Genomic DNA, 57671 nt, shown 5'->3' on the forward strand with positions numbered 1-57671 from the left:
AACGACCAGAGATAGCCAATAATCGAGGCGGAATAGCCCGAATCCTGCCAATAAATGACGCTGAAACCATAGTAAGCCGCGTGTGCCCCTTGCAGCAGCGACACGCAAAGCAGAAAACGCCATACCGCGGGTTCGGTCAGCAACGTTTTCCACGGTGTGACGTTGACCGATTGGGCTGTCGACGCTGCCGCTTGCGGCATCACGCTGGGACGAAGCAGCATGCCTAATAGCATCACAACCAGCCCCGCGCTGAGGATTGCCAAAATCGCCGGATGTCCCCAGATAGCGACCAGTTCACCCGTTGCAGCAGAAGCGATAACAAACGCTATCGAGCCCCAGACGCGCACCTTGCCATAATCCATCACGACCTGCCGCTGCCAGGTCGCGGCTAATGCATCGGTCAGCGGCACCAGCGGTGCGAAAAACAGGTTAAACCCGATCATCACTATCATCAGCCACAGCCAGGCATTCCCCAGCCAGAAACCGACGGCCAGCGCCAGTGACAGCAACGCCAGCCCACGTAATACCGTAATCAATTTGGACGGATCTTTCACGCTGGGCGTGATGACCAGACTGCCGACGAAGCGCGCCACTAGCCCCGCCCCCAGCAGCATGCCGATGGACTCAGCGGACAGCCCTTCGCCTTTCAGCCATCCGCCCCAAAACGGCAGGAAAACACCATAGCAAAAAAAATAGGTGAAATAGCTCAGCGCCAACCAGCGCGTCGATTGCAAAACCATGATTCCTCCCTTTCGGTGACGAACTCCCCTAGCTTCGGCACTTTTTTGCCGGTTACTGTGTCAGAGTGCACACGGCGGCGCAACGCGTTATTCGTCATTAAACGCGAACGGAGATACCAGCCCGATCGACAGGCATAAAAAATTTCCGGGAGAAATTTTTAACGTTGCGTCAGCAACGGCCCGCAGGGATAGCCGCCATAAAAAACGCCAGCACTCAGGCTGGCGTTTGGGAAGTGTTCCGACAGTGATGTCAGAGAAAATGCCGAATTATGCGTAAACTGGGAAGCGGGCGCAGATATCCAGAACTTTCTGTTTCACGCGTTCAATGGTCGCTTCGTCGTTGATGTTGTCTAACACATCACAGATCCAGCCAGCCAGTTCACGCACTTCCGCTTCTTTAAAGCCGCGACGAGTTGCCGCTGGCGTACCGATACGGATACCGGAAGTCACAAACGGGCTCTTCGGATCGTTAGGCACGCTGTTTTTGTTCACGGTGATGTTCGCACGGCCCAGCGCAGCATCAGCTTCTTTACCGGTCAGGTTTTTGCTCACCAGATCCAGCAGGAACAGATGGTTGCTGGTTGCACCAGAAACGACATTAAAACCACGTGACAGGAAAACTTCAACCATTGCTTTGGCGTTTTTCGCGACCTGCTGCTGATAAACCTTGAATTCAGGCTCCATCGCTTCTTTCAGCGCAACCGCTTTACCCGCGATAACGTGCATCAACGGGCCGCCCTGACCGCCTGGGAAAACAGCTGAGTTCAGTTTTTTGTACAGCTCTTCGTCGCCGCCTTTCGCCAGAATCAGGCCACCGCGTGGACCAGCCAGCGTTTTGTGCGTGGTGGTGGTCACAATGTGAGCATGAGGAACCGGGTTAGGGTAAACATCTGCGGCAATCAGACCGGCAACGTGTGCCATATCAACAAACAGGTAAGCACCGATGCTGTCAGCGATTTCACGCATCTTCGCCCAGTCAACCACGCCAGAGTAAGCAGAGAAACCGCCAACGATCATTTTTGGCTTATGCGTACGCGCCAGTTCAGCCATTTCGTCGTAGTCGATCTTGCCGCTTTCGTCGATACCATAAGGAATGACGTTATACAGTTTACCCGACAGGTTAACCGGAGAACCGTGCGTCAGGTGGCCACCGTGCGCCAGGTTCATCCCCAGAATGGTGTCGCCCGGTTGCAGCAGCGCAGTGTAAACGGCAAAGTTCGCCTGAGAGCCGGAGTGCGGCTGCACGTTGGCATAATCGGCACCGAACAGCGCTTTCGCACGGTCGATCGCCAGTTGCTCAACGATATCAACATACTCACAGCCGCCGTAGTAACGTTTGCCCGGATAACCTTCAGCATACTTGTTCGTCAGCTGAGACCCTTGAGCCTGCATAACGCGTGGGCTGGTGTAGTTTTCTGACGCAATCAGTTCAATGTGCTCTTCCTGACGCACCACTTCTTGCTCCATTGCTTGCCACAGGTCGGCATCATAATCGGCAATGTTCATTTCACGCTTTAACATCCGGATCTCCTGACTCAGCTAACATAAATATACTGGGAATTAATGGCCCATTAGGGAATTGGGCTACCCTTTTGGGGAATGGCGTATAGTGTAAACCGTTTTTCCCTAATGAAGATAGGTCTTGACAGAGGTTTTTACGCAAACGATTAGCTACAGGCAGCACAAGGCTTCAGCAAACATCTACTGCGCGGTGGCAAACGGATTTTTCTTCATTCTCAATCTGCTATTTCTTCATGTTATTCCCTTTGACTCTCCCTAAAAGCCCCTACCACCAAAAAGGTAATTTACAGCGGCGGACAAACCCAATAAGATGCATGTAAAATACAACTTATAAGTCATACCAATAAGGAGTCACCATGCTGGATAACCACACTATCGCCATCGTTAAATCGACTATTCCTCTGCTGGCGGAAACAGGCCCGAAACTGACCGCACATTTTTACGATCGCATGTTTACGCACAACCCTGAGCTCAAAGATATTTTTAACATGAGCAACCAGCGCAATGGCGATCAGCGTGAAGCGCTGTTTAATGCCATTTGTGCTTATGCGACGAATATTGAAAACCTGGCCGCACTGCTGCCTGCGGTTGAGCGCATCGCCCAGAAGCATGCCAGCTTTAACATTCAGGCCGATCAGTATCAGATCGTGGGTAATCACTTATTGGCCACGCTGGATGAACTGTTTAGCCCAGGACAAGACGTGCTGGATGCCTGGGGTAAAGCCTATGGTGTGTTAGCCAATGTCTTCATCCAGCGCGAAGGCGATATCTACCGCAGCACCGAAGCGAAAAACGGCGGCTGGAGCGGTGTCCGGCCTTTCCGTATTGTGAACAAGCAGCCGCAAAGTTCGGTGATCACCAGCTTTACACTGGAGCCCACCGACGGCCAGCCTATTGCTGATTTTCAGCCAGGCCAATATCTGGCGGTTTACATCAAGCATGACAGTTTTGCCAATCAGGAAATTCGCCAATATTCTCTAACCCATGCACCGAATGGTAAGTCCTACCGAATCGCAGTTAAACGTGAAGCACAAGGCACCGTTTCTGGCTATCTGCATGATACCGCTCGCGAAGGCGATATCATTCATCTGGCGGCTCCGCACGGCGATTTCTTCCTTGATATCCCAACCGACACACCCGTTGCCCTGATTTCCGGTGGCGTGGGGCAAACCCCGATGCTGGGCATGCTACATACGCTAAAACAACAGGATCATCAGGCGAAGGTGCTATGGCTGCACGCGGCAGAAAACGGCACAGCGCATGCGTTTGCTGATGAAATCGAACAAACGGGTCATTCGCTACCACAGTTCCAGCATCATATTTGGTATCGCGAACCGCAGCAGGCCGATCGTCCAGGTGAAGATTACCATCACAGCGGACTGATGCAGTTGGCCTCATTACACGATGAATTAACCACGCCTAATATGCATTATTACCTGTGCGGCCCTGTGGTTTTCATGCAGTTTGTCGCACAACAACTGCTGGCTATGGGCATCCCCATGGAGCAACTGCATTACGAATGTTTTGGTCCGCATAAAGTTGTCTAACCCTCATTGATAACGGATCAAACCCAAAGGTCGCTTTTGCGGCCTTTTTTCATCTTTCAGAAAACCACCAGAACATACCCTAAATAATTCAAGTTGCGTGAAGGCGGCAACTGCGCGAGTCCCCAGGAGCTTACACAGATAAGTGACTGGGGTGAGTAAGGGCGGCCAACGCGCAAGCAGCTTGAAGTATGACGGGTATAAAACACCTTATTGATCACAAATCTCTATGCCAGTACGGCAGTGCTCCGCTAAAAAAGAGGTGGGTCACAAAAAACAAGACATTATTAAAATAACATTTCACTTTTAATGAATAGTTATTTCATCAAAGAGGCCTCGTTTAGGCATCGGCTTGGGTGCACAATAAAAGTCCGACGTTCTCGCTAAAAGCCGTGACAAGAACGATAAAAAACAGCGACCTTTCTTTGATAATGCTTGGATTCATTAACCGTTTTCGATTAACCAACAAGGGATATGTCTGACCATGGCAAAACGTTTTTCAGAAAGTGTAGCTTTAGCTCTGATACTTTCCGCCCCTTTCACACTGGTACACGCTAAAACGCCCGCCGCGGCACACCAGACCGCCGCGCCGGACAACGTCAACTTACTGTCGGGTTCAACGCTGGGTGAAAAAACCGGCTTATCCGGTAATGTTACCGTACGGGATATTCACCTGCCCGCCACCATCATCATTAGAGACCAACAAGGCCAGAAGCGGCAGACACAGACTGATGAGCAGGGAAAATATCACCTTGATATCTCTGGCCTTACGCCACCTTTACGTCTGTTAGCCATTGAATCTGGCGGCAATAACTGCCTGCTGAATAATATTTCTCGTGCAATCTGCCTGTCCGCTGTCGCCCCTTCATTGCAGGACGGCAAAGAAAATATCGCCAATATCAATCCGCTGACTGACCGCATTACCTCGGATATCGCGGTAGCAGCAGGCTACATTGGTCCACAACAGCTAACGGACGATACGGCATCACCAAAACTGGACGCCGCAGCATGGAAAAAAGCCTATGCTGATTTTCATGCTGGCTTTAATGACGCACTAAAACAGGTCGGCGTCAGTGCGCCCAAGAGTTTCGATCCTCTGACTTACCCCACGACTCAGCAGGATGCCGTCACCAAAATCGTCAGTGTCATTAACCATAACCGCAACTATCACAACAATACGGGCTATTCCGGCCACACCGTGCTAACTGACAGTGCGTTCCACCCGATTGTCGGCCTGAACGATAAAGGCGACTATGAACCGCTGGATTATCGCTCTGCCCGCAAGAATCTGGACGCGATCCAAAAAGCGCAAACCCGCATTTTCATCGTTGGCGACTCGACAGCAGCCACCTATGAAAAGGGGCGTTTCCCACGCATGGGATGGGGACAGGTTTTTGAACAACAGTTCAGTAAAAATAGCGGTGTAAAAGTCGTCAATGGCGCGCGTTCAGGCCGTAGCTCACGCGACTACTTTTACGAAGGCTGGTTCCGCCAGATGCAGCCGCTGATGAAAGAAGGTGATTTCCTGTTTATCCAAATGGGACACAACGATCAAAACTGTAACGGGGCGAAAGCGGTGCGTGGTCCAGCCGATGTCGCTAACCTCTGTACTTACCCGAACGATGCAGCAGGAAAAAAACAGGCTCCGCAGGGGAAAGCCGATATGTCATTCCAGACATCGCTGGAGCGCTACATCACTTTTGCCCGCCAGCACAAACTCACACCGGTTCTGCTTACCCCGACCACCCGAGTGAAAACCGCTGAAGGCAAAGAGGGTACTCCTGCCGTACACAGCCACTTCACCAAGCAAAATTCAGAAAATGGTTACGCCTTCATCGGCGATTACAGCCAGACCATTAAGAATACAGCAGCCGATAATAAGGTGATTTTACTGGACGTTGAGCCAGCCACTATCGCGCTGGCGAATCAGGGTAACAGCGACCACTGGAAACAATACTGGCTGGTGATCGATCCGAAGAAATATCCTTTTTATCGCGATCAGGCGGGTAGCCTGAGCAAACCGGATACCACCCATTTTCAGAAAAAAGGCGCTATCGCCGTGGCAGGGATTGTTGCTGATGCTGTTCGGCAGGATCCCGCTTTAGCATCGCTGGCGGAAAAAACAATCAGTAAACACAAGTAGTCATTAGTCAGGCAAAACGATAAGACAGAATCGCGCGCGGCAGGCTTCACCGCCGCGCGTTATGTACCCTTCCCTATACCAACTAAAGGACTATGGACATGATAGACACCTCACACCTCTGCAAGACGCTGACCCTAGCTATGTTAATTTCCGCGCCTCTGTCGTTAGCACAGGCTGCTGACTACAATGCGCTCGTTTCCGCCAGCGCAGGGGATGCCAAAGCCTACAAAACCATTACTGAAGCCATTGCCAGCGCACCAGCAGACAGCTCGCCATTTGTTATCTATGTGAAAAATGGCGTCTACCATGAGCGCCTGACAATTACGCGCCCCAACATTCATTTAAAGGGCGAAAGCCGTAACGGCACCGTGATCACCGCGACCACCGCAGCCGGAATGCTCAAACCCGATGGTAGCAAGTGGGGGACTTACGGCAGCAACACGGTGAAAGTCGATGCGCCTGACTTCAGTGCCCGTTCGCTGACCATCCGCAATGATTTTGATTACCCCGCCAATCAGGCTAAAGCCAGTGACGATCCGACTAAACTAAAAGACTCACAGGCCGTTGCTCTGCTGGTTGCCGAAAATAGCGATCGTGCATGGTTCCATGATGTCAGTTTGGTCGGCTACCAAGACACATTGTATGTGAAGGGCGGACGTAGCTTCTTCTCACAATGTCGGATCAGCGGTACCGTTGATTTCATCTTTGGCAACGGCACTGCGCTGTTTGACGACTGTGACATCGTCGCGCGTAACCGCACCGATGTGAAAGATCAGCCGCTTGGCTATCTCACCGCCCCAAGCACCGACATTAAGCAAAAATATGGATTGGTCATTACCAATAGTCGGGTGACCAAAGAGAAAGACGTTCCGGCGAAAAGCTATGGTCTGGGCCGCCCGTGGCACCCAACGACGACCTTTGAAGATGGCCGCTATGCCGATCCTAACGCGATCGGGCAAACGGTGTTCCTGAACACCAGCATGGATGATCACATCTATGGCTGGGACAAAATGTCAGGCAAAGATAAACAAGGCGAGAAAATCTGGTTCTATCCGCAGGATTCGCGCTTTTTTGAGTATAAATCCAAAGGCGCAGGTGCCGAGAAAAACGATCAGCGCCGTCAATTAAGCGACGCGGAAGCAGCAGAATACACCGCAGACAAGGTGTTGGCAGGCTGGGTTCCTACCGCGCCGAAAGGGAAGTAGGAATAAATGTGACGAAGCCAGCCCTCATCAGGCTGGCCTCTAAAGCGGTATTGACGGGTGAGACGAAACGATTAAATCGCTTCTTCGTCCTCTTCACCGGTACGGATACGGACAACGCGTGCCACGTCAAAGACAAAGATTTTACCATCGCCGATTTTACCCGTTTGCGCAGTTTGCGTGATGGTTTCCACACAGGTATCGACGATATCATCCGCTACGACAATTTCGATTTTTACTTTTGGCAGAAAATCGACCATGTATTCTGCGCCACGATACAGCTCGGTGTGGCCTTTCTGACGACCAAAGCCTTTAACTTCCGTTACCGTCATCCCTGTGATGCCCACTTCAGCTAACGCTTCACGCACATCGTCCAGTTTGAACGGCTTAATAATCGCATCAATTTTCTTCATGGAGGAACCTTTGTGTTATCTATGTTGCGGCCAAAGCCGGGCATCAGCAAGTGAACAGCATGTCAGAACTCAGGCGGACAATCCATCCATATCCACCCGGCATCACGCTGTAGACGTGCGACCCGCTCTCTCAGCACTAGTCTTTAAAATCGTTGGCATCCAGCTCGTGACGACCCAACAGTTTATAAAATTCCGTTCGGTTACGCCCGGCCATTCGCGCGGCCTGCGTCACGTTACCCTTTGCGATCTGTAATAGTTTTCGCAGGTAGTTAAGTTCAAACTGATGACGTGCTTCAACAAACGTTGGCAGCGCGGTGTTTTCACCTTCCAGCGCTTGTTCAACCAACGCATCGCTAATCACTGGTGCGCTGGTCAATGCCACACACTGTTCGATGACATTCACCAGTTGACGCACGTTACCCGGCCAGCTTGCCGTCATCAAGCGCTTCATCGCATCGGTTGAAAAGGTGCGCACAAAAGGCTTGTGGCGATTAGCGGATTCACGCAGCAGATGATTTGCCAGCATCGGGATATCTTCAGCACGTTCATGCAGCGCTGGCAGCTTCATGTTCACCACATTGAGCCGATAATAGAGATCTTCACGAAATTCGTTCTTCTCCATCGCCTTCGGCAAATCACGGTGCGTGGCGGAAATAATCCGCACATCAATGTCCAAATCACGGTTGCTACCCAGCGGGCGGACTTTTCGCTCCTGTAAAACACGTAGCAGCTTAACTTGTAAAGACAGCGGCATATCGCCAATTTCATCTAAAAACAGCGTACCGCCTTCCGCCGCCTGAAAAAGCCCTTCACGGCTACTGACCGCACCGGTAAAAGCCCCTTTCGCATGGCCAAACAGCTCCGATTCCAGCAATGGCTCCGGCAGCGCGCCACAGTTAATCGCAATAAAGGCTTTCTTCGCTCGCGGGCTCGCCGCATGAATGGCCTGAGCCAGCACCTCTTTCCCGGTTCCGCTTTGACCATTAATTAGCACGCTGACGTCCGACTGCGCGACCATTCTGGCCTGTTCCAGCAGACGCAGCATAATGGGGCTACGCGTCACGATGGTTTCACGCCAGCTTTCATCGCCCGCCGGAGCGGACAATGCCAGCGCTTCGTCTATCGCTTTGTAAAGCGCATCACGGTCGACAGGCTTCGTCAGAAAGCTAAATACGCCCTGCTGCGTAGCCGCAACCGCATCGGGAATGGAACCGTGAGCGGTTAAAATGATCACCGGCATTCCCGGCTGATAGCGCTGAATTTCAGAAAACAGCGCCATGCCATCCATTTCGTCCATACGGAGATCGCTGATCACCAAATCGAACGTCTCGCGCGTTAACAGCCGCAGCGCCTCCTGGCCGCTCTCCGCCGTCATCACGCTAAATCCTTCGCTAGTCAGGCGCATGCCCAACAGTTTCAGCAGGCTAGGGTCATCATCCACGAGCAACAAACTCGCCGTTTTTCGGGCTGTCATTGTCTTGTTGACTCCTTCTTCGTCGTCGGTTTGTCCGTATGTGATTCCATCGGCGGCGTATAGGTATCATCCGCATCAACTGGCTCATTTCTGGATTTCGTTGCCGAATTGCGCGAACCGTCTTTATTCCCACTCCCGCTATTCGCACCGGAACTCCCGCGACGATCGCCGTCGTTATCTGGCATTTCCCCCGACAGTTGCTTACGAGACGACAGTTGGCGCTCAATATCCGTCAAATTTTCCAGTTTCTGCGTGGTCGTTTCTAACTGATATTGCAGGTGACTTTGCTGCACACGCAGGGCATCTAGCTGTTTGTCGCTGGATTCCTGCAAGCGCTTATAACGCAGGCGCTCATCCGATAGCGCCAAAAACAGCGTTTGTCTGTCACGCCAGGTTTGCATTAGCGGGCGCAGCGCCGCAGGGAAAGCCAGACGGTATAAATTGATCTGTTCCAGCACCTGACGGCGTTCAGCCTGAGTGATACCAGCATTATCTAGCAGGATGCCCTGTTTAAACACGCTGTCCCAGCTATCTCCCGCAACCAGCTCGGCTTCCTCACGAGCCTGGAGTTGAGTCAAACGCCCGGCACAGTCCATCGCCCGTAACCAGTAAAGCGCGTTATTCATGGATTCACGATCGTCTATCTGCCACAGATGCTCACATTGCGCGATACGGAAATCGGCAACCTGCTCTTTCGGCGGTGTTGCCTCTGTTTCCAGCAACGCCGTGCCGCTGCTCACATGGCTATTACACGCAGCCAAAACGAGCGGCGATGACACAATCGCCGCCGTCAAAAGACGGGAAAATACGCTGCTCGCAAGCCATCCCTTCATAAACCCTACATTCATTATTTATTCATTCTCGGACTATTGGTTATCGGACAATAAGGGCAGCTCGATGCGAAAACACACATCAGCATAGTCCACGGTGATTAGGCTAAGCTCACCACGCATACGACGAATGCAATCACGCGCGATGCTCAGTCCCAATCCGCTTCCCTTGACTGCACCACGGCGCTGATGGCTTCCCTGATAAAAGGGCTCAAAAATCATGCTCCGCTCTGCATCGGGAATGGGCGTACCATTGTTGGCGACATCAATCTGAACGCGATTGCCAATCTGACGGCTATAAATCCAAATGTTACCGGATTCCTTACCGTAGTGCACCGCATTGGAATAGAGATTATCAATCACTCGCATCAACAGCGTCGTCTCTGCCCAACAGTGCTCAACGGCCAGCGTCACATCGGTATGAATCATTTTGGCGCGGGCTGGTAAGCTATGGGACGACACGACAATATCGACGATCTCTTCGATTTCAACCCGCTCCAGCTCGGTCGGCGTATCCGCCAACTTGCGATTATAGTCCAACAGTTGATCGATCAGCTGTAGCAGATGGCGGCTGCTGCTATCAAGAATAGCGACCACCTCTTTCTGATCGGCAGTCAGCGGACCGACCACCTCATCAGCCAGCAATTCGGTGCCTTCACGCAGACTCGCCAGCGGCGTTTTCAGCTCATGGGAAATATGGCGTAAAAACTCATGTCGCTGCGACTCCAGCCAGGACAAACGCTCGCTCAGCCAGATAATGCGCTGCGCCAGTGTTCGAATCTCACGCGGCCCCTTGAAAGTGCTGGTGTTGCCCAGCGAGCGACCTTCGCCAAGGCGGTTGATCATCCGCTCCACGCCATTAACCGGCCCAATGATCATCCGCGTAAAGAGGACGACCAACAGCACGCTGACCAGAAACAAGAGCAGCGCCTGCCAGCCAAAGAACTGGCCGCGTTCGGAAATAGCCTGCTGGAGCTGTTGCCCGCGGGAGAAAACAACGTCACGCGTTACCTGCACCATTTGTCCATTGGCGCGAGAGAACCCTTCCAGCAGGCTGGACGCCGTTTGCTCTGGGCCACTGTTATGGCAGCGTATTTCGCCAAGCTGAGTCAGGAACTGACGTAACGTCTGGTAATAGCGGGGATCGGGCAGTACCTGCGCGTGAGAATCCAGCATTTGCAAATACTGTTTACGTTGGTTCTGATAGAGCGTCGCCAACGTCTGATCGTCCAATACGCAGTATTGCCGATAGCTACGTTCCATCGCCAGCGCGACGCTGGTCATCGCTTCACTGCGGCGGGCATCCGTCAGCGTTGTCCGGTTAATATCCGCAGCCTGTTCGCTCAGCATGTTCAGGCTTTGATAAGCCTGATAGGCCAGTACCAACAGCGGCAGCAAAACCAGCAAGAACGCCATAATTACTAATTGCCGCAGAGAACGCGGGAATAAACGCCATCGTTTCAAAGAAATCATCTCGTTACCTATCGAATCCGCTCTGATGCTAACTGAGTCTTATAAAAGTTCAACGTTTTCCCTTACGACATGCGCAATGCTTCGCAATACGGCATGAATCCCCATGTAACGACGTAAAAAGTAACGCCGTAAAAGCGATCGAGGGGGATTCTCTGGGGGATGTGGCGGATATGAAACGTGGCGCGGCCAGAAGAATCGCTCCCTCTGGCCGCGTAACTGAATAGGCGGTGCCTCACTCAACGTGTCGCCCGATGCTTGATAACGTTCGTTTTCACGTACGGTTATCGGTCTGGTGGACGATAGGCACCCTTTCTTTTGGCATCATTCCAGATGTTATGAGCGAAAATATTTGCCAGTCAGCAACGCAATCATAACCAGTTGAATGAGCAACTCTCATTAAAATGCACTTCGCATGCCAACTTTGAAAAAAAACAACACAACACACTGATTATTAATACATTTTAATTTAAACATCACTAGTAAATACATAGTTAAGAATGCGAATAACGGAAATACACGCTAAAGAGACGATTTATGTCGCTAAAAACAGACAGCTTTATGACGCGGCAACATCACTCATATAAATCAAAAAGTTAAATGTCACCAATTAGAGACATCAAAAAATCAGTCCGTCGCAAAAAAACGACAAACAGAGAAAACAGACGTAAAAAAGGAGCCGAAGCTCCTTTCTTTTACTGACTTTAACTTAGCCCAGCTGTCTGCGCGCGTTGCGGAACATACGCATCCACGGACCATCCTCGCCCCACTCTTCTGGGTGCCAAGAGTTACTGACGGTACGGAACACACGCTCAGGGTGCGGCATCATGACGGTTGCCCGACCGCTGGTGCTGGTCACTGCCGTAATACCGTTTGGCGAGCCATTCGGGTTAGCCGGATAGTTCTCGGCTACCTGACCGTAGTGGTTGATATAACGCAGCGCCACCAGACCGTATTCTTCAATCGCCGCCAAATGCGCATCGTCGCGGACTTCAACCTGCCCTTCGCCGTGTGAAACGGCAATCGGCATGCGCGATCCTGCCATGTCATTCATGAACAGAGACGGGCTTTTCTCCACTTCGACCAGACTGAAGCGCGCTTCAAAGCGATCGGATTTATTGCGGACAAAACGCGGCCAGAGATCGGCACCAGGAATCAGTTCACGTAGGTTCGACATCATCTGACAGCCGTTACACACGCCCAGCGCCAGCGTCTGTGGACGCAAGAAGAATTCCGCGAATTCATCACGCACGCGAGAGTTGAACAGAATGGATTTAGCCCAGCCTTCACCCGCACCCAGCACATCACCATAAGAGAAACCGCCACACGCCACCAGCGCCTGGAAATCCTGCAAGTTACGGCGATTTGCTAGCAGGTCACTCATATGGATGTCGATGGCATCAAAGCCCGCACGGTGGAACGCCGCTGCCATTTCTACATGAGAGTTCACACCCTGCTCACGCAGGACCGCCACTTTAGGGCGGACATTTTTAGCAATATAAGGCGCGGCGATATCTTCCTGCGGATCGAAGGTCAGCGACACGTTCAGGCCAGGGTCGTTATCATCCTGTCTGGCGATATGTTCCTGATCGGCACACTGCGGGTTATCACGCAGGCGCTGCATCTGCCAGCTGGTTTCAGCCCACCAGCGACGCAGCGTTGAACGGCTTTCCTGATAGATCGCTTCTGCACCCTGATTGATGGTGAAACGCGTTCCTTCTTCAGCATGACCGAGGTAGTGCACGCAGTCTGCCAAACCATGCATCGCCAGAACCGCTTCCACTTCCGCACGACGGGCAGCAGGAATCTGAATGACTGCGCCAAGTTCTTCGTTAAACAGCGTCGCCAGCGTATCCTCACCCTGAGACGCGATATCAACTGTCACGCCACAGTGTCCGGCAAACGCCATCTCAGCCAGCGTAACCAACAGACCACCGTCTGAACGGTCGTGGTAGGCCAGAAGCGCTTTGTCCGCGACCAGCTGTTGCATGGCATTAAAGAAGCCTGCCAGTTGCTCTGGACTATGAACATCTGCCGTCTTACGACCCAACTGGCGGTAAACCTGCGCCAGCGCCGTCGCGCCCAGTGCTTTATTGCCTGCACCCAGATCGATCAGCAACAGTGCATTATCCTGTCCGGTACGCAGCTGTGGCGTTACCGTGTTACGCACGTCTTCCACGCGAGCAAACGCAGAGATCACCAGCGACATCGGCGAGGTTACCGCGCGATCTTCGCCCTCTTCCTGCCAGCGGGTTTTCATCGACATGGAGTCTTTACCCACTGGGATCGTCAGACCCAGCGCCGGGCATAGTTCCTCACCCACGGCTTTCACCGCATCGTACAGTCCGGCGTCTTCGCCCGGGTGGCCTGCTGCCGCCATCCAGTTAGCAGACAGCTTCACGCGAGTCAGCGGGCCAATATGCGTGGCCGCAATGTTCGTCAGCGCCTCACCCACGGCCAAACGTGCGGAGGCCGCAAAGTTACGCAGCGCAACGGGCGCACGTTCACCGATAGACATCGCCTCGCCGTAATAGCTATCAAGGCTGGCGGTGGTCACCGCACAGTCAGCCACCGGCACCTGCCACGGGCCGACCATCTGATCGCGTGCCACCATACCGGTAACAGAGCGGTCACCAATGGTGATCAGGAAGGTTTTTTCAGCGACAACAGGCAAATGCAGCACGCGCTCAACCGCTTCAGCCAGGTAGATTTCATCACGCTGTAGCGGCGTGCCTTCTACCTGCTTGCGCTCAACGTCACGCAGCATCTTCGGCGTTTTGCCCAGCAGCACATCCAGCGGTAAGTCGATAGGCTGGTTGTTGAAGTGACGATCGTTCATCGTCAGATGCAGTTCTTCCGTCGCTTCACCAATCACCGCATAAGGGGCTCGTTCGCGGCGGCAAATTTCATCAAACTGTGCCAGCTGTTCTGGCGCAACAGCCAGAACGTAGCGCTCCTGCGATTCGTTACACCAGACTTCCAACGGGCTCATGCCCGGCTCATCGTTCAGAATATCGCGCAGTTCAAAGCGACCACCACGACCACCGTCGCTCACCAGCTCTGGCATTGCGTTGGACAGACCACCTGCACCAACATCATGGATAAATAAGATCGGGTTGGCTTCACCCAATTGCCAGCAGCGGTCGATCACTTCCTGACAGCGACGTTCCATTTCCGGGTTATCACGCTGTACAGAAGCAAAATCCAGATCCGCATCGGACTGACCCGATGCCATAGAAGAGGCTGCCCCGCCGCCCAGACCAATATTCATCGACGGCCCGCCCAGTACAATCAGTTTGGCCCCGACGCTAATTTCGCCTTTTTTGACGTGATCGGCGCGAATGTTACCAATGCCGCCCGCCAGCATGATCGGTTTATGGTAGCCGCGCACCTCTGTGCCGTTGTGGCTATCGATACGCTCTTCATAAGTACGGAAATAGCCCGTCAGTGCAGGACGGCCGAATTCGTTGTTGAATGCCGCGCCGCCCAGTGGGCCTTCGGTCATGATATCCAACGCGCTGACAATACGCTCTGGCTTGCCGAACTCTTCTTCTTCCCACGGCTGAATAAAGCCTGGAATGCGCAGGTTCGATACGGAGAAGCCGACCAGACCCGCTTTCGGTTTGGAGCCACGACCTGTCGCGCCTTCGTCACGGATTTCACCGCCGGATCCTGTTGCTGCGCCCGGCCACGGTGAAATGGCGGTTGGGTGGTTATGCGTTTCAACCTTCATCAGGATATGGGCATCTTCCTGATGGTAATCATATTGTCCGTTGGTATCGGTGTAAAAACGGCCGACGGCGGAGCCTTCCATGACGGCGGCATTATCTTTATAGGCGGAGAGAACGTGATCGGGCGTGTGTTCAAAGGTGTTCTTGATCATTTTGAACAGTGACTTCGGCTGAGTGACGCCGTCAATCACCCAATCCGCGTTGAAAATCTTGTGCCGACAGTGCTCAGAGTTCGCCTGTGCGAACATATACAGTTCAATATCGGTTGGGTTACGACCCAGTTTGGTGAAGGCTTCCAGCAGATAATCAATTTCATCGTCTGCCAATGCCAGCCCCAGACGGACGTTCGCCTCTTCCAGCGCCTGACGCCCTTGCAACAGAATTTCGATGCGCTTGAAAGGTGCAGGTTGATGATGAGAGAACAGCGCTTCGGCCTGTTTCAGGTCGCTAAATACGCTTTCCATCATCCGGTCATGCAGCAGTGCCCCCAGTTGCTGCCACTGTTCATCGCTCAGCGTAGGCGCATGAATATAGAAAGCCAGACCGCGTTCCAGACGCAGCACTTTGCTTAACCCACAGTTATGGGCGATATCCGTTGCTTTGGAAGACCACGGTGAAATCGTGCCGGGACGCGGCGTGACCAGTAACAGATGGCCTTGCGGCTCGTGCTCCGCGAGAGAAGGACCATACTTCAGCAAACGTGTCAGTTTGGCCTGTTCATCGTTGTTCAGCGGGGCGCTGACATCGGCGAAATGTACGTATTCAGCATAGATATCGCTGACCGGCAAAACGTGCTCTTTGCAGCGGACCAGCAATTTATTAATACGAAAAGCCGATAAAGCAGGTGAACCACGCAGTATTTCCATAATCTAAAGTTCTCTCGTCTTCGATGCACTGGCTGCGATACAGCCATTGGGCACAACAGGGGGGAAACGCGCATATTATAGAGAATCCTTCCCTCGGACGAAACCGTTTGCGTGGCGATAATTTCACTTCGCGTCCGACGAATGATTAATCGGTGACCAAATCAATAAAAGTTGCACACTGGCGGTTTGTTAAGCAAAATGCCCCCACTCTGGGAAATGACGTATAAAAAAACTGCCGTTACAGACAGCCTGGCCACACGGCCACCGAGAGATAACTATTTGAAGCCTTTAAAATTAAATTATTTTTTCATCGGGATTATCACGTTACTGCTGGCGTTAGCGCTATGGCCTAGTATTCCCTGGCGCAGTAGCCAGGATGTACAGCTCAGGCAGATCCTCTCACGCGGTGAGTTGCGTATCAGCACGGTCAACTCACCGCTGACTTATGCAATGAGCAACGGATCCCCAACAGGTCTGGACTATGAACTGGCAAAACGGTTCGCCGATTACCTCGGCGTAAAGCTGGTGGTTTCGTCACGCAAAAATCTTGACGAGCTGTTCGACGATCTGGACAGTGATGATGCAGACCTGCTGGCTGCCGGACTGATCTACAACCGCGAGCGTCTGGAACGTTTCCGCGCCGGCCCAACCTACTATTCCATTTCACAGCAGATAGTGTACCGCCTTGGTTCACCTCGCCCAAAAACGCTGGATAAGCTGCAAGGCCGCCTCGTCGTAACGTCGGGTTCTGCCCACGCCGCTACCTTGCGCGATCTAAAAGCAGAAAAATATCCGCAGCTAAACTGGGAGTCGGCTTCCGATCAGAGCACGCAGGACTTACTGAAGCAGGTTGCCGACGGCAAACTGGACTATACGCTGGGTGATTCGGTCACCATTGGCTTAATGCAGCGAATTCATCCGCAGCTCGCCGTCGCCTTCGATCTCAGCGATGAAGAACCTGTTACCTGGTATATGCGACGTTCACACGATGATAGCCTGTCCGCCGCGCTGCTGGATTTCTTCAGCCAGATTGTCGAAGACGGTACGCTCGCACGTCTGGAGGAGAAGTATCTCGGCCATGTTGGCGAATTTGACTATGTCGATACCACCACGTTCCTGAGCGCGATTGATGAAACACTGCCGGACCTGCGCCCGCTGTTTGAAAAATATGCCACCGATATCGACTGGAAGCTGCTGGCCGCTATCTCCTATCAGGAATCACACTGGAACCCGCTGGCGACCTCCCCTACCGGCGTGCGCGGGCTGATGATGCTCACGCGTAACACGGCAGAAAGCCTGAACGTCACCGATCGGGTCGACCCGGAGCAAAGCATTCGCGGCGGCGCGCAATATATGTCGCATATGATGCAGAAAATGCCGGACACTATCCCAGAAGATGAAAAAATCTGGTTTGCGCTGGCGTCCTACAACATGGGGTACGCCCATCTGCTTGATGCGCGTAAATTGACAGAAAAACAGAAGGGAAACCCCGACAGTTGGGTTGATGTGAAAATGCGCCTGCCGATGCTGAGCCAGAAACGCTATTACACGCAAACCACCTACGGCTACGCGCGCGGACATGAAGCCTATAACTACGTGGAAAACATTCGGCGTTATATGGTGAGTCTGGAAGGTTACCTGATAGAAAAAGAAGCCAAAGCGCAGCAGCAAACCCAGATCGCACAAGGCTATCCGGCGGTTCCGTTCAGCAAAGTACCGGAATAAACCTGCATAAAACGCCGCTACTCCTGCGCGGCGTTTTTTTCATTTTTTTCTGCCGCCCGACGGGCTTTATGCTGCTCACGTCGCAGCCGAAAGAATGCGCTGAGCGTTGCGGAGCATTCATCCGCCAGAATGCCGGATTCAATCATGATCTGATGATTCATGCCGGGGTGTCGCAGAATGTCCACCAGCGACCCCGCCGCCCCCGTTTTCTCATCTGACGCACCGTAAACCAAACGGCCAATACGGCTGTGTATCATCGCGCCCGCACACATGATGCATGGCTCCAGCGTGACATACAGCGTTGTCTCCAGTAGACGGTAGTTCTGCAACACCAGCCCTCCCTGCCGTAACGCCATAATCTCAGCGTGCGCGGTAGGATCGTGATGCCCAATCGGCCGGTTCCACCCTTCGCCGATCGCCTCGTTATCCAGCACCAGCACCGCGCCAACTGGCACCTCACCTTCATCTTGAGCACGCTGAGCCAGCGTCAATGCATGGCGCATCCAGTATTCATCATTACGCGGGCTACTCACGTTTCCTCACTTAGAACCTATCTCATTAAGGCTATTTTACTTGCCATTTTGGCGGCGCATTATACCTATATGGATGGCGTATTGAAGGCGTTACTCCAACTGTTGCAGGCTGCCTTCGGGCGTCACGCGCCAGCGATGCTCACAGAAATAGAGCAGCGGATTGTCTTGCTTACTGTCGCTATAGCCGCTGTAGAGTTTGAGCGGCGCGCCCAAACGCTGCTCCATCTGCGTCACTTTTTCATGTCCCAGACAGCGCAGCGTTAATACCCAGCCGCCATAGCGGCGTGTAATCTGGCTTCCCATCAGGCGCACGCCGGGCAGAAAAGGCGAATCATGATAGACCTGTTCCACCAGCCGCTGCGGCGACCCAGTCACCAGCCAGACCTGTGCCTCGCTGTCTTCAAGATAGGTTTTCAGCCGCTGCTGAACCTGCGGAAACGGAATGACATCATGACGAAACTCGCCGACAAACTGCTTTTCCAGTTGAACCAGCTCATCTTCATCACGCCCAAACGTAATCGCCCATAGCAGCCAGCTCATCGGCCATCGAGCCGCGCGACCACGAATCAATAACCCCAGCCCGATAATCGGTAATAGCGGGATAACCAGAACAAGATTTAACGGCAACCGACGAAGTAAAAAACGCAAAAAGCTGCCAAACATGTCCTGCTGATGCAACGTGCCATCCAGATCAAAAAAAACAATGCGTTGCTCTCGCTTATCACTCAAAACGTTTCTCCCGACTTACACCAAGATAATCTTATCCGCCAATTAGCGCCTCACGCAGATAACCGTTGTGTTGTTTCAGACGCTCACGCGCCGCTCCCACGTCAATATTAGCCAGAAGCATCAAAATTGCAGGCTTAACCTCATTATCCGCCTGTACCAGCGCCTGCTGCGCTTGCTCCCGATCAGCCCCCGTTGCTTCAACGACGATGCGGCAAGCCCGGTCCAACAGCTTCACGTTGGTTGCCTTCACATCAACCATCAAATTCTGGTACACCTTCCCCAGCTTAACCATTGCGCCGGTAGAAATCATATTTAGGACCAATTTTTGCGCCGTTCCTGACTTCAACCGCGTCGAGCCAGTTAACGCTTCCGGGCCAACCACGGGAGAAATCGCCACCTGTGCTTCTTGTGCAATGGGCGAATGCGGATTGCAGGAGATCGCCGCCGTCCGGCAGCCAACGTTGTGCGCATAGCGTAAAGCGCCAATCACATACGGCGTTCGGCCTGATGCCGCAAGGCCGACAACCATATCCACAGCGGTTAAATTCAGCGCTTTTAGGTCCGCCTCACCGAGTGCGGGATCGTCTTCCGCCCCTTCAACCGCCTTCAGCAGTGCGCCCGGCCCACCAGCAATCAGGCCGATAACCAGCCCGTGCGGTACGCCAAACGTCGGCGGGCACTCTGAGGCATCCAGCACCCCCAAACGGCCGCTGGTTCCCGCCCCCAGATAGATCAGCCGTCCGCCTTCCTGCAACGACGCCGCAGCCAGATCGACAGCCTCGACAATCGCGGGTAAAACCAGCGCAATGGCTTCAGGCACTTTCCGATCTTCCTGATTAAACGCATGCATCATTTCCAGCGTAGAGAGCTGATCCAGCGCCATCGTGGCCGGATTCCGAGTTTCGGAAACCAGCGTCCCTAAATTAAGGTTCTTTCCATCCATCACATCTGAACGCATTCAGCTACCTCATGCTTTATATCAGCGCGCTATACGCTTATGACAAACAATCATTTTCACCACTATACTGCTTTTGAGACCTAGGAAAGTACGCTATTCTGCATCGAATTCACGCTCCACATTCATCTCGCAAGGTAAACAGAGAAACCTCAGTGCTGCTCCCCGGGTTCAGACTCTCCAGTTACAGGCTTTTCTTTATTAGCTGTCTGCTGTTTCTGCTGGCGGGTTCCCTACGTGCGGACTGGGATTTTATTACCATTAATCAGCGGACCGAGCAGCTTTATGGCCCGGCAACGCCCGATGCCCGCCGCCGAATAGATGAATGGCAGACGCTGTTAGTCAATTCCCGTAATAAAGAAGAAAAGGCTCTGCTGAGCAGCGTGAATCAATTTTTCAATGACCGTATGCTGTTTCGCGATGATATTGTTGTCTGGAATCAGGAAGATTACTGGGCTACACCGATTGAAGCACTGCGTAAAGGTGCCGGGGACTGCGAGGATTATGCGCTCGCCAAGTATTTTACGCTGCGCCATTTAGGCGTTTCGGCGGATAAATTACGTATTACTTATGTTAAAGCCCTACGTCTGAATAAAGCACATATGGTGCTAACCTATTATCCCACGCCGACCTCGATTCCACTGGTGCTGGATAATCTGACCGACAAGATCCAACCTGCGACAGAGCGCAATGATTTAGTGCCGGTGTATGCCTTTAATGGCGGTGGCCTCTGGTTGCCGGGCGCGAGCGGCAGCAACAAACGTGTCGGTGACAGTAAGCGACTTTCACGCTGGCAGGATGTCTTAACCAAAATGCGTGCCGAAGGGTTTTCAATTGAGGAGTAAGGGTAGGCTATGTCTCTATACAAACAATTACTGATAGCCATCTGCCTGTTTGTGCTAATTATTTTCAGCGGGAGTTTCTTCGTCAGCCTGGAAAATTCGCGTGAACAGTACAATAACCAGCTTCACTCTCACGCGCAGGATGCCGCGACCGCATTGGGGCTTTCCCTGACGCCGAACATCGATGACCCGGCGATGGTAGAGCTGATGGTCAGCTCAATTTTCGACAGCGGCTATTTTTCCAGTATTCGCGTGCGGGATTTAAAAACCGGCAACGTCACGTTGGAACGCACCGCATCGCCAGATATCCCTGACGTGCCGCGCTGGTTTGTTCAGTTAGTGAACCTGCAACCCGGCGCGGGCGAAGCCATCGTGATGCGCGGCTGGGAACAGGCGGCAAAAGTCGAAGTTGTCAGCCATCCGATGTTCGCGGTGACTCGACTGTGGCGCAGCAGTACGGCCTCTTTCCTGTGGCTGCTCGGCTGTGGCACGCTGGGCGTGTTCCTCGGTGCACTGTTCCTGCGCCGCCAGCTACGCCCGCTCGATTATATCGTCGACCAGTCGCTGGCGATTACCCGTCGTGAATTCCTTAGCCAGCCAGATTTACCCAATACGCCCGAATTTCGCCGCGTCGCGCAGGCGATGAACCTGATGGTCAGCAAGCTCAAAACGCTGTTCGAAGAGGAAGCGGAGCGAAGCGAGCGCCTACGTCAGGAAGCCTATCAGGATCCTCAGACTGGATTGAATAACCGCCGCGCGTTTGACATGCAGTTCAACGACAAACTGGCCGATGAAGAAACCGCGCCCGGCTTTCTTATCATGATTCGCGTGCAGGATCTGGCGGGAATGAACCAGCGGTTGGGCGGTCAGCGTACCGATGCGCTATTAGCCTCCGTCGGGCATATCCTGCGTAAAACGCAAAAGCAGCATACGAATGCTGAGAGCCTTCTGGCACGTATCCGTGGCGGAGAATTTGCGCTGTTCTGCCCAGGGCTGGTCGATAAAGAAGCCTATGCGCTGATTGGCGAACTGACGCGCAACATTGAAACGTTGCATCTGACAGGCGAAACCGATGTCTCCCCTGTCGCCCAATTCGGCATGGTGCCTTTCCGACCCGGAGACACCGCGCAATCCCTGTTTATTCAGGGCGATCAGGCGCTCACGAGAGCCGAAAGCGATACCGATACCAGCGCGCCTCACGAGATTCCATCCGTCAGTACCGAACAGCTCGAAACCGATCGCCATAGGTGGTTTAACCTGCTCGATCCTATTCTGGAACAGGAACGCTTGCAGCTTTTCCTGCAACCGGTCGTCGCCTGTGACGATCCCAGCCAAGTGTTACATCACAAGGTACTGGCTCGCATTCAGGATGCGCAAGGTAACAGTATCGCCGCAGGTCGCTTCCTACCGTGGATTCAACGCTTTGGCTGGGATACCCGTCTGGATCAAACGATGCTGCGCGAAGTGCTGGACTATCTCCGTCGGCACGACGGCAATCTGGCGCTAAGCCTGTCCGGCACCACAGTCCTGAATCTTCATCTGCTCGCCGATCTGCTTGCCCCATTGAAGCATCAGCCTGACGTTGCCAGACGACTGATTCTGGAGCTGGATGAGAACCAATTGCCAGACAGCGCCCAATTGGAAGCCTTAATCAAGCTGCTGAATGAGCATGGCTGTGCGCTGGGGCTACAACATTTTGGTGGGCGCTTTAATATGATTGGCAATCTGTCCCAATGGGGGCTGGCTTATCTGAAAGTCGATGGCAGCTACATCCGCAACATCGATCAGGAAGACGATAAGCAAATGTTTATCGAAGCGCTGTATCGCGCCACCAACAGTATTGCGCTGCCGCTTATCGCTGAACGTGTTGAAACCGCCGGTGAGCTTAAAGTGCTTCAGGAGATGGGATTGCAGGGAGCGATGGGACGGCTGCTGGGTGAACCGGCACCCGCGGTCAGAGTCTGATGCAACATCGTTTTAGCTAACGGCCTTAACGCCCCGGCTTCTCACGACAAGATTGAGAAGCCGGAGCCATAATGAAAAGCAGGGATCGACGCTAAGATATCCTCTCTCTACAACATCATTTCTTCAAAACATCGTCTCTTCATCGTCGCCAATCAGCTTGTTTAATCCGCCATTCAACGCTTCACGCGCCTGCGCACGGTTGATCAACTTCAGCTGTGCCGCCTGAGGGAAATCGGTAATGCTCACTACGCCTTTTTGAATCAAAACCTGAATTAAATCCTCCAGCACGCGCACCATTTCCAGATCGCTTTGCCGCAGTTGCTGAAGGCTGGACATCGCTGCCTGATGGCTGCGGAACCAGGCCTGCGCCTCACGCGAATCATCAGGTAACTCGCCATTCATTTCAGGAAAAGGGCTCTGCTCTACCTTCATCAGGTGGCCATCACTGTCGCGCTGGATATAAAACATTTTCGGAGACCTTTTAAGTTTTTGATAAAGACAGGAGCCAGATCGGCTCCTTTTCCCCTTTCCTGTCAGCTAGACGATTCAGGCTTGCTGACCAGACTCTCCAGCGACGGTAATGCGCCGTTATAATGTTCCAAGGTAATCGACACTGCAACCGTTCCGCCTTTATCCTCCGTAAAGTTCCCCGCCGTGCTCACTTCAATCGTCGGTGAACCCTGATTATCGGTGATACGAATATAGCGGCTGATATCGGTTCCTTCCTCCAGTTCGCCAACCAGATCGCTTAAATCAATCCGGTCACCCTCTTTGGCATTAAAGTCTTTGATCACATCGTTGCCAATATCGCCTGCCTGCCACTTAAAGGTATCCGCGCCCGCACCGCCGATGAGCGTATCGCCCCCCGCGCCACCAATCAGGATGTCGTCTCCGCTACCGCCATAAAGTAGGTCGTTACCCTCTCCGCCAATCAGCGTATCGTTTCCGCCCTGCCCGAAAAGAATATCATTCCCTGCTCCACCGCTGAGTGTGTCATTGCCATCGTTCGCCGACGACAGATCAAACTCGGCGCTGTGCGTTGCAATGTAGCTATGCATCTCTTTCGCAGTGGGTACACCGGTTTGCATACCTAACTGCTTGCCGATGTAATTCTGCAAGGCGGTGATACCATTGCCGTCGATATTAGGAAACGACACGACATCGCCGAACAGAATGTCATTCCCTAACCCGCCATTTAGCTGATCATTACCTGCATGTATCGACTCGCTGCTGCCCAGAATCGCTTTATTAAGGTTAGATGGGTCAATATGATCCTGAACCACGCCATCCGTGTCGTAGAGTTTCAACGTATCGCCATGTAAATCCGCACCAATACCGATCGCTTCAATGGTTGACTGCTTCTTCAGCAAACTGAAGGCCTGAGCCGCATTCGTGTTACTGACATCGCGATTGCCTGAGTTATCCACCCAATACCAGTTGCCGCGGTAGTCCTGCGCCCAGTAGCTGCTGTTATTACCCACGCCGCCCAAAGAGGAGATTTCATACGTTCCATCCCCCTGCGCGTGTACTTGCCCAATGACTGTCCCGACGACTTTATTACTCTTATCGCTCCAGGCATACTGATAGACGTTTCCTTTTCTATCAATGACTTCACGGACGGCACCGCGAACATCCATAGAATAAGACTGCCCAGGGGTGTAGGTAATATTGTCGATGTTCAGCGACTGCCACCAGTCACTCACGCGTACTTCATTGGATTCATTGGTTTGATAGTAGGTCGGCTCACCATCGGTAATAAAATACGTCAGGTTATTTCCCACATTCTTTTTCACCGTATCGCTCTGGAACCAGTTCGCCGTTGTCTTGAATACATCTTCGTAGTTGGTTCCGCCTCCTGAAGCCGATCCCCCGACCATTGAATTCAATACGGCAGTCAGCTTATTCAGCGCATTGGTATCATTCAGATTTACGGAGATGGTTTTCCCCACCTGCGTATCAAAGTCAGCGAGAAAAACGTTCACCGTACCGGAATTCACACCGCTAGCGCTGTTGATCAGACTTTTGAACACATTACTTAACGACGTACGTGTACTTTCGATATCCGTTGACGACATACTGCCGGATGAGTCGACCATAAACGCAATGTTGTAATTCTGCCCTTCAATGATCTGCAAACCAGACACATCCGCCACCATCAGATCGTGGCTATGCGTGCCGGACATGCTGTCATCACCGACGGTACCGATACTCATTCCATACTGTTCAACACCGCCAGCAGAGTAGCTGGTCGCCGTATCATGGTTAGCAATTTCCGTCGATGTCGCCTGCGCCACCACGTTGAACTTACCCGCATCAACAGGGACTTCAAGGGTGATCTTCCCTGCCAGCGTCTGGGCGTTGTTGGCATTTTTGATGAGATACGCGCCATCGTCTCCAACGGTATACGTCACATTGTTAATGTGGTCAGTCAGCACCGTTCCTTTCGGGATCCCTGTGAGCGTAATCCCTGACAGGGTTTCACTACCGTCGCGGTCAGTCAGTGCTGCCGAAACATCAAGCGTATGCGTTTGTGTACCGGCCTGACCGGGCACCGTTTCCACCGTCGCGCTATTAGTACCCGGCGTGTATGTTGTGCCGTCGCTATAGATAACGCCTTCAATATTGTTGCTGACCTGCGAGGTAAACGAGCCTGACTTGCCGCTGCCATCGGTATAATTGACCTTCAGCCCGTCCAGCGTGTTAACCGATGTATCCTGATTATTGTTCGTGCTATAGGTTGCGTTATAGGTGTAACCCGTCTCTTTCATGACGAACACATAGTCGGAATGTGCACTACTGCCGTTACTCGTCCGGTTACCGTTAAACGAATCCAGATCGCGATGATCTTTGCGATCGGCCGCCCAATCACTCTGTCTATAGAAATACCCACTGTTGGAATGCACAACAAAGATATCGCTATAGCTGCCGTCCCCACTGGTATTGCCCTGACTGTAGTACGCCACTTTACCGGTGCCGACTACAGTAGGTACCGGATCCCCTTCGGTCAGCCAAACGCGGACACCGTTGCCCACGGCGACAATTTTCCCATTTTGTACGTCGAAGCCACCATTAGCGCTACCGCCATTGACCTTAATAATTTCCGCAGAGGTCGGTGTTGTCGCGCCACTGGTGATGCTCAGGCTCACTACCGGTGCATCCGCTACTGCCGCAATACCAATATGCAACGCAGCGTTATCGCCCGTATTACCAGCACTATCGACAGGCCGATAACCAATATCCCCCAGCGCTGCGCCTGAGACATTACTCGCTGGTGTAAAGCGTAGATCGGTGTTGCCCGCCGTAAAAGTTTGCCCAGCGGTGACCGCTTTCCAACTCCCGCTATCGTTAAAATAGAGCGTGCCAACGCTGGCAGGCGGCAGAGATGAAATCACGATGCTTGTGGTATCGTTCGATACACCCAGATCGCTCCAGCCAATGTGCAGCGGTGTATCTTCTGTACCCGACACCGTGTTGTTGTGTGCGGCTGGCGGCGTAATATCCATGATGGCCTGACTGTTATCATGTGCCTGATTACCTGCTGCATCGGTCGCCGTCGCCCCAGCAGTAATCTTGCCTTCCGCTAACGTGCTCAGATCGACATTTGTCTGCCATTTTCCGTTCGTCACGGGCACGTCATGTAGCGTAACCGATTTACCATTCACATCGGTAAAGACCAGATCGACCTTATTCTCGTTGCTGGTACCACTGACTACGGCGTTTTTCGACTCACTCAAGCTGACATAGCCATCGTTACCGGCGAAATTCGTAATATCAATTTCTGGGGCAGTCGTATCCACACTGTAGACATGATGGGTATTCGCGGTGGTGGCATTCCCCGCCGTATCGCGCGTAGTTACGCTGGCGTTAATGTCACTATTGGCAGCCAGCAAGGATCCCTGAACGTTGATACTCCAGGTTTTGCCATCGGTATTCACTGTTGTCTGATACGTTTCAGTGCCGATTTTCACGGTCACTACGTCGCCAACTTTGACCTCATTACCAACTTTACCGGTCACCGCAATAGTCTGGCCGGACTCGCTGGCATTGATCACATTGTCAGCGGTGACATCATCAATAGAAATTGAGGCAACCGGTGCAACGGTATCGACACCATAGGCATGATTCGTGTTAGCTGTGGTGACGTTGCCTGCGGTATCGCGAGTAGTGACCGTAGCACTCACATCACCATTGGCTGCCAGCACAGAACCCAGAACATTCACGCTCCAGGTTTTGCCATCCGCATTCACCGTGGTCTGATAGGTCTCGGTGCCGACTTTAACGGTAACCGCATCGCCTGCTTTTACATCGTTATCGACTTTACCCGTCACGGCAATTGTCTGGCCGGATTCACTGGCATTGATGACATTGTCAGCGGTGACATCATCAATAGAGATAGACGCGGTTGGTGCAACCGTGTCCACGCCATAAGTGTGGCTAGTGTTCGCAGTGGTGATATTGCCTACCGTATCGCGAGTAGTGACAGTCGCACTCACATCACCGTTTGCTGCAAGCACTGAACCCGGTACGTTGACACTCCAGGTCTTGCCGTCGGTATTCACCGTGGTCTGATAGGTTTCGGTACCGACTTTAACGGTAACCGCGTCGCCGGCTTTGACGTCGTTATCGACTTTACCCGTCACCGCTATCGTCTGACCGGATTCACTGACATTGATCACATTGTCAGCGGTGACATCATCGATAGAGATAGAGGCGGTTGGCGCAACGGTATCTACACCGTAAGCATGACTGGTGTTCGCGATCGTGATATTGCCTGCCGTATCGCGCGTGGTCACCGTCGCACTCACATCACCATTGGCGGCCAGTACCGAACCCGGAATGTTCACGCTCCAGGTTTTGCCATCCGCATTCACCGTTGTCTGATAGGTCTCGGTACCAACTGTCACCGTGATCGCATCGCCAGCCTGAACTTCATTGCCGACCTGACCAGTCACCGCAATGGTCTGGCCGGACTCGCTGGCGTTAATCATATTGTCAGCGGTGACATCATCGATAGAGATAGAGGCGGTTGGCGCAACGGTATCGACACCATACGCGTGGCTGGTGTTCGCAGTGGTGATATTGCCTGCGGTATCGCGGGTAGTCACTGTAGCGGAGATATCGCCGTTGGCGGCAAGAATAGAACCCGGAACGTTGACGCTCCAGGTTTTACCATCAGCATTGACCGTGGTCTGGTACGTTTCGGTACCGACTTTTACGGTAACCGCATCCCCAGCCTTCACGTCGTTATCGACTTTACCCGTCACGGCAATGGTCTGACCGGACTCGCTGGCATTGATGACATTGTCAGTGGTGACATCATCAATAGAGATAGACGCCGTTGGCGCAACGGTATCCACACCGTAAGTGTGATTCGTGTTCGCTGTAGTAACGTTACCCGTCACCGTGGTCTGGTAAGTCTCGGTACCAACAGTCACCGTGATCGCATCGCCCGCGTTGACCTCATTACCCACCTGACCGGTCACCGCGATAGTCTGACCGGACTCGGTCGCGTTGATGACGTTATCGGACGTGACATTATCAATAGTAATTGAGGCGGTTGGCGCAATGGTATCTACACCGTAAGCGTGAGAAGTATTGGCGGTAGTGGCGTTACCTGCGGTATCACGCGTGGTCACGGTCGCACTCACATCGCTGTTTGCGGCCAGTACCGAACCGGGAACGTTCACGCTCCAGGTTTTACCATCCGCATTGACGGTGGTCTGATAGGTCTCGGTACCAACAGTCACCGTAACCGCGTCACCCGCTTTCACTTCATTGCCTACCTGACCAGTGACCGCAATCGTCTGGCCGGACTCGCTGGCATTGATGACATTATCTGACGTGACATCATCAATAGAAATTGAGGCGATTGGCGCAACGGTATCTACACCGTAAGCATGAGAAGTATTGGCGGTAGTGGCGTTACCCGCGGCATCAAGGGTGGTGACGGTCGCACTCACATCGCTGTTCGCGGCCAGTACCGAACCCGGAACGTTCACACTCCAGGTTTTGCCATCAGCATTGACGGTGGTCTGGTAGGTCTCGGTACCAACAGTCACCGTGATCGCATCGCCCGCTTTAACTTCATTGCCGACCTGACCGGTGACCGCAATCGTCTGGCCGGATTCACTGGCATTGATGACATTATCTGACGTGACATCATCAATAGAGATAGAGGCTGTTGGCGCAACGGTATCCACGCCATAAGCGTGGCTGGTGTTCGCAGTGCTGATGTTGCCTGCGGTATCGCGAGTAGTGACAGTTGCACTCACATCGCTGTTTGCGGCCAGTACCGAACCGGGAACGTTCACACTCCAGGTTTTGCCATCCGTATTGACGGTGGTCTGATAGGTTTCCGTGCCGACTTTAACCGTAATAGCGTCGCCCGCTTTGACTTCATTGCCGACCTGACCGGTGACCGCAATCGTCTGGCCAGACTCGCTGGCATTGATGACATTATCTGACGTGACATTATCGACAAAGATCGAGGCGGTTGGCGCAACCGTATCAACGCCATAAGCGTGGATGGTATTTGCAGTGGTGACATTGCCTGCGGTATCACGGGTAGTGACGATCGCAGAGATATCACCATTCGCGGCCAGCACCGATCCCGGAACGTTGACGCTCCAGGTTTTACCATCGGTATTCACCGTGGTCTGATAGGTCTCGGAGCCAACAGTCACCGTGATCGCGTCGCCCGCTTTGACTTCATTGCCCACCTGACCGGTGACCGCAATCGTCTGACCGGACTCGGTCGCGTTGATGACGTTATCGGACGTGACATTATCAATAGTAATTGAGGCGGTTGGCGCAACGGTATCTACACCATAAGCGTGGCTGGTGTTAGCCGTGGTGACGTTACCTGCTGCATCACGCGTCGTGACGGTAGCACTCACATCACCATTCGCGGCCAGCACAGCACCCGGAATATTCACACTCCAGGTTTTGCCATCTGCATTGACCGTGGTCTGGTACGTTTCGGTACCGACTTTAACAGTAACCGCATCACCGGCTTTGACGTCGTTATCAACTTTACCCGTCACGGCAATGGTCTGGCCGGACTCGGCGGCATTAATCACGTTATCCGACGTCACATCGTCGATAGATATTGATGCCGTTGGTGCCACCGTATCGACACCATAAGCATGAGTCGTGTTAGCCGTCGTGACGTTGCCTGCCGTATCGCGCGTGGTGACGGTAGCACTCACATCGCCATTGGCGGCTAATACAGAGCCCGGCACGTTCACGCTCCAGGTTTTACCATCCGCATTGACGGTCGTCTGGTAGGTTTCGGTACCGACTTTAACGGTAACCGCATCCCCAGCCTTCACGTCGTTATCGACTTTACCCGTCACGGCAATGGTCTGACCGGACTCGCTGGCATTGATGACGTTATCGGACGTGACATTGTCGATAGAGATTGATGCCACTGGCGCAACGGTGTCCACACCGTAAGCATGAGTCGTATTAGCGGTAGTGGCGTTACCTGCTGCATCACGCGTAGTGACCGTAGCACCCACATCACCGTTGGCGGCCAACACCGAATCCGGTACATTGACGCTCCAGGTTTTGCCATCCGCATTGACGGTGGTCTGGTAGGTCTCGGTACCAACAGTCACCGTAACCGCGTCACCCGCTTTGACTTCGTTGCCGACTTGCCCCGTCACGGAGATTGTCTGGCCGGATTCACTGGCGTTAATCACGTTATCGGACGTGACATCATCGATAGAGATTGATGCCACTGGCGCAACGGTATCGACACCGTAAGCATGAGAAGTATTGGCGGTAGTGGCGTTACCCGCAGCATCACGAGTAGTGACCGTAGCACTCACATCGCTATTGGCTGCCAGCACAGATCCCGGAACATTCACGCTCCAGGTTTTGCCATCCGCATTCACCGTTGTCTGATAGGTCTCGGTACCAACGGTCACCGTGATCGCATCGCCCGCTTTAACTTCATTGCCAACTTTACCGGTGACCGCAATCGTCTGACCCGATTCGCTGGCGTTAATCACGTTATCGGACGTGACATCATCGATAGAGATTGAGGCCACTGGCGCAACGGTATCGACACCATACGCGTGGCTGGTGTTCGCGGTCGTGATATTGCCTGCGGTATCGCGAGTAGTGACAGTCGCGCTCACATCGCTGTTTGCGGCCAGTACCGAACCGGGAACGTTAACGCTCCAGGTTTTGCCATCCGCATTCACCGTCGTCTGGTAGGTTTCGGTGCCAACAATCACCGTGATCGCATCGCCTGCTTTCACATCGTTATCGACTTTACCGGTCACGGCAATGGTTTGGCCGGATTCGCTGGCATTAATCACGTTATCGGACGTGACATCATCGATAGTAATTGAGGCAGTTGGCGCAACGGTATCTACACCATAAGCGTGGCTGGTGTTTGCAGTGGTGACGTTACCCGCGGCATCACGAGTAGTGACCGTAGCACTCACATCACCATTCACTGCCAGCACAGAACCCGGAACGTTCACACTCCAGGTTTTACCATCAGCATTGACTGTCGTCTGGTAAGTCTCGGTGCCGACTTTAACGGTAACCGCATCGCCTGCTTTTACATCGTTATCGACTTTACCCGTCACGGCAATCGTCTGGCCGGACTCGCTGGCATTGATAACGTTATCCGACGTGACATCATCGATAGTAATTGAGGCGGTTGGCGCAACGGTATCGACACCATAAGCATGGCTGGTGTTCGCTGTGGTGACATTGCCTGCGGTATCGCGGGTCGTCACTGTAGCGGAGATATCGCCGTTGGCGGCAAGAACAGAACCCGGAACGTTCACGCTCCAGGTTTTGCCATCGGTATTCACCGTTGTCTGATAGGTTTCGGTACCGACTTTAACGGTAACCGCGTCGCCCGCTTTGACCTCATTACCCACCTGACCAGTCACCGCAAGCGTCTGACCGGACTCGGTAGCATTGATGACATTATCGGACGTAACATTATCAATAGTAATCGAGGCGGTTGGCGCAACCGTATCAACACCATAGGCATGAGTCGTATTGGCGGTGGTGGCGTTACCTGCGGTATCACGGGTAGTGACGGTCGCAGAGATATCACCATTCGCGGCCAGCACAGAACCGGGAACATTCACGCTCCAGGTTTTGCCATCCGCATTGACGGTGGTCTGGTAGATCTCGGTACCAACAGTCACCGTGATCGCATCGCCAGCCTGAACTTCATTACCCACCTGACCGGTCACCGCAATGGTCTGACCCGATTCGCTGGCATTAATGACGTTATCCGACGTGACATCATCGACAGAAATTGAGGCGACAGGGGGTAAGGTATCGACCGTTATCGTTTCACTTCCACCCGTACCAGGAATGCCCGCAGCATCGGTGTAGCTGCCGTCAGGAATGCTGACGCGGACTTCTCCCTCAAAATTGGCAGTTGGCGTCAATGTCGCCGTCCAGCGAGTAGGATCGTTAGGATCCTGCACCAGATTCGTTACCGAACCATTTGTGACGGTGATATCACTGAGGTCAAAACCAACGGGCGGTGTTGTGAAAACGAAACTGATTGTGCCATCACTGTTTATGACAATAGTGACAGAAGGGGGAGTGGTGGTGGTATCCACTGCTGTAGTCAGCAACGTGGATGAATCTACGCCATCCGGAACGGATAAAGCTTGGTCAGTAAGCGATGCGCTCGCGGTATCATAACCAATGGTGGTCGTAACGACTTCGGCGGTTAAATCCAGAATTACCGCTGGATTGAAATGCCCACCACCGCCGTCACCCGCCTCTCCAGTGTCATCATTACCCGCGGCAGTAGCTTCTAATACTTGCGTTGGGTCGGCGCCCTGAGCAATAGCATCTTGTATAGCAGCGACATCGCCGGCGACATCCGTATTTGTCTGAGAAGACGCATTACTAATATCGCTCCAGCGGCTATCGCGCCCCAGATCCAATGTTTTGCCATCCGGTAATGTGATTGAAACCGCGCCGTTAGCGCCGGTCACGACCTCTTCACCGCTGTAAACTCGATCGCCAGCAACCAGCAATCTTTGGCTTCCATCAAGCGCGACGATAAAAACTTGTCCAATAACGAATTTAATGACACCAATCACACCGTTCAAATTCTTTCTCCTTGATATCTATAATTATTTTTATAATGTGGCGATATTGCGGCTATAGATTTTTGCTATCATCCTGATAAGGTTGATTTGCTGTGTGTCGTCCTGACATTTTATGAAAAAAAGCGTTACGATAGTGCTGTCGTTATGCGTCAAACGCTTGACTCAATGACCGATATAATAAAAAATTCAGAATATTCTTTCCAGAACTTTACTCATTTAGAGTAACTCTTATTTTTCTCATATTCGCGTTCTTCTGGAATAAAAATAACATATTGATATAAAAGGAATAAAATAAAATCAATTCGTTAAGCGTTTATATGACACTCAAACACTTTAATAGGAATAATCACAAATAAGGTTTTTGTGAAGGAAAACTGCTGATGATGCGTAGAGACCATTTTGCTTTATTATCTTTTATTACCTTTTTTTCCACAGCGACACATGCCGAGACAATTCAGGATGCGATAAAAAACACGCTCTATACGCATCCTGAAGTAAGTGCTTCCATTAATAGCCGTTTTTCTGCCGAACACGATTTACGTGCGGCAAAAGGCGGGTATCTCCCCTCCATCACGCTGAGTGCAGGCGTTGGCCGCGAAGAAACCGATAGCCCCTCAACACGCGCCAGCGCTAATAAGCGTGTTGAACTCAGCCGACAGGAATCGAGTATCAATTTAAGTCAGACGGTATTTGATGGCTTCGCCACCTCCAGCGAAGTGGGCAGACAACGCGCCACGGTCAATTCTCGCGCCTATAAAGTATTAAACACCAGTGAATCGACGGCGTTAGATACCGTTCAGGTATATCTTAATGTGCTGCAGCGTCAGGAATTTGTTCGTCTGGCAGAAGCTAACCTTGCAAGCCATGAACGCATCTATGATCAAATCAGGCTACGCAGCGAACAAGGCGTTGGGCGATTGGCCGATTTGGATCAGGCCGAAGCACGTCTTGCACAGGCCCGTAACAACGTTCTGACGGAAAAAACCAATCTGGACGATGCCAAAATCAACTACATGAGCGTTGTGGGCAAGGTGCCGGAGAATTTGGTGATGCCCGATGCTTCTGCAATAAAGCTTCCAGCCTCATTGGATGAAGCCCAACGCATCATGCTGACTAACAGCCCGGCGCTGAAGTCTGCAGAATCAGATATTGAAGCTACTCAGCAGCAATATGAGACATCAAAATCAACGTTTTACCCACGCCTCAACGTTGAACTCTCTCGCACGATGGATAACAACGTTGACGGGACGCGCGGTCAAAATAATGAATGGCAGGCGATGCTACGCATGCGCTACAACCTGTATGAAGGCGGTAGCAGCAAAGCCAACATGGAATCAAAAGCCTATCAGGTAAAAGAAGCGCAGGATGTGCGAAATAATGCCCTGCGCCTGCTGAGCGAAGAACTTAAGCTAGCTTGGTCAGCGTTAAATAACTCGCGTCAGCAGTTGCCGATTGCCGCTGAATATGCCGACCGCAGTATGAAAGTACGTACCGCGTATCAGAAGCAATTTGGCCTGGGAGAAAGGACGCTGCTGGACCTGCTGGACAGTGAAAACGAACTGTTCACCGCACAGCGCCGTTTGGTTGAAGTTCGCTTCACTTCCCTCTATACCGAATACCGGATCGCATCCCGTATGGGAGAGCTATTAAACCGTTTGGCGATCCCGGCGCCTGATGCTGGTACCAGCTTGACAAACGTCACCTCCCACGCAGAGCTGCCGAGTCTTAATTAATATATTTCATTGGTCAGACGGCGATAAATTATGGTTTATATGCGGGGGAATTACGTTGCGTAAGGAACGTTCAGTTAAATGAAGTTGCATTCAGTACAAGAGACAAATGGTTCTGATCAATCAGTTGCCGAGGAGTCTATCGTCCAAGAGTCTGTTGTTCATGAACCGCAGATCGTTCATGAACCCATCGTTCATGAAAATAGTGACCCGCGCAGCCGTCATGACGACCCGTTATTGGATAGTTTGCTGATCCTCTGCACCTTGCAGGGGAAATCCGTCAGTCGTACTACTCTCACCGCCGGGCTACCCTTAGCCAACCAGCGATTATCGGTAAAATTGCTCCCAAGAGCTGCCGCACGCGCGGGGTTACAAGGGCGCGTTCTCAAACGTTCTCTGAATAAAATTTCCGAGATGTCGCTCCCCGCGATGTTGCTGTTACGCGAAGGACGCGCGGCGATTCTGTTAGGCTGGAATGCTGACGGCAGCGCGCGTCTGATGCCCAGTGAAACAGAAGGCGGAGAAATTTCGGTCGAGCACAATACGCTGCAACAGAATTACCTTGGTCTGGTGATGTTCGCCCAGCCCCGCCATCAGTTCGATCTGCAAAATCCGTCACTGATCCCCCGAACCAAATCCTGGTTCAAAGATACGCTTAAGCTTTCGCGTTCACTCTATCTTGATGCCGTCCTTGCCAGTTTGCTGGTGAACATTATCGCACTTGCCACGCCGCTGTTCGTGATGAATGTCTACGACCGCGTTGTGCCGAATCAGGCAACGGCGACACTATGGGTACTGGCTATCGGCGTCACCGGCGCTTTTGTTTTCGATTTGATTCTCAAAACGCTACGCGGCATTTGCCTCGATATGGCGGGCAAAAAAACCGACCTGATTATTTCCGCCACGTTATTTGAGCGCATTACCGGTATGTCGATGAAAGCCCGACCGCCGAGAGTTGGTAGCTTTGCACAGAACATTCATGAATTTCAGTCACTCAGAGACTTCCTTTCTTCACTGACGCTGACGACGCTGATCGATTTTCCTTTTACGTTGCTTCTGCTGCTGGTTATCGGCATCATCGGCGGCCCGCTGGTCTGGGTTTCCATACTGGCCTACCCTATCGCCCTGTTGGCGAGTTGGGCGATGCAAAAACCGCTGTCCGCCACCATTGAGAAAACCATGCACCTTGCCAGTGAACGGCAGGCTACGCTGATCGAAACCTTAAGCTGTCTGGATGCGATCAAGGTCAATAATGCCGAAAGTGAGCGGCAGCACCAGTGGGAACAGACTATTGGCAGCCTGAGCAAACTGGAAATGCGGGCTAAGGCGCTGTCTTCGCTGGCGGTAAATTTGACACAGTGGTTCCAGCAATTTGCTGGCGTTGCCATGATTGTCGTCGGCGTCTATATGCTGATTAACGGCAAACTCAGTATGGGTGGGCTGATTGCCTGTTACATGCTGAACGGCAGAGCGCTCATGCCGTTGGGGCAACTGTCTGGTCTGGTTAGCCGTTACCAGCAGGCACGTTTAACGATGCAAACCACCGAACAAATGATGCAACTGCCGCAAGAGCGTAGCGATAACGAACGCCCGTTGAAGCGCGAGAGTATCCGAGGTGCTATCGAGTTTCGCGATGTGACGTTCAATTACCCAGAACAGAAAACCAGTTCACTGCAAAGTATCAGCTTGACTATCGCCCCCGGAGAGAAAGTGGGCGTCATTGGCCGCAGTGGCTCGGGCAAAAGCTCGCTGCAAAAACTGATCGTGAATCTCTATCAGCCCAATACAGGCAATATTTTGATCGATGGCGTCGATGCCCGTCAGTTGGATGTCAGCGATTTACGCCACAATATCGGCTATGTTCCTCAGGATATTCAGCTATTCAGTGGATCGCTACGCAATAACCTCATTAGCGGTGCACGCTATGTCGAAGACGAAGCGATGCTGCGAGCCGCAGAGATTTCAGGGGTGAATGAGTTTGCTCGTCTGCACCCCGATGGCTATAACCTTCAGGTTGGTGAACGCGGTCAACAACTCTCCGGCGGGCAGCGTCAGGCTGTCGCGATAGCCAGAGCCCTGCTGCTCGATCCACCGATTCTGGTGCTAGATGAACCCACCAGTTCGATGGATAACACGAGCGAAGACCGGCTCAAGCAAGCTCTGGCTCCCGTGATCGCAGAGAAAACGCTCTTACTCGTCACCCACCGGGTTTCCATGCTGGCGCTGGTCGATCGTTTAGTGATTGTCGACAAAGGTAAAATTATTGCTGATGGGCCGAAAGCTATCGTGATGGATGCGTTGAAGAAGGGGCAGATCAATGCGTCTCGGTAAATATATCAAACGAATCAAACGGTATTTTGTCGGTGGAGATGAAGAAAGCCTACAAACCATGCCAGAAGTGAGTCGGGCAATGGCTGAAGATTCCCCACGTTCTATTCGCTTTACGCTGTGGGCTATCGGGGCTTTTTTCCTGTTTTTTATCCTGTGGGCCGGACTCGCGAATATCGATGAAGTTACTCGCGGCGATGGTAAAGCGATCCCCTCCTCCCGGCTGCAAAAAATCCAAAACCTGGAAGGCGGTATTATCACGGAGGTGTTCATTCGTGAGGGGCAAGTCGTCAATGCGGGCGATCCGTTGCTGCGCCTTGATGATACTCGCTTTGCTTCTAACGTCGGTGAAACCGAAGCTGACCGGCTTGCGCTACTGTCGCGAATTGAGCGCCTGAACGCCGAAATCAACGGTCAAGAGCTTGTGCTTTCCGAAGAGATCACGACGCAAGCGCCTAAAATCGCGGCAGGAGAAAAAGAGCTTTATAACAGCCGCCGTCAGCAATTACATAATGAGATATCAGGTCTGGAAGAGCAATTGGTCCAGCGCCGTCAGGAACTGCGGGATTTCTCATCCAAGGAGATTCAGTTCCGTAATAGTCTTGGTCTGCTCCAGCAAGAAATTAAAATGTCAGAACCGCTGATAGCAGAAGGCGCGATTTCTAAAGTAGAGGTTTTACGCCTGCGCCGTGCTGAAGTTGAAACCCGTGGGCAGCTTGATTCCATCAAACTTTCCATTCCGCGGGCAGAGTCTGCGATTAAAGAGAGCGAAAATAAAATAGAGGAAACGCGCAGCCGCTATAAAAGCGAGGCGTTATCTCAGCTTAGTGAAGCACAAACTAGCCTGAACAAAATCGAAGCCACAGGTAAAGCGCTCGAAGATCGGGTAAACCGAACGCTGGTCGTCTCCCCTGTTCGCGGTATCGTGCAGCAAGTTCTGGTGAATACCATCGGGGGAGTGATTCAACCGGGTAGCGATCTGGTGGAAATTGTTCCTCTGGATGACAAGCTGTTAGTCGAGGCTAAAATTCGCCCTCAGGATATTGCGTTTTTACACCCAGGTCAGGATGCCATAATAAAATTGACGGCCTACGACTACACTATCTATGGTGGCCTAAAAGGTCAGTTGGAACAAATCAGCCCGGACACTGTTACAGATAAAGAAGGAAATAGCTTTTATATTATTCGCTTACGGACTGATAAGAATTATTTAGGCTCAGCCGATAAACCGCTTCTTATCATTCCTGGCATGGTGGCCTCTGTTGATATAATCACAGGCAAGAAAACGATCCTCAGCTATTTGTTAAAGCCAATTATTCGGGCAAAAGCAGAAGCACTACGAGAAAGATAATAAAAAAGGCGCTCGACAGAGCGCCTTTTTTATTTCATTTATCAATGATCGTTCATATTGTGATAAATCTGAGTTTGGCTGCGCCCCATGGCTTTAGCTTGGTACATGGCGGAATCGGCATTAATTGCCAGCGTCAGAGAATCGGTGCCGTGTTCTGGATACAGCGCAATACCGATACTGCACGATATATCCAGCTTTTTCCCATTGATCTCAAAAGGTTTATTCAATGCGTTATGGATTTTATCTGCAACATAAAGTGTATTATCAATTTCCTTAATACCCTGAAGCAGAATAATGAATTCATCACCGCTACGACGATATACCGTATCCGAATCCCGAACCGCACCACGCATACGTGCAGCCGCTTCTTTTAATAGCAAATCGCCAACAGCATGCCCAAACGAATCGTTTATCTGTTTAAATTTATCGAGATCCAAGAACATCAGTGCAATTTTTCTACCCGTTTGTTTGGATAACAGAATCGCTTGTTCCATTTGCTCAGCAAACGTCAGGCCATTAGCCAGTGACGTTAATGAGTCATAGTGCGCCAGTTGACGATAGTGCTCTTCGCTCCGCCGCAGCATATCAATCGCATGATATCGCTCTATGGCGATCGCAATCAGTTGTGCCGACTTTTCGATAGAGAAAATTTCCTCTTCGGTCGGCACATACACTTTACGATGATAAACACTTAAAACACCTAATATTTCTTTGTTCTGACCAATGATAGGTTCAGACCAGCAGGAACGCAGCCCGGCATATAACGCGAGCCCTTTATATAAAGACCAATGCGGATGCACGGAAATATCGTCAGCAATCACGCGTTTTCCGGTATAGGCCGCTGTACCAAACGAAGCCACACCATCGGCAATTTTCACGTTGTGAATGGCATTTTTATAAAAACCTGGCAGGCTCGGTGCCGATCCAAGCGTCAAACATTTCTTTTCTTTATCAACGAGCAGTACAGAACAAACGATACGACCAGGGTTTTTTTCCTCAACGCTGAAAATGATCGCATCCAGGATATCCTTCAGCGGCGCGCCGCTTGATAACAACTCCAGCGCACGATTGTATGAATTATCATGATGTTCCTGCGATTTTCGCTCGGTAATATCTAACTTAATGCCGACATACTGGGTCGTGTTACTCGCCTTATTATATATTTTAACGATATTGGCCTTTTCCCAATACAACTGCCCATCTTTACGCCGGTTAACGAACTCACCACTCCAAACATTACCTTTATTTATGGTAGTCCACAGATCTTCATAGACGCTGGCGTTGGTCATGCCAGAGTTTAATATATTCGTTTTTTTGCCAATAACTTCATCCGGCATATAGCCAGACATAGTAATAAACTGACGATTGACGTAAATAATTTCACAATTTTCATCTGCGATCATAATTGAGGCAGGACTATATTCCATCGCAAAGAAAGTCATGTTGAGGAAATCTTGTTTTTTCTGCTCAGTTTTAAATTTTTGTTTGATTTTTCTATTTTTTACAGAAGAAAACAATAACAATAACAACAACAGGGTTATTATAATTTCATACACAATAACACTCTCCTCAGGCCCGAGCGGTCCTGATCGTACAAATCACAATGCTGATGACGAAAAATCCCGGTAACAAACCCCTACCCCGTAAATTTTCAGGATGGGTGCATTTCCGGAGAGCAGAAAGGATGAAAGAAAAAACGCTCCGTGAAGCAGGAGTGTTTAGAAACATAGCAACGTAAGCATAAAGCCCTCGCATATGACTGTGCGCAGATAAAAACAACAAATTCAAAAGAGTATCTTAATTTAATAGTAGTAATTGTTCGGGTTATAAGCTTTTCTAATGGAATAAAAGAATATTCCTAAGGGTACATGGCAATATATTCTGAACATCAAATTTTTGTAAGCAAATCAATTATACCAATAAGTATCATTGTTTTAATCAACAAAATCTATCACAAAGTGATTTTCGATCGTTAACAGTAAACATTATATTTTTTTACCATTAAAAATCAAATAATTAAAAGAAAAAAATAAAATCATTAACGCAAGCGTCTGATTATATATGTCATAATTTGATGCAAAATTCACAACGCTTCTCCTCATGGCTTTATTGAAATTAAACACTGCCATAACAAATAAAATAAGAATTAAATAACAAAAATAGAACAAAAATCAGCATTATGAATTGATATTCAGAAAAAGAGGACAGCTAGCGAAAGAGGCGGCATTTTGTACAGCCATGAAATATTAGGAAATATAATGAATTACTATGAAGGAGAAAAAAATGGATGGGTATACAGCAGTACTCTAATGTGAAAAGTGATAGCCTAAACAATAGGTTATCACCTAGAGTTCGATCTTCAACATCTCAAAATTCTCAAACGGCTGAGGGCGCGAGAGGTAGTATCCCTGGGCAGCATAAGCATGCGATGTCTGAACAATAGCCCACTCTTCCTGTGTTTCTATTCCTTCAATGACCACATAATTGCAAAAACGCGATAGCAAAGCGATCAGTGCAGGGAAAACGGTTTTCCCTTCGCTACTTTGTTGCAGGAGAATGAAGAGCTCACGTGCCACTTTGATGCAATCATACTGGGCCAGCATGAGTGATGAAAAATTCGCCATACCGCAACCGAAATCATCCAGCCACAGTGTTTGTGCTTCTGGGAGCTTGGTTAAGATTTCTTTTGGCAGCCCTCCCTGATTCTCGACCATTTCAAAACGAATCCAGGGCATTGAAGCGATCAGACGTTTGGCTTCCAGATTATTTTGCAACGCCAGTAGCGTCATACCATCAATGTTGACGGAGGCAAAAAGATCGTCGCGAATAAATCGAAAACTCCACTGAGATAGAAGTTGCAGTTGTTCTACAATAATTAACAGTCGGGTTTCAACATCGATATTCGCGAAGTATTTTTCAGGAGAGATGAATTTTTGCGGCAGGGTAGGAAAAAAAACGGAAGTCAGTAACTCAATAGCCATTAATTTACCGGATGTTCGGTAAATGGGCTGAAAAGTATACCGCCGTTGGCATTGGAGCCAGTAATCAGCGCCTAATGGCTCCGCGTCTCCCTGTTGGAGAAACCCTGCCCCAACCTGATTAAAATGACCTTCCTGCTGCACTATGAGTTCCGCCATTAAACTGACACTATTAGTTATAAAATTATATCATACGGACATGCACCGTCATCGACTCTCCAGATGCAAACGTCATCGGTAATACCGATTAAATCAATGTCCATGATATTACAAAAATAAGTGGTTCAATATCACAACTAAATTTATTTAAATTGTAAATCAATAAATTAAAACCCAAGAAACACAGTTGCACTGGCTGATTCATACAGTTTAAAGGATAGGTATAAAACCAATTTAACGAACAGATGGTAATTTTACCCTGTAACCTCACTATTTATGCTGCCAATAGGTTGCATGCTGAAGGACTCTGAAAACACGTGAAACCCGCATCGGAAGAAAGGCACATTGAAGACACTGGCAGCCAATTTGCCAGTATATTTTCCATCAATGACAGTTACGCGTGTTTAAACGAGCAGCAACGGGTATAATCTGCGCCCTGTTTGTAAGGTAGAAGAACATCATGGCGTTACTCATCACCCATAAATGCATCAACTGTGACATGTGTGAGCCCGAGTGTCCTAATCAGGCTATTTCCATGGGCATGGACATTTATGAAATTGACACCACCCTCTGTACTGAGTGCGTAGGCCACTACGACACCCCTACGTGTCAGAAAGTCTGTCCGATCGACAATACGATCGTCAAAGATCCAAACCATATTGAAGGCAATGAGCAGCTGTGGGAAAAATACGTGCTCATGCACCATGCCGACAGGATTTAAGCATCCGTTTACGAACGATCAGCTTTCGATAATCACCGTCGCACAGGCATAACGTCTTTCGTCAGCCAGCGTTACATGGACGTATCTGACGCCCATTTGTTCAGCCAGCTCTGCCGCTTTAGCAAAAAATCGCAGGCAAGGTTTGCCCAGTTCGTCATTAAAAACTTCAAACTGGTTGAACGCGAGCCCGTTACGGATTCCGGTGCCGAAAGCTTTTGCCGCCGCTTCTTTCACAGCAAAGCGCTTGGCGAGGAAACGGACAGGCTGCTGATGCTGCTGATAATGCGTCCATTCAGCATCCGTCAGAATGCGGCGGGCCAATCGCTCGCCTGAGCGTTCAATCACCGCGTCAATACGAGCGATTTCGACAATATCTGTTCCGAGCCCAAGAATCGCCATCAGCGGCGTGCTTCTCGCATCAGATTCTTCATTTCTGCAACGGCATCCTTCAGACCGCTCATCACCGCACGACCAATAATCGCATGCCCAATATTCAATTCGTACATTTCCGGCAACGCAGCGATCGGCTGCACGTTATGGTACGTCAGACCGTGACCGGCATTGACCTTGAGCCCCTGCGCCGCGGCGTAAGTGGCAGCATCACGAATGCGCTCGAACTCATGCTGGCGCGTTTCGTCGTCTGGCGCATCGGCATACGCCCCAGTATGGATTTCGATATAGGGCGCACCGCTAGCCACGGCGGCATCGATTTGCCGTTTATCCGCATCAATGAAGAGTGAAACCAAGATGTTAGCCTGACTAAGCCTGGCCACTGCGCTATCGATTTTCTCCTGCTGCCCTGCAACATCCAGCCCACCTTCGGTTGTCACTTCCTGGCGTTTTTCCGGTACCAGACAGCAAAAATGCGGCTTCACCTCACAGGCGATGTTCAGCATTTCTTCCGTGACAGCCATTTCCAGATTCATGCGAGTTTGGAGCGTGTCTCTCAGAATCCGTACATCACGATCCGTGATATGACGACGATCTTCACGTAAATGCACAGTGATGCCATCCGCCCCCGCATGCTCAGCGATAAAAGCAGCCTGAACGGGGTCGGGATACGCCGTTCCACGCGCATTGCGCAGCGTTGCAATATGATCGATGTTAACGCCAAGCAGCAGTTCAGCCATGATAAATCCTCGGTAAAGTCATGCACGATATGTGGCAGTTTACACCGATGTCACAGCGTCAGGGTACTGAGGAAACGGGATTATTTATCAGAAGACGTGGGTTTGGACAAATTAGCAGCAGGAATAAACTGGCGGAACAGTTCACGACTTTTCAGCGGTTTTCCCCCCAGATACGGCTTTAACGCGATACGAGTGAAACGCTTTGCCGCCCTCAATGTGCCAACATCAGGAAATTCACGCGACGCCAGCGAACGTAACTCATGCCCGGTAAAACTTTTATTATCGACCACCAGGCTGGCAATAAATCCCCTTTCCTCTCGATACTGGTAAGTCATGGTATCCGCAACCGGTTCGCCGCTACCCGCACAATGCAGGAAATCAACGCCGTATCCCAGATAGCTCAGTAACGCTAACTCGAAGCGTCTTAATGCTGGCTCTGGAGAAGCATCTTGTGCAGCAAGATGTTGTAAACAGTGGAGATAATCGAAGAAAAGAGCGGAGTAATTGGTTTCATGTTCCAGCACGCGAGACAGTAACTCGTTAACGTATAGACCGCTATAGAGCATCGTACCAGTCAGTGGTAGCGCGAGCGAGACAGGCTCAGCGCTGCGTAATGTTTTCACTTCTCCCCGCCCACTCCAACGCACCAGTAGCGGAGTGAAAGGCTGTAAACAGCCTTTCAGGCTAGAGCGACGGGCTCGCGCGCCTTTAGCCAGCACACGAACTCGACCATCGCTTTCGCTGAACAGATCCAGCAATAAGCTGGTTTCGCTATAAGGTCGCCCATGCAAGACAAATGCGCGCTGCCAGCCTTCCATCGGCGTGAACCTTACAGGTCTTCGCTATAACCCAGACTGCGCAGGGCACGTTCGTCATCTGCCCAACCGGATTTCACTTTAACCCATAGCTCAAGGTGCACTTTGGCCTCAAACATCTCTTCCATATCCTGACGAGACTCAATACCAATGGTTTTGATTTTCGCACCTTTGTTACCAATGACCATCTTCTTCTGGCCTTCACGCTCAACCAGAATCAGGCCATTGATGTCATAACCGCCACGCTCGTTAGTCACGAAACGCTCGATTTCGACCGTTACGGAATACGGCAATTCTTCACCCAGAAAGCGCATCAGTTTTTCACGGATGATTTCCGATGCCATAAAGCGCTGTGAGCGATCGGTAATGTAATCTTCCGGGAAGTGGTGCGTTGCCTGCGGTAAGTGTTTACGTACAATGCTGGCAATCGTGTCGACATTCGTGCCCTTCTCAGCCGAGATCGGAACGACATCAAGAAAATCCATCTGCTGACTGAGGAACTGGATATGCGGCAGCAGCTTAGTTTTATCCGTGACGTTATCAACTTTATTGATCGCCAACAGCACAGGAAGTTTCTGATCGCGCAGCTTATTCAACACCATTTCATCGTCGTCATTCCAGTGTGTCCCTTCAACAACGAAAATGATCAGCTCAACGTCACCGATTGAACTGCTGGCAGCACGGTTCATCAGGCGGTTAATCGCCCGTTTTTCTTCAATGTGCAATCCCGGCGTATCCACATAAATAGCCTGATAAGGCCCTTCAGTGTGAATACCCATGATGCGGTGCCGCGTCGTCTGGGGCTTACGCGACGTAATAGAAATCTTCTGCCCCAGTAATTGATTCAGTAACGTCGATTTACCGACGTTTGGTCGACCAACAATCGCGACAAAACCGCAGTGTGTCTGTACTTCGCTCATTCAAGCTCCAGTTTTTTCAACGCTTGTTCAGCCGCAGCCTGTTCGGCTTTACGACGGCTCGATCCTGTACCAATGACCGACTCATTAAAGCCGCTCACCTGACAGTGGATAGTAAATTCCTGATCGTGTGCTTCCCCACGAACCTGCACCACCAAATACGTTGGCAGAGGTAAGTGACGCCCTTGCAAAAATTCCTGCAATCGCGTTTTCGGATCTTTTTGCTTATCGCCGGGACTGATTTCATCCAAACGCGTCTGATACCAGTTCAGGATCAAACGTTCGATGGTCTGGATGTCGCTGTCGAGGAAAATACCGCCAATCAGCGCTTCGACTGTATCCGCTAAGATCGACTCACGTCGGAAACCACCACTTTTTAATTCACCCGGACCGAGGCGTAAGCACTCTCCCAGTTCGAATTCGCGCGCGATTTCCGCCAGCGTATTTCCTCGCACCAACGTCGCTCGCATCCGACTCATGTCCCCTTCATCAACTTTGGGAAAACGATGATACAGCGCATTAGCGATCACAAAACTCAGGATGGAGTCACCCAGGAATTCGAGTCTTTCATTATGTTTGCTGCTGGCGCTACGGTGCGTCAACGCCTGTAACAAAAGATCGTACTGCTGAAAAGTATAGCCCAGCTTTCTTTGTAAACGATTTATCAGGATGGGATTCATGTGTTACCAATAGATCAATGATGCGTCAAAAACAGCAGCATACGGAACAGCCCTGCTTACCAATTCGGTCAAAACTGTTTCGTTTGCATTGGCTCCCATAAGGGAGCCTGCCTTTTTGCCCGTCATACTTCGCGTTACCTGTGCGTTAGCGTGGTTAAAACGCTAACGTGTTGTCCTGCAACACGTACTATTTAGGGCTCGTTCTTTCAAAAGAGCGTTACAGAAAATATTCTACAACGGACAGCATCAGAATGCTGCCTGTATCTTATTTCGGTTACTGCTTACTTTGCTTAATGAATACCGCCAATGCGACTCAAACGCACGCCGGTAGGCCATTCGCCTTCCTGCTTCTCGAAACTCATCCAGATAGCGGTAGCTTTACCGACCAGATTTCTCTCCGGCACAAAGCCCCAATAGCGACTATCCAAACTGTTGTCGCGGTTATCGCCCATCATGAAGTAGTTTCCTGCTGGGACAACCCATGTCGCAAGCTGCTGCTGCGATTGCTGGTAATAACCACCGAGCTGATCCTGCTGACCCGGCACCAACAGAATATTATGCGTTACATTGCCTAATGACTCTTTGCGTGCGCCCATACGGACCCCTTCCACGCTGTTGTCATTAGCAGGCACCTCATAAAATCCGCTGCGTGATTCCAGCCCAGGCTGGTTGAAGGTCTGAACAAAATCGCTAGGCTGTACGTTACTGTATGTCACTGCCAGTGCCGTATCGCACGCCTGTTGCCCCTGACAGGATGGACGAATCGTCACCTGTTTGGTTATCGGGTTATAGCTAACGCGATCGCCTGGTACACCGACTACTCGCTTGATGAAGTCCACTTTAGGATCGGACGGGTATTTAAACACGACCACGTCGCCACGCTTCGGGTGACCCGTTTCGATCAGCGTTTTTTGCGTGAAGGGTTCTTTAATCCCATAAGCAAATTTTTCCACCAGAATAAAGTCACCGATCAACAGCGTCGGCATCATCGAACCCGATGGAATTTGAAACGGTTCATAAATGAAGGAGCGCACAACCAATACCAAAGCTACAACCGGGAACACGGACGCAATCGTCTCAATCCAGCCTGGTTGTTGAATCGCTTTCGATGAAACCGCGCCATCAGCCAGATCGGCACCGCTCATCGCAGCAAATTTCTTCCGGCGAGCAGGAGCCCAGACCAAGCGTTCTAAACACCAGACAATCCCCGTGACCAGCGTCACCAATGCCAGAATTACGGCAAACATATTGGCCATGCCAACTCCTCAGAATTTATTTACTGTCTTTGCCGACGTGCAGAATTGCCAGAAACGCCTCTTGCGGCAGTTCGACATTACCGACCTGCTTCATACGCTTCTTACCGTCTTTCTGTTTCTGCAACAGTTTCTTCTTACGGCTGACGTCGCCACCATAACACTTGGCCAGTACGTTTTTACGCAATTGCTTAACCGTAGAACGCGCAATAATGTGGTTACCAATTGCGGCCTGAATCGCGATATCAAACTGCTGACGCGGGATCAGTTCTTTCATTTTTTCGACGAACTCACGGCCACGATACTGTGAATTATCACGGTGCGTGATCAGGGCGAGAGCATCCACACGTTCGTTGTTGATCAAGACATCAACACGCACCATGTCCGATGCCTGGAAGCGTTTGAAGCCGTAATCCAGTGATGCATAGCCACGAGAGGTTGATTTCAGGCGATCAAAGAAATCGAGCACCACTTCTGCCATCGGGATGTCATACGTCAACGCAACCTGGTTACCGTGGTACACCATGTTCGTCTGAACGCCACGTTTCTCAATACAAAGCGTAATCACGTTGCCCAGATATTCCTGAGGCATCAACATGTGACACTCGGCAATCGGTTCGCGCAGTTCCTGAATATTATTCAGCGGAGGCAGTTTCGACGGGCTATCAACATAAATGGTTTCTTTCGCCGTCGTTTCTACTTCATACACAACCGTCGGTGCCGTAGTGATCAATTCCAGATCGTACTCACGTTCCAGACGCTCCTGAATGATCTCCATGTGCAGCAGCCCAAGGAAACCACAGCGGAAACCAAAGCCCAGCGCAGTAGAACTTTCTGGTTCATAGAACAGTGAGGCATCGTTGAGGCTCAGTTTGCCCAACGCATCACGGAATGCTTCATAGTCGTCGGAACTGATCGGGAACAGACCGGCATAGACCTGCGGTTTGACTTTTTTGAAGCCCGGCAACGCTTTTTCAGCCGGTTGACGCGCCAGCGTCAGCGTATCCCCAACTGGCGCCCCCAAAATATCTTTGATAGCGCACACCAACCAGCCTACTTCGCCGCAGTTCAATACATCGCGGTCGATCTGCTTCGGTGTAAAAATACCGAGACGGTCGGCGTTATACACCTGACCCGTGCTCATTACCTTAATTTTGTCGCCTTTGCGCATCGTGCCGTTTTTGATACGCACCAGTGACACAACACCAAGGTAGTTATCAAACCAGGAGTCGATAATCAGCGCCTGCAGCGGTTCATCAGGGCTACCTTCCGGCGGCGGAATATCACGCACCAGACGTTCCAGAACATCCGGCACGCCAATCCCCGTTTTTGCGGAGCAGCGCACCGCATCGGTAGCATCAATGCCGACGATGTCTTCAATTTCCTGAGCAACACGATCTGGATCCGCGGCAGGCAGGTCGATCTTATTCAGAACCGGCACCACTTCCAGGTTCATATCCAGCGCGGTATAGCAGTTTGCCAGCGTTTGAGCTTCAACACCCTGCCCAGCGTCAACGACAAGCAGAGCACCTTCACAGGCGGCGAGCGAACGTGAAACTTCATAAGAGAAGTCAACGTGCCCAGGCGTATCGATGAAGTTTAACTGGTAGGTTTGGCCGTCCTGCGCTTTATAATCCAGCGTGACGCTTTGCGCTTTAATCGTTATTCCACGTTCACGTTCCAGATCCATGGAATCCAGAACCTGCGCAGCCATTTCACGTTCGGTTAAACCGCCGCAAATCTGGATAATACGGTCAGATAACGTTGATTTACCGTGGTCGATATGGGCAATAATGGAGAAATTTCGTATATGCTTCATTATAAAAATTTTTCTACCTTGATATTCCTGAAATTCTTGCCGATGGGCATGCGCATAGGTGAAAACAGCAGCGATGTTATTCCACCTGAATCGCAGCATTCTACATGCGAGAAGCGTGAAAACCTAGTCATGTCCGGTGCATTCCCCTTGATTATGACGGTTTTATTTGGAATAGCAGAACAACAAGAGGAAAGCAGGAAGTAAAGTGTCATTACGTGGCAAACATCGTGTCGAAAGATAACAAACAAGTAAGCAATGTTTCCTCACCGCGCGCCGTTTACGCTCGGGTGAACAGGTCAATTTTGTAATAGAGTGCCCGGCAGTGCGATTTGCAGGATAACAGGCTCATAACGCTTATTCTTACCCAACTGCTTCGCCCAGCGCTTCACGCCGATAAACGCTACGCCACCGCCCAACAGCGCACCAATAACCGCGGCCAGATCGGTGCCGAATAACGTTTGGCAGATCGCCGCGCCAAGCAACAGGCCAACCAGCGGAACGAAATAAACCAGAGCAGCGGAAAACAGCAATCTCCCCTCAGAAATCCCCAATTCCACTTTTTGTCCCACTTCTAACGGCTGATCGTAAGGAACATACAGCGTATTTTCGGCAGAAAGCCCAAGCTGACTTAATAAACCTGTTCCACACGACGAGCGGGATTTGCAACTACCGCACCCCGCGCTCGACTCACACTGCAGTTCTACGATTCCATCCCGCCATGAAACCACTGTCGCCCATTCTCTGATCACGGTTGCGCCTTCAAAATAATGCTGTCGGCCACACGTTTAGCCGTAGAAGGAGGAATATCGCCGACGACGGTAATCTCTCGGTCGCCTTTCATGACCGTGTGGATAGAACGTCGTCCCGTGAGCACAGACTGTTCCTCGTTCACGTCAGAAGACGGGCTAATGTTAATCGAAAAGCTGAACAAACCATCGCTATACAGACGTGTTTCAAGCGGAATGGACGAACCAGGCAATACTTTTTTGTTGTGCGAAAGCTGTTTCATCCCGACAGGCAGCCATTCCGGCATCCAGGTAAACTCGCCTTTCTCTACAGCAGGTGCGGGTAGCGCGGGAGGAAGCTTGAGCCCTTCCAGCGGACGCATCACGCTCACGACATCATCGTCAACAATCAATGATGTCGTTAAGAATTGCTCCAACCGTCTGTCGCCATTGCGATCCTGTAAATCAATGCGCAGTGGAAGTTTCGAGTCCGCATCAATCCACACGGTATAGCTGTAGCGTGTGCCATCGCGTGAGATGACCCGAATGCCTGATGCCAGGCGATCGGCAATGCGTACCCGTCCATCAGCAGGAACAAAATCATAATAGGGCGATAGTTTCTGAAAATCAGCGAAGACCAAAGAAGGGAGAGAATCAACGATATGATCGCTGGTAAGCGTAAACGGCTCAAAACCAGGATCGAAATAACTGACCTCATTACCACGCTGCAAAATCTCGCGTCGCGGCCCGTCCATAAACAGCAACTGCGCTAAAGCACGGTTGTTGACCACAGCATGACGGTACCGTACCGACTCGAACCCTTGCGGGGTAATGTTAATAAAGGAAATTTCGTAATTCAGAGAACGAATAGCGCCATTCATCTGTTGCAACAACGCGCCCGGTTCAACATTCTGAGCCGGGGCGAAAGTAGAATAAAACAGACTGCCAATCAGAAAACAGGCAGCGGACCAAACACGCTTCATTACCGGGGCTGTGTTCCTAATGATTGAGTACCGGGAACCTGAATTGCCGCTTGCTGATCGTCCTGCGGCAGAGCGTGTTCAGCATGCAGTCGGCGCTGTAATTCGTAGTCCTGCAAAATAGCATTGAGGCGATTACGCTGCATGTCGGATTTTTGTTGACCGCTGTTAGGGGAAACATTTTCTGACGGCACGCCCAAACTGACGGGAGAGGCTGTGCCCATAGCAGGTAAGGTGCTGAACACGCCGGATTCCACAACATGCTCAGAAGCATTGCCCTGCTGGTAATTTTGTACGCCAACAATCACCGCTAAAGATACGCAGGCTGCAACACCGACTTGCGTCAGTTGACTGCCCCACGGGCGGATTTTGTGCCAGAAAGGCATCTTGGTCCACTGGACAGGCTGTGGCTGAGATTCAGGCTGCGCTTGTGGAACCAGACGAACAGGTTCTTTTTCGATTGCAGCGGCAACACGAGAAGCGATGTCGAGGTGGATCACGTTTTCACTCACATCACCACGCATCGCATCACGAATCAGATGATAACTTTGCCAACTTTGCTGCAACGCATCATCCCGTGACAGTGCGCCTAACAGTTCGGAATCTACTGCTTCGCCATCCATTAAAGCGGAAAGTTTCTCTTTCTGCATACCGACACCCTTACCTTGTCAAATCCATCATTAGTCATGCGGATAGCTGAAAACACTAGCTAGCGCTGAATAAGCGGTTGTACTTTATTATCAATCGCTTCCCGAGCCCGGAAAATACGAGAACGAACAGTGCCGACGGGACAATCCATAATAACGGCGATCTCTTCGTAGCTTAAACCGTCCAACTCACGCAGCGTAATCGCTAAACGTAGATCTTCCGGTAAAGACTCAATAGTTCGGAAAACAATGCTTCGTAATTCTTCTGACAACATTAAATTCTCAGGGTTCGATATTTCTTTCAGTGCACCCGCATTTTCATAGTTTTCCGCATCATTGGCATCAATGTCGCTGGAAGGCGGACGGCGCCCCTGAGCGACCAAATAATTTTTGGCCGTATTCACTGCGATACGATACAGCCATGTATAGAACGCACTATCGCCGCGGAATGACTCTAACGCGCGATAGGCTTTAATAAACGATTCCTGTACCACGTCCGGCACGTCCCCTTGGGGAACATACCGCGATACCAGGCTCGCTACCTTATGCTGATAACGAACGACCAACAAGTTAAACGATTTTTGATCGCCTTTTTGGACTCGCTCGACCAAAACCTGATCTGCCAGTTGCTCGCTCATCCGAGGTAATCTCTACTCAAACCGTTCTCCACGCGTAAAATAGTACTGCCAGCTATATAAGTCATATTTAGAGCAAGCTCCTCATTAGAACCAAGACATCCAATAAAGTTCCGGGTCATCATTTTTCTTTTGCTTAGCGCCGTTACTCGTCTTTACGATGCGTGTCATGACGCATTGTCTTCATCTGAGGTTCTACGCTCCTCCGAGGATGATACGATAAATCCGGGGTATTCGCACGATTCAGCATGCCCCAGCCTTCGCTTATTTATAGCGTAGAGAGGGGGATAAAAACCAATACAGCAATCAACCATTGGGTGCTACCATCGAATTTCCTCTTCTTTTTGCATCCACGACACGACCATGCAAACGACCACTGAATACGTCTGTGATGTTTTAATCATTGGCAGCGGCGCTGCCGGGCTTTCACTGGCGCTGCGTTTGGCTTCACAGGCCAACGTGACGGTATTAAGCAAAGGCCCGCTCAACGAAGGCGCAACGTTTTATGCTCAGGGCGGCATCGCCGCCGTTTTCGATGAAACTGACACGATAGACTCCCATATCGAAGATACCCTGATCGCCGGTGATGGCCTGTGTGAACGGGAAGCCGTTGAGTTTATCGCCAGCAATGCCAAACACTGCGTGCAATGGCTTATCGAACAAGGCGTGCTATTCGATACCGAAACCAGCACCAGCGGCGAAGAACGCTATCATCTCACGCGCGAAGGCGGGCACAGCCACCGTCGGATTCTGCACGCGGCGGATGCAACCGGAAAAGAAGTGGAAAATACGCTAGTGCAGAAAGCGCTATCTCATCCGAACATTCGGATTATGGAACGCTGTAACGCTGTCGATTTGATTACCTCGAATAAGCTGGGTTTGCCCGGCACACGCCGTATTGTCGGTGCTTATATCTGGAACCGTGAACGGGAGCGCGTAGAATCCTGCCGGGCGAAAACGGTGGTTCTGGCGACCGGCGGCGCATCCAAAGTTTATCAATACACCACGAATCCCGATATTTCCTCTGGTGACGGCATCGCCATGGCCTGGCGCGCGGGTTGCCGCGTGGCAAATCTGGAGTTCAATCAGTTTCACCCGACCTGCCTGTTCCACCCGCAGGCGCGAAACTTCCTGCTAACGGAAGCGCTGCGCGGTGAAGGCGCGTACCTTAAACGTCCTGACGGCACACGCTTTATGCCCGATTTTGATGCCAGAGGCGAACTGGCACCGCGCGACGTCGTCGCCCGTGCCATTGACCATGAGATGAAACGGCTTGGCGCAGACTGTATGTATCTGGATATTAGCCACAAGCCCGAAGCCTTCATCAAACAACACTTTCCCACTATCGATGAAAAGCTACAGTCTCTCGGTATCGACCTGACGCGTGAACCGATACCCATCGTACCCGCTGCACACTATACCTGCGGCGGCGTGCTGGTCGATCAACACGGCCGCACCGATCTTGACGGCCTGTATGCGATTGGCGAAGTCAGCTATACCGGATTACATGGCGCAAACCGCATGGCGTCCAATTCACTGCTTGAGTGTCTGGTTTACGGCTGGTCAGCCGCAGAGGATATTTTACAGCGCTTGCCGCAAATCAAAGCGGTGAAAAAGCTACCAGATTGGGATGAAAGCCAGGTCGACAACTCCGACGAACAAGTGGTGATCCAGCATAACTGGCACGAACTGCGCCTATTTATGTGGGATTACGTTGGGATCGTGCGAACGACCAAACGACTGGAACGGGCACAACGCCGCATCCAACTGCTTCAGCAGGAAATCAATGAGTACTACGCCCACTTCCGCATTTCCAACAATTTGCTGGAGCTGCGTAATCTGGTACAGGTCGCCGAACTCATCGTCCGCTGCGCATTGGAAAGAAAAGAAAGCCGCGGACTGCATTATACTCTGGATTACCCAGAGCAGTTCGACGCCCCAACGCCAACCATTCTGGTGCCATAGCTCATAAAAAACAGTTCACTCAGAAAAGGCAGACGCGGTTAACACGGCGTCTGCTTCCTACATAAAAAGATAAAAATCTTTTGTCAGCTGTTGGAAATCCATCGAGTAATGTCTTTCTGCATCACGAATTGCCAGTGAAGCATTCACGCATTCTCTTTCCTGACGAGACAGCGCCAGCAAAACGCGATGCGCAGGTTTCTCTTCCTGCTCAGATACGCGAAGCTGCTGGTGAACGTACCAATTGTGCTGCTGCGCCAGCGGAATAAAATACTCAGCGACCTGAACCGGCAGCACCACGCAAAAAAGCCCTTCAGGCATCAGCAGTTGATGCGCACAGCGTAACAGCGCTTCATGAGTTAACAAGGTGGTGTAGCGAGCCTGATCGCGCTGAGCGGATCCGCACGCGATCCCCGGCGGGAAATAAGGCGGATTACTGATAATCAACGAATAGTCGGCGGCTCGGTTCTCAGCAAAACCGACGATATCCTCAGCATACACCGTGATTCTGTCAGCCCACGACGAGGCGGCAATGTTTTCCTTCGCCTGCTGGCTGGCAGCACTGTCCAGCTCGACGGCATCAATCCGAACATGCGGATCCGTACGTTGCGCCAACATCAGCGCGAGAAGACCGGAACCGCTGCCGATATCCAGGATCCGCGTGGCTGAGGACACCGGCGTCCAGGCACCCAGCAAAATGCCGTCGGTACCCACCTTCATGGCACAGCGATCGTGCGCCACAAAGAATTGCTTGAAGGTAAAACCATCCCGACGCAATGTCAGTTTATTATCAGCCCGATGACTCATGAAAATAAGATTCCAAACACAAACCGCAGTAGCATAGGTGAAACATCAATGCAGGAAAAGTGCCGATGTCTGCTTAAACAGGTGAAGAAACCGACCAATCCGTCTATAATCGGCGCCCCAAATAGAGGTAGACCATGACTGTAACCAATTTTTCCGAGCTCGATCTTGATGAAAGCCTGTTAGACGCCCTGCGTGACATGGGCTACGAGCGCCCGACCGTGATTCAGGCTGAGGCGATCCCTCCAGCGATGGAAGGCCGCGACGTATTAGGCTCCGCGCCAACAGGAACAGGTAAAACCGCCGCCTATCTGCTGCCGGTTTTGCAGCATCTTATCGATTTCCCTCGTAAAAAATCGGGTCCACCTCGTATTCTGATCCTCACGCCAACCCGTGAACTCGCCATGCAGGTGGCCGATCAAGCGCGAGCGTTTGCTGCACATACGCATCTGGATATCGCCACGATCACTGGCGGCGTGGCCTACATGAACCACGCAGAAGTCTTCAGTGAAAATCAGGATATCGTCGTTGCGACGACGGGCCGTTTGCTGCAATACATTAAAGAAGAAAACTTCGATTGCCGCGCGGTAGAAACGCTCATTCTGGATGAAGCAGACAGAATGTTGGATATGGGCTTTGCCCAGGATATTGAACACATTGCGGGAGAAACCCGCTGGCGCAAGCAAACGTTGCTGTTTTCTGCGACGCTGGAAGGGGACGCGATCAAGGATTTCGCCGAGCGTCTGCTCAACGATCCCGTTGAAATCGAATCTGACCCATCGCGTCGGGAACGTAAAAAAATTCTGCAATGGTATTACCGCGCCGACGATCTTAAACACAAAACAGCGCTACTCTGCCATCAGTTAAAACAGCCGGACGTTACGCGTTCTATCGTCTTTGTTCGCAAGCGTGAGCGCGTGCATGAGCTGGTTGCCTGGCTGCGTGAAGCGGGCATTAACTCCTGCTATCTCGAAGGCGAAATGGTGCAAGCTAAACGTAATGAGGCGATCAAACGTCTCAGCGACGGGCGTGTCAACGTGCTGGTAGCAACGGATATCGCAGCGCGTGGTATTGATATTAACGATGTCAGCCACGTATTTAATTTCGATTTACCGCGCACCTCGGACACCTATCTTCACCGTATTGGCCGCACCGGTCGCGCTGGTCGTAAAGGCTGTGCCATCTCTTTTGTCGAAGCACACGACCATCTGCTGCTGGGGAAAATCAGTCGCTACCTGAATGAACCGCTAAAACCGCGCGTCATTGAGGAACTCCGCCCAGAGACGAAAGCACCAAGCGCCAAAACGACGGGGAAACCGTCGAAAAAAGTGCTGGCTAAGCGGCAAGAGAAAAAAGAGAAGGAAAAAGAAAAGGTTAAGGTAAAAGTTCGCCATCGCGATGCTAAAAATATTGGTAAGCGCCGTCAACCAACGCAGAAAACCGACGAACCGTCTGCCAAATAAAAATTTATTAAAGCAAGATGTAAAAAAGGGAGCCTCGGCTCCCTTTCTGTTAAGGCTCGAATTACAGGCTTGCGGTAAAAGTACGAGCGATAACGTCGCGCTGCTGTTCTGGCGTCAGTGAGTTGAAACGCACAGCGTAGCCAGATACGCGAATGGTCAGCTGCGGATAGTTTTCCGGATGCTTAACCGCATCTTCCAGCGTCTCACGGCGCAGAACGTTTACGTTCAGGTGCTGACCGCCTTCCACACGTACTTCAGGTTTGATTTCCAGCGGAATTTCACGATACTCGATCTGACCCAGATCGCTCACGGGAACGATTTGATCTTCGCTATAACCTGATTTGGCACACACGCAACGCGCCTGTGATTTTTCTTCATCCAGCAACCAGAAGGAATTGATCAGCGCGCTGTCGTTAGCCTTGGTGATTTGAATACCAGTAACCATAATTGCCTCCGTAAAACGGCGTGTTAATGTCTTAGTTAAAAACGAGCGTACTTAAAAACTGACGTAGTTAAAATCGCTATCGGTAAAAAATGGCCAGATTTCGTAACGATCGTACAAAGCTCTTTGTATCTAGCTTCCTATATACCAGCCTGATAACTGGATATCCTTGACTTAAATCAATTTTAAAACCCCGCAACTTGGCTGCCTGATGGCAATATATTGTTTTATATCAATTTTACCAATACACCGAATTGCAAATATTTTTGTAAATTTTCAATTTTTTTTCAAAAAAGGGTCCTTTCATCCCGGCAATAGCGGTTACGGTTTTACCTCGGCACGATAGATCGGTAAGCTACCTACAACACCATTCAACCTGTAAAAAAAGAGTGCATGATGGCGACCTCTCTCACTTGGCATGACGTGCTGGCACAAGAAAAGCAGCAGCCTTACTTCATAAATACCCTTGAATTCGTTGGGAAAGAACGTGCAGCGGGTAAAACTATCTATCCCCCGCAGAAGGATGTTTTCAACGCGTTCCGCTTTACCGAACTGCATCAGGTCAAAGTCGTCATTCTGGGACAAGATCCCTATCACGGCCCGAATCAGGCGCACGGGCTGTCATTTTCGGTACGTCCGGGTGTACCCGCTCCGCCTTCTCTGGGTAATATTTATAAGGAACTTGCGAGCGACATCCCTGGATTTGAAATTCCACGACACGGTTTTCTGCAAAGCTGGGCGGAGCAAGGCGTTTTACTGCTCAACACGGTATTAACCGTTGAAGCTGGACAGGCGCACTCGCATGCTAATTTGGGCTGGGAAACGTTTACTGACCGCGTCATCGCGGCATTGAATGAACAACGGGAAGGCCTGGTTTTTCTGCTGTGGGGCTCTCATGCGCAGAAGAAAGGCAACATCATTGACCAAAAGCGTCATCATATTCTGAAATCGCCACACCCTTCTCCACTGTCTGCACATCGTGGTTTCCTGGGCTGTAAGCATTTTTCTCGGGCTAATCAGCTTTTGGAACAGCAAGGACTATCGCCAATAGACTGGACGCCAAGGCTCCCAGAAGAGGCTTAAGCGATAACGGTTTGGTTGTCTTCAACACGAAGGCGACCAACTGTCGTTTACAAGGAATCGTTGAGAAGGAATCGTTTACAAGAAATCGTTGAGAAGGAATCGTTTACAAGAAATCGCTGACTAAGATATTGAATGAAAACGTTGATTGAATGCAGATAGATCCAAAAGGGATAAATAAGAGCAAATCGATGATTTGGTGGAGCTAAGCGGGATCGAACCGCTGACCTCTTGCATGCCATGCAAGCGCTCTCCCAGCTGAG

41 protein-coding genes and 1 tRNA gene (2 of these 42 only partly in view) are annotated in these 57671 nt (G+C 51.1%); 14 read left to right on the forward strand and 28 right to left on the reverse strand.

Features of this window, described 5'->3' with window-relative positions; all coding sequences use genetic code 11:
- Together KKH3_RS14110 and glyA are read right to left on the reverse strand one after the other, a co-directional pair.
- A protein-coding gene (locus tag KKH3_RS14110; protein ID WP_039360715.1) for a 3-phenylpropionate MFS transporter crosses the window boundary here: on the reverse strand, nt 1–740 show its 5' portion. It extends 421 nt beyond the left edge of the window; 740 of the gene's 1161 nt are visible here — the first part of the coding sequence; its start codon is at nt 738–740; the stop codon falls past the left edge of the window.
- Nucleotides 741–1007: 267 nt separating this feature from the next.
- The gene (glyA, locus tag KKH3_RS14115; RefSeq protein ID WP_010301142.1) at nt 1008–2261 is read right to left on the reverse strand and encodes a serine hydroxymethyltransferase; all 1254 of its coding nucleotides are present in this window, start codon (nt 2259–2261) and stop codon (nt 1008–1010) included.
- 356 nt (nt 2262–2617) lie between these two features.
- Between glyA and hmpA the strand changes: the two genes are divergently transcribed.
- From hmpA to pemA, 3 genes are all read left to right on the forward strand, one after another.
- Complete coding sequence (gene hmpA / locus KKH3_RS14120; RefSeq protein ID WP_039360718.1) at nt 2618–3808, forward strand: NO-inducible flavohemoprotein; 1191 nt, start codon at nt 2618–2620, stop codon at nt 3806–3808.
- A 481-nt stretch (nt 3809–4289) separates the two neighbouring features.
- Nucleotides 4290–5948, forward strand: coding sequence for a pectin acetylesterase PaeY (paeY, locus tag KKH3_RS14125; protein WP_039360721.1), 1659 nt, complete (start codon nt 4290–4292; stop codon nt 5946–5948).
- Nucleotides 5949–6046: 98 nt separating this feature from the next.
- Nucleotides 6047–7153, forward strand: a complete 1107-nt coding sequence (gene pemA, locus KKH3_RS14130; RefSeq protein WP_039360724.1) for a pectinesterase PemA — start codon at nt 6047–6049, stop codon at nt 7151–7153.
- A 71-nt stretch (nt 7154–7224) separates the two neighbouring features.
- Here pemA and glnB read toward each other — a convergent pair whose 3' ends face one another.
- The 5 genes from glnB to purL form a co-directional block, all read right to left on the reverse strand.
- Nucleotides 7225–7563: a nitrogen regulatory protein P-II gene (glnB, locus tag KKH3_RS14135; protein WP_015841221.1), complete on the reverse strand. Its 339-nt coding sequence runs from the start codon at nt 7561–7563 to the stop codon at nt 7225–7227.
- Nucleotides 7564–7699: 136 nt separating this feature from the next.
- A complete protein-coding gene (gene glrR / locus KKH3_RS14140; protein ID WP_039360727.1) occupies nt 7700–9037 on the reverse strand; it encodes a two-component system response regulator GlrR in 1338 nt (445 codons plus the stop codon).
- Entirely contained in the window at nt 9034–9885 is an 852-nt protein-coding gene (qseG, locus tag KKH3_RS14145; protein WP_039360729.1) for a two-component system QseEF-associated lipoprotein QseG, read from the reverse strand. Before qseG ends, glrR begins: the two co-directional genes overlap by 4 nt.
- Nucleotides 9886–9903: 18 nt before the next feature.
- Nucleotides 9904–11340, reverse strand: a complete 1437-nt coding sequence (locus tag KKH3_RS14150; RefSeq protein ID WP_039360732.1) for a sensor histidine kinase — start codon at nt 11338–11340, stop codon at nt 9904–9906.
- A gap of 706 nt (nt 11341–12046) precedes the next feature.
- Nucleotides 12047–15934, reverse strand: coding sequence for a phosphoribosylformylglycinamidine synthase (gene purL / locus KKH3_RS14155; protein ID WP_039360735.1), 3888 nt, complete (start codon nt 15932–15934; stop codon nt 12047–12049).
- A gap of 216 nt (nt 15935–16150) precedes the next feature.
- Between purL and mltF the strand changes: the two genes are divergently transcribed.
- On the forward strand, nt 16151–17659 hold the full coding sequence (mltF, locus tag KKH3_RS14160) for a membrane-bound lytic murein transglycosylase MltF (RefSeq protein ID WP_039360737.1): 1509 nt from the start codon (nt 16151–16153) through the stop codon (nt 17657–17659).
- A 17-nt stretch (nt 17660–17676) separates the two neighbouring features.
- Here mltF and tadA read toward each other — a convergent pair whose 3' ends face one another.
- The 3 genes from tadA to murQ form a co-directional block, all read right to left on the reverse strand.
- Entirely contained in the window at nt 17677–18192 is a 516-nt protein-coding gene (gene tadA, locus KKH3_RS14165) for a tRNA adenosine(34) deaminase TadA (protein WP_072034535.1), read from the reverse strand.
- Between the two features lie 90 nt (nt 18193–18282).
- The gene (gene yfhb, locus KKH3_RS14170) at nt 18283–18921 is read right to left on the reverse strand and encodes a phosphatidylglycerophosphatase C (RefSeq protein ID WP_039360741.1); all 639 of its coding nucleotides are present in this window, start codon (nt 18919–18921) and stop codon (nt 18283–18285) included.
- Nucleotides 18922–18952: 31 nt separating this feature from the next.
- Complete coding sequence (gene murQ, locus KKH3_RS14175; RefSeq protein ID WP_039360744.1) at nt 18953–19879, reverse strand: N-acetylmuramic acid 6-phosphate etherase; 927 nt, start codon at nt 19877–19879, stop codon at nt 18953–18955.
- A gap of 152 nt (nt 19880–20031) precedes the next feature.
- Here murQ and lapG point away from each other — a divergent pair, with 152 nt between their 5' ends.
- Nucleotides 20032–20721 (forward strand): cysteine protease LapG, encoded by a 690-nt coding sequence (lapG, locus tag KKH3_RS14180; RefSeq protein WP_039360747.1) that lies wholly within the window; start codon nt 20032–20034, stop codon nt 20719–20721.
- 9 nt (nt 20722–20730) lie between these two features.
- Nucleotides 20731–22683 carry a cyclic di-GMP receptor LapD gene (lapD, locus tag KKH3_RS14185; RefSeq protein ID WP_039360749.1) on the forward strand — a complete coding sequence of 651 codons (1953 nt, stop codon included), beginning with the start codon at nt 20731–20733 and terminating at the stop codon, nt 22681–22683.
- Nucleotides 22684–22806: 123 nt separating this feature from the next.
- Here the strand turns inward: lapD and KKH3_RS14190 are convergent, their stop codons facing one another.
- Nucleotides 22807–23151, reverse strand: coding sequence for a hypothetical protein (locus tag KKH3_RS14190; RefSeq protein WP_039360752.1), 345 nt, complete (start codon nt 23149–23151; stop codon nt 22807–22809).
- Between the two features lie 65 nt (nt 23152–23216).
- Nucleotides 23217–32789 carry an Ig-like domain-containing protein gene (locus tag KKH3_RS14195; protein ID WP_425311643.1) on the reverse strand — a complete coding sequence of 3191 codons (9573 nt, stop codon included), beginning with the start codon at nt 32787–32789 and terminating at the stop codon, nt 23217–23219.
- A 380-nt stretch (nt 32790–33169) separates the two neighbouring features.
- Between KKH3_RS14195 and KKH3_RS14200 the strand changes: the two genes are divergently transcribed.
- The 3 genes from KKH3_RS14200 (at nt 33170) to KKH3_RS14210 (ending at nt 38198) form a co-directional block, all read left to right on the forward strand.
- Complete coding sequence (locus KKH3_RS14200; protein WP_039360755.1) at nt 33170–34522, forward strand: TolC family outer membrane protein; 1353 nt, start codon at nt 33170–33172, stop codon at nt 34520–34522.
- A 78-nt stretch (nt 34523–34600) separates the two neighbouring features.
- Nucleotides 34601–36850 (forward strand): type I secretion system permease/ATPase, encoded by a 2250-nt coding sequence (locus tag KKH3_RS14205; protein ID WP_039360758.1) that lies wholly within the window; start codon nt 34601–34603, stop codon nt 36848–36850.
- Nucleotides 36837–38198 (forward strand): HlyD family type I secretion periplasmic adaptor subunit, encoded by a 1362-nt coding sequence (locus tag KKH3_RS14210; protein ID WP_039360761.1) that lies wholly within the window; start codon nt 36837–36839, stop codon nt 38196–38198. Before KKH3_RS14205 ends, KKH3_RS14210 begins: the two co-directional genes overlap by 14 nt.
- 41 nt (nt 38199–38239) lie before the next feature.
- On the opposite strand, the gene KKH3_RS14215 is transcribed toward KKH3_RS14210, so the two are convergent.
- Nucleotides 38240–39754: a sensor domain-containing protein gene (locus KKH3_RS14215; protein ID WP_039360764.1), complete on the reverse strand. Its 1515-nt coding sequence runs from the start codon at nt 39752–39754 to the stop codon at nt 38240–38242.
- A gap of 789 nt (nt 39755–40543) precedes the next feature.
- On the reverse strand, nt 40544–41335 hold the full coding sequence (gene pdeH / locus KKH3_RS14220; RefSeq protein WP_139338672.1) for a cyclic-guanylate-specific phosphodiesterase: 792 nt from the start codon (nt 41333–41335) through the stop codon (nt 40544–40546).
- 460 nt (nt 41336–41795) lie between these two features.
- On the opposite strand from pdeH, the gene KKH3_RS14225 reads away from it, so the two are divergent.
- On the forward strand, nt 41796–42056 hold the full coding sequence (locus tag KKH3_RS14225; RefSeq protein WP_005973589.1) for a YfhL family 4Fe-4S dicluster ferredoxin: 261 nt from the start codon (nt 41796–41798) through the stop codon (nt 42054–42056).
- Between the two features lie 18 nt (nt 42057–42074).
- Here the strand turns inward: KKH3_RS14225 and acpS are convergent, their stop codons facing one another.
- From acpS to lepA, 7 genes are all read right to left on the reverse strand, one after another.
- The gene (acpS, locus tag KKH3_RS14230) at nt 42075–42455 is read right to left on the reverse strand and encodes a holo-ACP synthase (protein WP_039360768.1); all 381 of its coding nucleotides are present in this window, start codon (nt 42453–42455) and stop codon (nt 42075–42077) included.
- Nucleotides 42455–43186, reverse strand: coding sequence for a pyridoxine 5'-phosphate synthase (gene pdxJ / locus KKH3_RS14235; protein ID WP_039360771.1), 732 nt, complete (start codon nt 43184–43186; stop codon nt 42455–42457). Before pdxJ ends, acpS begins: the two co-directional genes overlap by 1 nt.
- Before the next feature lie 80 nt (nt 43187–43266).
- Nucleotides 43267–44004 (reverse strand): DNA repair protein RecO, encoded by a 738-nt coding sequence (gene recO / locus KKH3_RS14240; protein WP_039360773.1) that lies wholly within the window; start codon nt 44002–44004, stop codon nt 43267–43269.
- 11 nt (nt 44005–44015) lie between these two features.
- Nucleotides 44016–44921 carry a GTPase Era gene (gene era, locus KKH3_RS14245; RefSeq protein ID WP_010302495.1) on the reverse strand — a complete coding sequence of 302 codons (906 nt, stop codon included), beginning with the start codon at nt 44919–44921 and terminating at the stop codon, nt 44016–44018.
- On the reverse strand, nt 44918–45598 hold the full coding sequence (gene rnc, locus KKH3_RS14250; RefSeq protein WP_039360776.1) for a ribonuclease III: 681 nt from the start codon (nt 45596–45598) through the stop codon (nt 44918–44920). The genes era and rnc overlap by 4 nt, the downstream gene beginning before the upstream one ends.
- A 290-nt stretch (nt 45599–45888) precedes the next feature.
- Entirely contained in the window at nt 45889–46854 is a 966-nt protein-coding gene (lepB, locus tag KKH3_RS14255) for a signal peptidase I (protein ID WP_039360777.1), read from the reverse strand.
- A gap of 16 nt (nt 46855–46870) precedes the next feature.
- Complete coding sequence (lepA, locus tag KKH3_RS14260) at nt 46871–48670, reverse strand: translation elongation factor 4 (RefSeq protein WP_039360779.1); 1800 nt, start codon at nt 48668–48670, stop codon at nt 46871–46873.
- Here lepA and KKH3_RS22320 point away from each other — a divergent pair.
- A complete protein-coding gene (locus KKH3_RS22320; RefSeq protein ID WP_047710066.1) occupies nt 48662–48874 on the forward strand; it encodes a hypothetical protein in 213 nt (70 codons plus the stop codon). The two genes, lepA and KKH3_RS22320, sit on opposite strands and share 9 nt — an antisense overlap.
- Before the next feature lie 92 nt (nt 48875–48966).
- On the opposite strand, the gene rseC is transcribed toward KKH3_RS22320, so the two are convergent.
- Genes rseC through rpoE form a run of 4 tightly spaced genes read right to left on the reverse strand, consistent with a single transcriptional unit; the run spans nt 48967 to nt 51660 of the window.
- Nucleotides 48967–49419: a SoxR-reducing system protein RseC gene (gene rseC, locus KKH3_RS14265; protein WP_039360781.1), complete on the reverse strand. Its 453-nt coding sequence runs from the start codon at nt 49417–49419 to the stop codon at nt 48967–48969.
- Nucleotides 49416–50378, reverse strand: coding sequence for a sigma-E factor regulatory protein RseB (gene rseB, locus KKH3_RS14270; RefSeq protein WP_039360783.1), 963 nt, complete (start codon nt 50376–50378; stop codon nt 49416–49418). The genes rseC and rseB overlap by 4 nt, the downstream gene beginning before the upstream one ends.
- On the reverse strand, nt 50378–51025 hold the full coding sequence (gene rseA / locus KKH3_RS14275; protein WP_039360785.1) for an anti-sigma-E factor RseA: 648 nt from the start codon (nt 51023–51025) through the stop codon (nt 50378–50380). The genes rseB and rseA overlap by 1 nt, the downstream gene beginning before the upstream one ends.
- A 59-nt stretch (nt 51026–51084) precedes the next feature.
- Complete coding sequence (rpoE, locus tag KKH3_RS14280) at nt 51085–51660, reverse strand: RNA polymerase sigma factor RpoE (protein WP_005973561.1); 576 nt, start codon at nt 51658–51660, stop codon at nt 51085–51087.
- Between the two features lie 360 nt (nt 51661–52020).
- On the opposite strand from rpoE, the gene nadB reads away from it, so the two are divergent.
- Nucleotides 52021–53622, forward strand: a complete 1602-nt coding sequence (gene nadB, locus KKH3_RS14285) for an L-aspartate oxidase (protein WP_039360787.1) — start codon at nt 52021–52023, stop codon at nt 53620–53622.
- A gap of 57 nt (nt 53623–53679) precedes the next feature.
- Here nadB and trmN read toward each other — a convergent pair whose 3' ends face one another.
- The gene (trmN, locus tag KKH3_RS14290; RefSeq protein WP_039360794.1) at nt 53680–54426 is read right to left on the reverse strand and encodes a tRNA(1)(Val) (adenine(37)-N(6))-methyltransferase TrmN; all 747 of its coding nucleotides are present in this window, start codon (nt 54424–54426) and stop codon (nt 53680–53682) included.
- 134 nt (nt 54427–54560) lie between these two features.
- Between trmN and srmB the strand changes: the two genes are divergently transcribed.
- A complete protein-coding gene (gene srmB / locus KKH3_RS14295; protein ID WP_039360797.1) occupies nt 54561–55886 on the forward strand; it encodes an ATP-dependent RNA helicase SrmB in 1326 nt (441 codons plus the stop codon).
- Nucleotides 55887–55947: 61 nt separating this feature from the next.
- Here the strand turns inward: srmB and grcA are convergent, their stop codons facing one another.
- Nucleotides 55948–56331, reverse strand: coding sequence for an autonomous glycyl radical cofactor GrcA (grcA, locus tag KKH3_RS14300; RefSeq protein ID WP_005973551.1), 384 nt, complete (start codon nt 56329–56331; stop codon nt 55948–55950).
- Between the two features lie 393 nt (nt 56332–56724).
- On the opposite strand from grcA, the gene ung reads away from it, so the two are divergent.
- Complete coding sequence (gene ung / locus KKH3_RS14305; RefSeq protein WP_039360798.1) at nt 56725–57411, forward strand: uracil-DNA glycosylase; 687 nt, start codon at nt 56725–56727, stop codon at nt 57409–57411.
- Nucleotides 57412–57605: 194 nt separating this feature from the next.
- On the opposite strand, the gene KKH3_RS14310 is transcribed toward ung, so the two are convergent.
- Nucleotides 57606–57671 (reverse strand) — tRNA-Ala (locus tag KKH3_RS14310) (it continues 10 nt past the right edge of the window).

Source organism: Pectobacterium actinidiae (genome assembly GCF_000803315.1).
Lineage (GTDB): Bacteria > Pseudomonadota > Gammaproteobacteria > Enterobacterales > Enterobacteriaceae > Pectobacterium > Pectobacterium actinidiae.

What these genes read in the sequence shown, in the direction of transcription:
- trmN (WP_039360794.1), bottom strand. Translation starts at nt 54,426, where the DNA reads ATGAGTCATCGGGCTGATAATAAACTGACATTGCGTCGGGATGGTTTT.
- acpS (WP_039360768.1), bottom strand. Translation starts at nt 42,455, where the DNA reads ATGGCGATTCTTGGGCTCGGAACAGATATTGTCGAAATCGCTCGTATT.
- purL (WP_039360735.1), bottom strand. Translation starts at nt 15,934, where the DNA reads ATGGAAATACTGCGTGGTTCACCTGCTTTATCGGCTTTTCGTATTAAT.
- glrR (WP_039360727.1), bottom strand. Translation starts at nt 9,037, where the DNA reads ATGACAGCCCGAAAAACGGCGAGTTTGTTGCTCGTGGATGATGACCCT.
- KKH3_RS14225 (WP_005973589.1), top strand. Translation starts at nt 41,796, where the DNA reads ATGGCGTTACTCATCACCCATAAATGCATCAACTGTGACATGTGTGAG.
- qseG (WP_039360729.1), bottom strand. Translation starts at nt 9,885, where the DNA reads ATGAATGTAGGGTTTATGAAGGGATGGCTTGCGAGCAGCGTATTTTCC.
- paeY (WP_039360721.1), top strand. Translation starts at nt 4,290, where the DNA reads ATGGCAAAACGTTTTTCAGAAAGTGTAGCTTTAGCTCTGATACTTTCC.
- pdeH (WP_139338672.1), bottom strand. Translation starts at nt 41,335, where the DNA reads ATGGCGGAACTCATAGTGCAGCAGGAAGGTCATTTTAATCAGGTTGGG.
- rpoE (WP_005973561.1), bottom strand. Translation starts at nt 51,660, where the DNA reads ATGAGCGAGCAACTGGCAGATCAGGTTTTGGTCGAGCGAGTCCAAAAA.
- pemA (WP_039360724.1), top strand. Translation starts at nt 6,047, where the DNA reads ATGATAGACACCTCACACCTCTGCAAGACGCTGACCCTAGCTATGTTA.
- glyA (WP_010301142.1), bottom strand. Translation starts at nt 2,261, where the DNA reads ATGTTAAAGCGTGAAATGAACATTGCCGATTATGATGCCGACCTGTGG.
- rseB (WP_039360783.1), bottom strand. Translation starts at nt 50,378, where the DNA reads ATGAAGCGTGTTTGGTCCGCTGCCTGTTTTCTGATTGGCAGTCTGTTT.
- nadB (WP_039360787.1), top strand. Translation starts at nt 52,021, where the DNA reads ATGCAAACGACCACTGAATACGTCTGTGATGTTTTAATCATTGGCAGC.
- KKH3_RS14205 (WP_039360758.1), top strand. Translation starts at nt 34,601, where the DNA reads ATGAAGTTGCATTCAGTACAAGAGACAAATGGTTCTGATCAATCAGTT.
- lepA (WP_039360779.1), bottom strand. Translation starts at nt 48,670, where the DNA reads ATGAAGCATATACGAAATTTCTCCATTATTGCCCATATCGACCACGGT.
- era (WP_010302495.1), bottom strand. Translation starts at nt 44,921, where the DNA reads ATGAGCGAAGTACAGACACACTGCGGTTTTGTCGCGATTGTTGGTCGA.
- lapD (WP_039360749.1), top strand. Translation starts at nt 20,731, where the DNA reads ATGTCTCTATACAAACAATTACTGATAGCCATCTGCCTGTTTGTGCTA.
- KKH3_RS14200 (WP_039360755.1), top strand. Translation starts at nt 33,170, where the DNA reads ATGATGCGTAGAGACCATTTTGCTTTATTATCTTTTATTACCTTTTTT.
- srmB (WP_039360797.1), top strand. Translation starts at nt 54,561, where the DNA reads ATGACTGTAACCAATTTTTCCGAGCTCGATCTTGATGAAAGCCTGTTA.
- glnB (WP_015841221.1), bottom strand. Translation starts at nt 7,563, where the DNA reads ATGAAGAAAATTGATGCGATTATTAAGCCGTTCAAACTGGACGATGTG.
- mltF (WP_039360737.1), top strand. Translation starts at nt 16,151, where the DNA reads ATGACGTATAAAAAAACTGCCGTTACAGACAGCCTGGCCACACGGCCA.
- KKH3_RS14210 (WP_039360761.1), top strand. Translation starts at nt 36,837, where the DNA reads ATGCGTCTCGGTAAATATATCAAACGAATCAAACGGTATTTTGTCGGT.
- ung (WP_039360798.1), top strand. Translation starts at nt 56,725, where the DNA reads ATGGCGACCTCTCTCACTTGGCATGACGTGCTGGCACAAGAAAAGCAG.
- KKH3_RS14150 (WP_039360732.1), bottom strand. Translation starts at nt 11,340, where the DNA reads ATGATTTCTTTGAAACGATGGCGTTTATTCCCGCGTTCTCTGCGGCAA.
- hmpA (WP_039360718.1), top strand. Translation starts at nt 2,618, where the DNA reads ATGCTGGATAACCACACTATCGCCATCGTTAAATCGACTATTCCTCTG.
- rseA (WP_039360785.1), bottom strand. Translation starts at nt 51,025, where the DNA reads ATGCAGAAAGAGAAACTTTCCGCTTTAATGGATGGCGAAGCAGTAGAT.
- murQ (WP_039360744.1), bottom strand. Translation starts at nt 19,879, where the DNA reads ATGCGTTCAGATGTGATGGATGGAAAGAACCTTAATTTAGGGACGCTG.
- grcA (WP_005973551.1), bottom strand. Translation starts at nt 56,331, where the DNA reads ATGGTTACTGGTATTCAAATCACCAAGGCTAACGACAGCGCGCTGATC.
- recO (WP_039360773.1), bottom strand. Translation starts at nt 44,004, where the DNA reads ATGGAAGGCTGGCAGCGCGCATTTGTCTTGCATGGGCGACCTTATAGC.
- lepB (WP_039360777.1), bottom strand. Translation starts at nt 46,854, where the DNA reads ATGGCCAATATGTTTGCCGTAATTCTGGCATTGGTGACGCTGGTCACG.
- pdxJ (WP_039360771.1), bottom strand. Translation starts at nt 43,186, where the DNA reads ATGGCTGAACTGCTGCTTGGCGTTAACATCGATCATATTGCAACGCTG.
- KKH3_RS22320 (WP_047710066.1), top strand. Translation starts at nt 48,662, where the DNA reads ATGCTTCATTATAAAAATTTTTCTACCTTGATATTCCTGAAATTCTTG.
- KKH3_RS14190 (WP_039360752.1), bottom strand. Translation starts at nt 23,151, where the DNA reads ATGTTTTATATCCAGCGCGACAGTGATGGCCACCTGATGAAGGTAGAG.
- rnc (WP_039360776.1), bottom strand. Translation starts at nt 45,598, where the DNA reads ATGAATCCCATCCTGATAAATCGTTTACAAAGAAAGCTGGGCTATACT.